General features: G+C 36.4%; 42 protein-coding genes (1 of these 42 running past the window's edge). 21 read left to right on the forward strand and 21 right to left on the reverse strand.

What is annotated here, in order from left to right; all coding sequences use genetic code 11:
- Positions 1-1,025: the 5' portion of an Nramp family divalent metal transporter gene (locus tag ABDJ41_RS12395; RefSeq protein ID WP_349786331.1), read on the reverse strand. Its footprint begins 847 nt before the window's first position; 1,025 of the gene's 1,872 nt are visible here — the first part of the coding sequence; it begins with the start codon at positions 1,023-1,025; its stop codon lies beyond the left edge, outside the window.
- A gap of 1 nt (position 1,026) precedes the next feature.
- Positions 1,027-1,680 (reverse strand): metal-dependent transcriptional regulator, encoded by a 654-nt coding sequence (locus ABDJ41_RS12400; protein ID WP_349786332.1) that lies wholly within the window; start codon positions 1,678-1,680, stop codon positions 1,027-1,029.
- A 139-nt stretch (positions 1,681-1,819) separates the two neighbouring features.
- Between ABDJ41_RS12400 and ABDJ41_RS12405 the strand changes: the two genes are divergently transcribed.
- On the forward strand, positions 1,820-2,290 hold the full coding sequence (locus ABDJ41_RS12405) for an Lrp/AsnC family transcriptional regulator (RefSeq protein ID WP_349786333.1): 471 nt from the start codon (positions 1,820-1,822) through the stop codon (positions 2,288-2,290).
- A gap of 62 nt (positions 2,291-2,352) precedes the next feature.
- Here ABDJ41_RS12405 and ung read toward each other — a convergent pair whose 3' ends face one another.
- Complete coding sequence (gene ung / locus ABDJ41_RS12410) at positions 2,353-3,030, reverse strand: uracil-DNA glycosylase (protein WP_349786334.1); 678 nt, start codon at positions 3,028-3,030, stop codon at positions 2,353-2,355.
- 154 nt (positions 3,031-3,184) lie between these two features.
- Here ung and ABDJ41_RS12415 point away from each other — a divergent pair, with 154 nt between their 5' ends.
- Positions 3,185-3,724, forward strand: coding sequence for a DUF2892 domain-containing protein (locus ABDJ41_RS12415; RefSeq protein ID WP_349786335.1), 540 nt, complete (start codon positions 3,185-3,187; stop codon positions 3,722-3,724).
- 45 nt (positions 3,725-3,769) lie between these two features.
- Here ABDJ41_RS12415 and ABDJ41_RS12420 read toward each other — a convergent pair whose 3' ends face one another.
- The 6 genes from ABDJ41_RS12420 to ABDJ41_RS12445 form a co-directional block, all read right to left on the reverse strand.
- On the reverse strand, positions 3,770-3,985 hold the full coding sequence (locus ABDJ41_RS12420) for a hypothetical protein (RefSeq protein WP_349786337.1): 216 nt from the start codon (positions 3,983-3,985) through the stop codon (positions 3,770-3,772).
- 85 nt (positions 3,986-4,070) lie between these two features.
- On the reverse strand, positions 4,071-5,792 hold the full coding sequence (gene lysS, locus ABDJ41_RS12425) for a lysine--tRNA ligase (RefSeq protein ID WP_349786338.1): 1,722 nt from the start codon (positions 5,790-5,792) through the stop codon (positions 4,071-4,073).
- Between the two features lie 85 nt (positions 5,793-5,877).
- Positions 5,878-7,791 carry an AMP-dependent synthetase/ligase gene (locus ABDJ41_RS12430; protein ID WP_349786339.1) on the reverse strand — a complete coding sequence of 638 codons (1,914 nt, stop codon included), beginning with the start codon at positions 7,789-7,791 and terminating at the stop codon, positions 5,878-5,880.
- A gap of 80 nt (positions 7,792-7,871) precedes the next feature.
- Positions 7,872-8,198: a HesB/IscA family protein gene (locus tag ABDJ41_RS12435; RefSeq protein ID WP_349786340.1), complete on the reverse strand. Its 327-nt coding sequence runs from the start codon at positions 8,196-8,198 to the stop codon at positions 7,872-7,874.
- 35 nt (positions 8,199-8,233) lie between these two features.
- The gene (iscU, locus tag ABDJ41_RS12440; RefSeq protein ID WP_349786341.1) at positions 8,234-8,647 is read right to left on the reverse strand and encodes a Fe-S cluster assembly scaffold IscU; all 414 of its coding nucleotides are present in this window, start codon (positions 8,645-8,647) and stop codon (positions 8,234-8,236) included.
- A gap of 36 nt (positions 8,648-8,683) precedes the next feature.
- Positions 8,684-9,895, reverse strand: a complete 1,212-nt coding sequence (locus tag ABDJ41_RS12445; RefSeq protein ID WP_349786342.1) for an IscS subfamily cysteine desulfurase — start codon at positions 9,893-9,895, stop codon at positions 8,684-8,686.
- A gap of 124 nt (positions 9,896-10,019) precedes the next feature.
- Between ABDJ41_RS12445 and mce the strand changes: the two genes are divergently transcribed.
- From mce to ABDJ41_RS12485, 8 genes are all read left to right on the forward strand, one after another.
- Positions 10,020-10,421, forward strand: coding sequence for a methylmalonyl-CoA epimerase (mce, locus tag ABDJ41_RS12450; protein WP_349786343.1), 402 nt, complete (start codon positions 10,020-10,022; stop codon positions 10,419-10,421).
- Between the two features lie 18 nt (positions 10,422-10,439).
- Entirely contained in the window at positions 10,440-10,727 is a 288-nt protein-coding gene (locus tag ABDJ41_RS12455) for a hypothetical protein (protein WP_349786344.1), read from the forward strand.
- A 93-nt stretch (positions 10,728-10,820) separates the two neighbouring features.
- Positions 10,821-11,069 (forward strand): type B 50S ribosomal protein L31, encoded by a 249-nt coding sequence (locus ABDJ41_RS12460; protein ID WP_099437417.1) that lies wholly within the window; start codon positions 10,821-10,823, stop codon positions 11,067-11,069.
- 70 nt (positions 11,070-11,139) lie between these two features.
- On the forward strand, positions 11,140-12,315 hold the full coding sequence (locus tag ABDJ41_RS12465; RefSeq protein WP_349786345.1) for a putative sugar nucleotidyl transferase: 1,176 nt from the start codon (positions 11,140-11,142) through the stop codon (positions 12,313-12,315).
- Positions 12,316-12,374: 59 nt separating this feature from the next.
- Positions 12,375-13,136 carry a triose-phosphate isomerase gene (gene tpiA, locus ABDJ41_RS12470; protein WP_349786346.1) on the forward strand — a complete coding sequence of 254 codons (762 nt, stop codon included), beginning with the start codon at positions 12,375-12,377 and terminating at the stop codon, positions 13,134-13,136.
- Positions 13,136-13,975, forward strand: coding sequence for a 50S ribosomal protein L11 methyltransferase (gene prmA, locus ABDJ41_RS12475; protein ID WP_349786347.1), 840 nt, complete (start codon positions 13,136-13,138; stop codon positions 13,973-13,975). Before tpiA ends, prmA begins: the two co-directional genes overlap by 1 nt.
- 16 nt (positions 13,976-13,991) lie before the next feature.
- The gene (locus ABDJ41_RS12480; RefSeq protein WP_349786348.1) at positions 13,992-15,350 is read left to right on the forward strand and encodes a UDP-N-acetylmuramate--L-alanine ligase; all 1,359 of its coding nucleotides are present in this window, start codon (positions 13,992-13,994) and stop codon (positions 15,348-15,350) included.
- Positions 15,351-15,388: 38 nt separating this feature from the next.
- Positions 15,389-15,724, forward strand: a complete 336-nt coding sequence (locus tag ABDJ41_RS12485) for a helix-turn-helix domain-containing protein (RefSeq protein ID WP_349786349.1) — start codon at positions 15,389-15,391, stop codon at positions 15,722-15,724.
- Here ABDJ41_RS12485 and ABDJ41_RS12490 read toward each other — a convergent pair.
- The 5 genes from ABDJ41_RS12490 to mqnC form a co-directional block, all read right to left on the reverse strand.
- Positions 15,721-16,839, reverse strand: a complete 1,119-nt coding sequence (locus ABDJ41_RS12490; protein WP_349786350.1) for a GNAT family N-acetyltransferase — start codon at positions 16,837-16,839, stop codon at positions 15,721-15,723. The two genes, ABDJ41_RS12485 and ABDJ41_RS12490, sit on opposite strands and share 4 nt — an antisense overlap.
- 90 nt (positions 16,840-16,929) lie before the next feature.
- On the reverse strand, positions 16,930-17,121 hold the full coding sequence (locus tag ABDJ41_RS12495) for a hypothetical protein (protein ID WP_349786351.1): 192 nt from the start codon (positions 17,119-17,121) through the stop codon (positions 16,930-16,932).
- Positions 17,122-17,534: 413 nt separating this feature from the next.
- Positions 17,535-20,561, reverse strand: a complete 3,027-nt coding sequence (locus ABDJ41_RS12500; protein ID WP_349786352.1) for a ligand-binding sensor domain-containing protein — start codon at positions 20,559-20,561, stop codon at positions 17,535-17,537.
- Entirely contained in the window at positions 20,479-21,252 is a 774-nt protein-coding gene (locus ABDJ41_RS12505) for a LytR/AlgR family response regulator transcription factor (protein WP_349786353.1), read from the reverse strand. The genes ABDJ41_RS12500 and ABDJ41_RS12505 overlap by 83 nt, the downstream gene beginning before the upstream one ends.
- A 62-nt stretch (positions 21,253-21,314) precedes the next feature.
- On the reverse strand, positions 21,315-22,439 hold the full coding sequence (mqnC, locus tag ABDJ41_RS12510; protein WP_349786354.1) for a cyclic dehypoxanthinyl futalosine synthase: 1,125 nt from the start codon (positions 22,437-22,439) through the stop codon (positions 21,315-21,317).
- Between the two features lie 113 nt (positions 22,440-22,552).
- On the opposite strand from mqnC, the gene ABDJ41_RS12515 reads away from it, so the two are divergent.
- Both ABDJ41_RS12515 and ABDJ41_RS12520 read left to right on the forward strand, forming a co-directional pair.
- On the forward strand, positions 22,553-23,797 hold the full coding sequence (locus ABDJ41_RS12515) for a M16 family metallopeptidase (RefSeq protein ID WP_349786355.1): 1,245 nt from the start codon (positions 22,553-22,555) through the stop codon (positions 23,795-23,797).
- Positions 23,790-25,064 carry a M16 family metallopeptidase gene (locus ABDJ41_RS12520; RefSeq protein WP_349786356.1) on the forward strand — a complete coding sequence of 425 codons (1,275 nt, stop codon included), beginning with the start codon at positions 23,790-23,792 and terminating at the stop codon, positions 25,062-25,064. Before ABDJ41_RS12515 ends, ABDJ41_RS12520 begins: the two co-directional genes overlap by 8 nt.
- 50 nt (positions 25,065-25,114) lie before the next feature.
- Here ABDJ41_RS12520 and ABDJ41_RS12525 read toward each other — a convergent pair whose 3' ends face one another.
- Positions 25,115-26,950, reverse strand: a complete 1,836-nt coding sequence (locus tag ABDJ41_RS12525; protein ID WP_349786357.1) for an outer membrane protein assembly factor BamB family protein — start codon at positions 26,948-26,950, stop codon at positions 25,115-25,117.
- A 37-nt stretch (positions 26,951-26,987) separates the two neighbouring features.
- On the reverse strand, positions 26,988-29,192 hold the full coding sequence (locus ABDJ41_RS12530; protein WP_349786358.1) for a S41 family peptidase: 2,205 nt from the start codon (positions 29,190-29,192) through the stop codon (positions 26,988-26,990).
- Positions 29,193-29,437: 245 nt separating this feature from the next.
- On the opposite strand from ABDJ41_RS12530, the gene guaB reads away from it, so the two are divergent.
- On the forward strand, positions 29,438-30,907 hold the full coding sequence (gene guaB / locus ABDJ41_RS12535; RefSeq protein WP_349786359.1) for an IMP dehydrogenase: 1,470 nt from the start codon (positions 29,438-29,440) through the stop codon (positions 30,905-30,907).
- Positions 30,908-30,964: 57 nt separating this feature from the next.
- Here guaB and ABDJ41_RS12540 read toward each other — a convergent pair whose 3' ends face one another.
- The 3 genes from ABDJ41_RS12540 to ABDJ41_RS12550 all read right to left on the reverse strand — a co-directional run bounded on the left by ABDJ41_RS12540 (position 30,965) and on the right by ABDJ41_RS12550 (position 34,598).
- Complete coding sequence (locus ABDJ41_RS12540; protein ID WP_349786360.1) at positions 30,965-31,678, reverse strand: hypothetical protein; 714 nt, start codon at positions 31,676-31,678, stop codon at positions 30,965-30,967.
- A 19-nt stretch (positions 31,679-31,697) separates the two neighbouring features.
- A complete protein-coding gene (locus ABDJ41_RS12545; RefSeq protein ID WP_349786361.1) occupies positions 31,698-33,692 on the reverse strand; it encodes a sensor histidine kinase in 1,995 nt (664 codons plus the stop codon).
- 126 nt (positions 33,693-33,818) lie between these two features.
- Entirely contained in the window at positions 33,819-34,598 is a 780-nt protein-coding gene (locus tag ABDJ41_RS12550) for an HAD-IIA family hydrolase (RefSeq protein ID WP_349786362.1), read from the reverse strand.
- 303 nt (positions 34,599-34,901) lie between these two features.
- On the opposite strand from ABDJ41_RS12550, the gene ABDJ41_RS12555 reads away from it, so the two are divergent.
- Entirely contained in the window at positions 34,902-35,459 is a 558-nt protein-coding gene (locus ABDJ41_RS12555; protein ID WP_349786363.1) for an NADPH-dependent FMN reductase, read from the forward strand.
- Positions 35,460-35,506: 47 nt separating this feature from the next.
- Here the strand turns inward: ABDJ41_RS12555 and ABDJ41_RS12560 are convergent, their stop codons facing one another.
- Positions 35,507-36,400, reverse strand: coding sequence for an aldo/keto reductase (locus ABDJ41_RS12560; RefSeq protein ID WP_349786364.1), 894 nt, complete (start codon positions 36,398-36,400; stop codon positions 35,507-35,509).
- 171 nt (positions 36,401-36,571) lie between these two features.
- On the opposite strand from ABDJ41_RS12560, the gene ABDJ41_RS12565 reads away from it, so the two are divergent.
- The 5 genes from ABDJ41_RS12565 to ABDJ41_RS12585 all read left to right on the forward strand — a co-directional run bounded on the left by ABDJ41_RS12565 (position 36,572) and on the right by ABDJ41_RS12585 (position 42,898).
- On the forward strand, positions 36,572-37,237 hold the full coding sequence (locus tag ABDJ41_RS12565) for a FadR/GntR family transcriptional regulator (RefSeq protein WP_349786365.1): 666 nt from the start codon (positions 36,572-36,574) through the stop codon (positions 37,235-37,237).
- Positions 37,237-38,463: an MFS transporter gene (locus tag ABDJ41_RS12570; RefSeq protein WP_502930336.1), complete on the forward strand. Its 1,227-nt coding sequence runs from the start codon at positions 37,237-37,239 to the stop codon at positions 38,461-38,463. The genes ABDJ41_RS12565 and ABDJ41_RS12570 overlap by 1 nt, the downstream gene beginning before the upstream one ends.
- 76 nt (positions 38,464-38,539) lie before the next feature.
- Entirely contained in the window at positions 38,540-39,847 is a 1,308-nt protein-coding gene (locus ABDJ41_RS12575) for a Gfo/Idh/MocA family protein (RefSeq protein WP_349786367.1), read from the forward strand.
- Positions 39,848-40,001: 154 nt separating this feature from the next.
- Positions 40,002-42,089 (forward strand): RagB/SusD family nutrient uptake outer membrane protein, encoded by a 2,088-nt coding sequence (locus ABDJ41_RS12580; RefSeq protein ID WP_349786368.1) that lies wholly within the window; start codon positions 40,002-40,004, stop codon positions 42,087-42,089.
- Positions 42,090-42,193: 104 nt separating this feature from the next.
- The gene (locus tag ABDJ41_RS12585) at positions 42,194-42,898 is read left to right on the forward strand and encodes a 3-keto-disaccharide hydrolase (RefSeq protein ID WP_349786369.1); all 705 of its coding nucleotides are present in this window, start codon (positions 42,194-42,196) and stop codon (positions 42,896-42,898) included.
- 48 nt (positions 42,899-42,946) lie between these two features.
- Here ABDJ41_RS12585 and ABDJ41_RS12590 read toward each other — a convergent pair whose 3' ends face one another.
- Complete coding sequence (locus ABDJ41_RS12590; RefSeq protein WP_349786370.1) at positions 42,947-43,411, reverse strand: Lrp/AsnC family transcriptional regulator; 465 nt, start codon at positions 43,409-43,411, stop codon at positions 42,947-42,949.
- Positions 43,412-43,630: 219 nt separating this feature from the next.
- On the opposite strand from ABDJ41_RS12590, the gene ABDJ41_RS12595 reads away from it, so the two are divergent.
- On the forward strand, positions 43,631-44,680 hold the full coding sequence (locus ABDJ41_RS12595; protein ID WP_349786371.1) for a PLP-dependent cysteine synthase family protein: 1,050 nt from the start codon (positions 43,631-43,633) through the stop codon (positions 44,678-44,680).
- Positions 44,681-44,698: 18 nt separating this feature from the next.
- A partial coding sequence (locus ABDJ41_RS12600; protein WP_349786372.1) for a protein-disulfide reductase DsbD family protein occupies positions 44,699-46,395 on the forward strand: 1,697 nt, incomplete at its 3' end.

Below are 46,395 nucleotides of genomic sequence, written 5' to 3' on the forward strand. Positions count from 1 at the left end.
CGGCGCAACCAAGGTTGAATACGTAGTTTTAAATGTCCTTCCATTACAATTTGTCCCGCTAGCGTGCCAGTAATAGTCGAACTTTGTCCGGCCGCTATTAATGCGATGGCAAAAAGGGCGGGTGCCACATTACCGAATATATTTTGAAGCAGCTTATGTGCGTCTTGTATTTCGGCTATTTCATGATGACCATTGGTATAGAAAGCAGCAGCAGCCAGAATTAAAATAGCTGCATTTACAAAGAATGCGAGGTTTAAAGCTACAGCTGTATCTATAAAATTGAACTTTAGAGCTTCTTTAATGCCTTTTTCATCCCTGTTAAATTTGCGGGTTTGTACTAAAGAAGAGTGTAGATATAAGTTGTGAGGCATTACCGTTGCCCCAATGATCCCAATGGCAATGTAAAGTGCTTCACCTGATAACATTGAAGGTTCGAATCCTGCAATAACATCCTTTAAGACAGGTTCAACAATAAACATTTCTGCAAGAAAAGAAACACCTACAATAAACACCATAGATACAATGAAGGCTTCCATTTTGCGCATTCCCTTGTTGAGTAAGAAAAGAAGTAAAATGGTGTCGAAAATGGTAATACTGATACCCCAGATGAGTGGTAGGCCAAATAAAAGGTTTAAACCTATGGCCATTCCAATAATTTCTGCTAGATCACAGGCCACAATGGCTGTTTGTGCTAACAGAAACAAAGGTATATTAACCCATTTTGGATAGCCATTCCGTGATGCCTGTGCAAGGTCCAACCCTCTTACAATTCCTAAACGTGCACTAAGTGATTGCAGAAGTAATGCAATGAGGTTTGACATGAGCAACACCCAGATGAGCTGATATCCAAATTTGCTACCTCCGGCCAAGTCTGTTGCCCAGTTTCCAGGATCCATATAACCTACACTGACCAGATAGGCAGGGCCTAAAAAAGAAAGGATACGGCGCCATCCAGTACGCTTATGTGTATCTACACTTTGGTGAACTTCACTTAGGGATTCAGGAGCTTTATGTTCGGAGTTCATATTATACTTTAATAAGGATGTGTTTAGCAACTTCACGGCTAACACTTATTTTTTTCTGTTCTACAATTAGTTCTACAGAACCATCAAAATCATTAATGTCTGTAATGACAATCCTCTTTCCCAGAGTCAATCCTAATTTCTCCAGATGCTTTAAGAAGTTAGAAGAATGCTCGCTAACACCCATTACTAAACCATGTTCGCTTGTCTGTAATTTATTAAGTTTGGTAAAGGGAATGGTATCGAACTGTCCATTTTTATCAGGGATGGGGTCGCCATGAGGGTCGCTTTTAGGGAAGCCTAAAAATTCATCGAGCTTTTCAACGAGCTCGTTTGATTGGATGTGCTCCAGATCTTCTGCAATATCATGAACCTGATCCCATTTGAAATTTAGCTTTTCTACTAGAAAAACTTCCCACAGCCGGTGTTTCCTTACAATGTTAATTGCAGCTGATTTACCAGAAGGAGTTAAAGTTACACCTTGGTATTTTTTATAGTTGATCAATTTTTTATCAGCTAGCTTTTTTATCATATCAGTAACAGAGGCTGCTTTGGTTTGCATTTTTTCTGCAATTGCATTGGTTTGTATGGCTCCGATATTGTTTTGAGACAAATGATATATGATTTTCAGGTAGTTCTCTTCTGTGAATGATTGCATTTTTTGTTTGCCTAACTATATGTTTAGACAAATCTAAAAATAATAGAAGAAATAAACTATAAATAATTGTATTTTTTTTAGAATAAAATTTGGCACGTAATGTATTCTTATTCTATCTTTGGAGATACTTATTATAATAATGGCGACAGAACTAGATAAAACGGATTTTAAAATTCTTAAATTGTTACAGGAGAATGGGAGGATGACGAACTTGCTATTATCCCAGGAAATTGGACTTTCACCAGCACCAACGTTAGAGAGAGTTAGGAAACTGGAAGTTTCTGGTTTTATTAAGAGTTATCATGCTCTTGTTGATGAAGAAAAACTAGGATTAGGTATTAAAACTTTTATTCAGGTTCAACTCGATTTTCATAAAAACAATACCATTCAGATCTTTTTAGATGAAGTAAATCAGATTAAAGAGATTACAGAATGTCATCATGTGACTGGTCAGGCCGATTTTCTATTGAAAGTTTATGTGAATGACATTAAGTCCTATGAGCGTTTGATTATGGATAAGATCAGTAAAATTTCTGTGGTAAAGACTTTTCAGACTATGATGATCATGTCTACCACTAAGAAAGAGCCGATTGTTCCTTTGGAATACTAACACTAAGATTTTTAACAAAAATGCCTGATCATACAATTATGGTCAGGCATTTTTATTTTATGTTAGCTGATTTGCCAGTTGATTGGGCTTTGTCCTTGCTTAATCAATATTTCATTTGCTTTTGAAAATGGTCTGCTTCCCAAAAAGCCATTATATGCCGAAAAAGGAGAGGGGTGAGCTGAGGCAATGATTGTATGTTTGCTCTTGTCTATTAATACTGCTTTATTCTGTGCATATCTTCCCCATAATAAGAATACAAGACCTGTTCTTTTTTCTGATAGTTCAGTGATAATTTTATCCGTAAAAGTTTCCCAGCCTCTCTTTTGATGAGAACCAGCCTCCTGAGCTCTCACTGTTAATGTCGCATTAAGCAGTAGTACACCTTCATTTGCCCATTGCGTTAGATTCCCATGATCTGGGAGGGTAAATCCAGGAATATCAGTTGATAATTCCTTATAAATGTTTTTTAGCGATGGTGGTACGATTATTCCTTTTTGTACAGAAAATGAAAGACCATGCGCTTGTCCTGTTCCATGATAAGGGTCCTGGCCCAAAATAACTACCTTGACTTTATCAAAAGGAGTATGGTTTAAAGCATTGAAAGTATCGGAACTTTTAGGGTAAATAGTATAGCCTTTTTGTTTTTCTTCTTGTAAAAAAGCTTTTAACGATTTCATATAGGGTTTTTCGAATTCATCACTTAATACCTTTAACCAGCTTTCTTCTATTGAAACAGACATTTGTATTGTATTGATTTTATAAAGATTATAATAAAATGATTTTAACAGAGCAGATTGCTTTAGCTGTTATTTCTTTTTTTCGTTGAAATTATAAATTAAATCTGATTATTGGTATTTAAACACGATATTTGCAAAAAAATAAATACAATATAATATGCCAAATGTAGTTCGTCTTATTTTAGGTTTTGCAGTGTTGGGTGGTGCTATTGCCCTTATGTTTTTTAGCTTCTGGGGCTGGGGTGTGCTTGCCATTTTTATAAGCATTTTTATTTTCGTTACTTTTTTCTTTAATGAGAATATGTTGTTGGCCCAATGGTTTTTAAGAAAAGATAATATGGGTAAAGCAGAAGCTTACCTTAATAGAATAACCAATTATGAAAAGCAGCTGATCAGAGGTCAGCATGGTTATTACAACCTTTTAATTGGCTTAATTGAATCGAGAAAAGCACCTATGCAATCGGAGAAATTCTTTAAGAAATCTCTTTCATTAGGAATGAATATGGATCACAACATTGCCCTGGCAAAGTTAAGTCTGGCCGGAATTGCAATGGCTAAAAGAAATAAGCGCGAAGCGACAATGTATTTGTCTGAAGCGAAGAAAGCGGATAAGAATAAGTTGCTGGCAGATCAGATCAAACAAATGAAAGATCAATTGGGGATGTTAGACAGACAGCAACAAGTAAGATACAGGTAGTTAAACCTACATAAACGACCAAAGGCCACATGCAAATGTGGCCTTTTATTTTTCACTTAATCTGTCGTAGTTTTCATTACGATCTGCGTAAGCTGTTTTACTGATGATGTCATCATCCAGATCATCTTTCTTTCTACTGAAGAATTTCTGTTCCGATTGAATACGGGTAATTAGTTGACGAATCAGTGTTAAATCAAAAGCTTCTCTGCTCAATTTAATGCAGTATTCGTTGTCTGTTATTTCTAAACTTGAACTGTTCATAATTTCTATTTTTAAATCTCCATAAAATTAAAAAAGGCTTGCTACAATAAATGTAGCAAGCCTTTAAGCTTTTGTTAATTTTATGTTAAGTGAACCAAGTCATAACATCGTCTTTAGATGGCATAGCTAATTCAAGTTTCATCTTTTTACGCATTCCTCCAAGGTCATTAAAAACTTTGTTAGGATTAGCAGATTTCAATTCTTCAATAGTATTGATACCCATTTTACGGATTACCTGAACCCAGTCAGCAGGAACACCAGCAGCTACAAAATCTTCATCTGTAGTTACTTTAGCTTTCTTTTCCGGTCTCATCTGAGGGAAGAACAATACTTCCTGTATGGTCGACTGATTGGTCATTAACATCACCAAACGGTCAATTCCGATACCTAAACCCGATGTAGGAGGCATACCATATTCCAGTGCACGGATAAAGTCGTCATCCATAGCCATAGCTTCATCATCTCCTCTGGCAGCTAATTTCAATTGATCTTCAAAGCGTTCACGCTGATCAATCGGGTCATTTAATTCTGAGTACGCATTTGCAATTTCTTTACCCATTACGAATAGTTCAAAGCGCTCAACCAAGCCATCTTTGCTTCTATGTTTTTTAGCAAGAGGTGTCATTTCAAGTGGATAATCTGTAATGTATGTAGGTTGGATCAGATTGGCTTCTACTTTCTCACTGAAAAGCTCATCGATTAATTTACCTCTACCCATCGTATCATCAATCTCAATATTCAGACTTTTGCATGTAGCTTTCAATTCATCTTCAGTCATGGCTGATACATCGATACCAGTGTATTTCTGGATTGACTCGTACATGGTTAGTTTTTCATATGGACCTTCAAAGTTGATTTCATGATCGCCCACTTTTACTACTGATGTTCCATGAATAGCCAGAGCTACTTTCTCCAGACATTCTTCTACCATCTCCATCATCCAGATATAGTCTTTGTAAGCTACATAGATTTCCATGGAAGTAAACTCAGGGTTATGCGTTCTGTCCATCCCTTCGTTTCTGAACATTTTTCCAAACTCGTATACACCATCGAAACCAGCAACGATTAGTCTTTTTAAGTACAATTCGTTAGCGATACGAAGATATAGAGGCATATCTAATGTATTGTGATGAGTCGTAAAAGGACGAGCAGCAGCACCACCATGGATGGGTTGCAGGATAGGAGTTTCTACTTCCATCCATCCCTGGTTATCAAAATAACCACGCATGGTATTGATTACTTTAGATCGGTTGATGAAGATTTGTTTAAAGCCAGGGTTAACCGTTAAGTCCACATAGCGTTGTCTGTAACGCATTTCCGGATCGGTAAAACCATCATATATATTCCCATCTTCATCACGTTTAACAACTGGAAGCGGTTTTAAAGCTTTAGATAATAAAGTAAGTTCTGTAACGTGAACAGAGATCTCACCGGTTTGTGTAGTAAACACATAACCTTTAACACCTATAAAGTCGCCCAGGTCCATCAGCTTTTTAAATACTGTATTGTAAAGGGTTTTATCTTCATCCGGACAAAGGTCATCTCTTTTCAGATATACCTGAATCCTGCCTGTTGAATCCTGTAGTTCTACAAAAGAAGCACTACCCATAATACGGCGGCTCATGATCCTACCGGCTAAACTGATGTTCTTATAGGCAGTTTTATCGCGTTCGTAGTTTGCTAAAATGTCTGCTGCATTAGCGTTTATTTCAAATGCTTCAGCAGGGTATGGATTGATTCCAAGCTCACGTAATTGGTTTAGCGAATTACGACGCAATACTTCTAATTCTGATAGTCCTGTACTCATATATTTTTGGTATCAGGCATGGAGCCCAATAGCTGATTTATTATTAATTTTAAAATTAGGCAAAAATAGGATTTATTTTTCAGGTTTAATCTGCATCTACCGGTTCTGCATACATTTCGTTAATTACGTCTGCATATTTTTTTTCAATGACTCTTCGTTTTGCCTTTAAAGTAGGTGTTATTTCACCTTCTTCAATGCTAAAAGGATTCCTTTTAATTTTAAAGTTTTTAATCCTTTCAAACTTAGCAAGCTCTCCGGAGAGTTTCCTTAGGTCCTGGCCCATCCAGTCAATGATTTCTTTTTCAGCTATAAAAACTTCAGGTTTCTGGAAAAATGACTCAGGTAGATTGAAGGCTTCCTGAAGATTTTCCTTATTTGGGATAACTATGGCGGTTAGATATTCGCGCTTATCACCAATCAAAAATATCTGATCTATCTTCAGACTTTTCATATAGATATTTTCAACAGGAGTGGGGTATACATTCTTGCCATACGCATTTACGATCATATTTTTTAACCGATCGGTAATCTGCAGATTTCCTTTAAAAAAGCGGCCAATATCTCCTGTATGGAACCAGTTGTCTTTGTCAATAGCCTCTGCAGTTTCTGCAGGTTTGTTAAAATAACCCTGCATTACACAATGTCCTCTGACAATAATTTCTCCTTCTTCACATTCAAAATTCTCTTGAAAAGATTCGTGTGTTTGGATACTGATGATCTTTTTAGTTTCTACATCTTGTATGCCAATCTCAATACCTGGTATTACGCGGCCAACTGTTCCATAAACTTGTCTGTGGAATTCAGTAACAGCCATTACAGGTGATGTTTCAGTCAGGCCAAAACCTTCCAGAATTTTTATGCCAAGATTCCCGAAAAATTCACCGACATTTTTTGGTAGGGCAGCACCCCCGGAAATCATGAATTTTAATCGTCCGCCGGTTTTCTCTTTAATCTTGCTGAAAACCAGTTTCTCTGCCAACATTTTTTCTGTAGAAAGGAAAATACCAGGACTTTTGCCTGCTTCTTTTTTTCTTCGGTAGTTCTGGCCTGCCTCTAATGCCCATAAAAAGATTTTAGCTTTTAAGCCTCCACCTGCTGTCCCACTTTTAATAGCTTTGTCGTGTATTTTTTCCAATAGTCTGGGTACACAACTCATTACCGTAGGCTTAATCTCACCCATGTTTTTTGCCAGTAGCTCCAGGCTTTGTGCAAATGCGATCTTACATCCCTGGGCACAGCATACATGATAAGTGGCAGTGCGTTCAAACACATGAGATAGTGGTAAAAACGAAAGAAAAGTTTCCGTTTCATCAATCACGGGGATTTGTTGCAGGCAAACTTTTACATTTTCAACAAAATTGCTGTGCGAAAGCATTACACCCTTTGGTATTCCGGTAGTGCCTGATGTATAGATAAGTGAAGAGGTGTCAGTAGGTAAGACCTTACTGCGTAATAAATCGATTTTATCCAGTTCGGACTGAGGTGTTTTGCCAGAACCGGCTAATATTTCATCATAACTGACAATTTTTGAATGTAAATCTTCCGGAACATTTAATTTATGGTACTCCGGAAATGCCGGGATGATGTATTCCAGCTTTTTACAGTTAGGGGCTATCTTTAAGATTTTCTTATATAAGAAAGTATTGCCAATAAGAATGGCTCTCATGCCCGAATCATTTACGATATAAGTAATCTCCTGTTCAGAAAGTGTGGGATATATGGATACATTAATGGCTCCAATTTGCTGAATACCCTGATCGTAATAAACATATTCAGGTGAGTTCTCTATTATGAGCCCCATTCTATCACCCTTTTTTATATCACGTGCTAAGAAAAATGCAGAGATGGCGTCGGCACATTCCAATGTATGTTTATAGGAGATTTCTTCCCATTCTTTATCCTTTTTATGGATAAGAAATGTTTCTTCTGGTTTATGGATATTAGCTACTACATTTCGCAATAAAGTTGGAATGGTAGAATGCTCGTTAAATAATTCCATAGATACGGATTTGGTTATTTATAAAAATAGGCCGGTACAGATTGAACTATACCGGCCTATGCAAAGATAATAATTGTATCTTAAACAGAAAAACTCTCTCCACAACCACAAGAACGACTTGCATTGGGATTGTTAAAATTGAATCCTTTTCCATTTAAACCATCAGAAAAGTCTAGTTCTGTTCCTGCCAGGTAAAGGAAGGATTTCATGTCTAATGCTATTCTGATACCTCTATCTTCAAAAAACTGATCGCCTGTCTTCTCTTCATTATCAAAGTCCAGGTTGTATGATAATCCTGAACATCCCCCTCCTTTAACAGATACACGCAAGAAATAGGTGGTATCCATTTGAGCCTCTTCCATTAACTGGTCGATTTTGCTTTTTGCTTTCTCAGTGATTGTGATCATTTTTTTATTTTTTTATCGTGTTTAGTATCTAACTACTAATGGTGAGATTTAGGCATTTCAATTGGTTCCATGCCATTTTTAACACGGTAATCATTGATTGCTGATTTAATCGCATCTTCCGCTAATACTGAACAGTGAATTTTTACTGGTGGCAAAGCTAATTCTTCTACAATATCCATATTGTCAATTGTTAAAGCCTCATCAATACTTTTACCCTTTAACCATTCTGTAGCTAAAGAAGAAGAAGCAATTGCTGAACCGCAACCAAATGTTTTAAATTTAGCATCAGTAATCAGGTTGTTTTCATCCACTTCAATTTGTAAACGCATTACGTCTCCACATTCAGGTGCGCCAACTAATCCAGTACCTACAGATTTGCTATCCTTATTTAAAGTACCAACGTTTCTTGGGTTGGTATAGTGTTCCATTAATTTTTCCGAATAAGCCATATTAATTTTTTTAAATTTCTATCTTATTGATTTTCTCTAGTGTTCTGCCCACTCAATTTTGCTCAGGTCAATACCATCTTTGAACATTTCCCAAAGTGGAGAAAGATCTCTTAAGTGATTAACCGCTTTTTTAGTATTTTCAATTGCATAATCAATCTCTTCTTCAGTGGTGAAACGACCAAGTCCGAAACGGATTGAAGAGTGTGCTAAATCATCCGAAAGACCTAAGCTTTTCAATACATAAGACGGTTCTAATGACGCAGAAGTACATGCTGAACCTGAAGAAACTGCTAAATCTTTCATCGCCATCATCAATCCTTCACCTTCTACATACTTAAATGAAATGTTTGATACATGTGGTAAACGATGTTTTGTGTTTCCGTTTACATAGCTTTCTTCCATTTCACTTAATGCAGATTCAAGTTTATCTCTTAAAGCAGAAAGACGTTTAGCTTCAGCATCCATTTCTAAACGGCATAGTTCACATGCTTTACCTAAACCAACAATACCTGGTACGTTTAATGTACCAGAACGCATTCCACGCTCATGACCACCCCCATCAATTTGTGCAGTAACTTTAACCCTTGGGTTTTTGCGACGTACATAAAGTACACCAACACCTTTAGGACCATACATTTTGTGTGCAGAGAAAGCCATTAAATCTATGCCATCTGCATTTACATCTACAGGTATTTTACCTACAGCTTGTGTAGCATCAGTCATAAACAATGCACCATATTTATGTGCAATTGCTGATATCTCTTTAACTGGCTGAATTACGCCTATTTCGTTATTTCCATACATGATGGTAACCAGGATAGTTTGCTCTGTCATGGCAGCCTCAAGCTCCTGAAGATCAATTAATCCATCCTCTTTTACTTTTAGATAAGTAACTTTTGCACCTAATTTTTCAAGGTGTTTGCAAGTATCTAAAACAGCTTTATGTTCAGTAGTAGCAGTAATGATATGATTACCTTTTTCCTGATACATTTCAAATACACCTTTAATACCTAAGTTATCAGCTTCTGTAGCGCCTGAAGTAAAAATAATTTCTTTTTCAGTACAGCCAATCAGTTTTGCGGCTTGTTCACGTGCATAGTCAACACCTTCTTCAGCAACCCATCCAAATGCGTGATTACGGCTTGCTGCATTACCAAATTTGTTGGTGAAATAGGGTAACATCGCTTCCAATACTCTTGGATCAAGAGGTGTAGTTGCGTTATTATCTAAGTAAATAGGAAGTTCCATTATTATATATTTGTTCTTATTAATATACAAAGATACAAAAAAAGATCGCCAACAATGACAGAAACATCTATGATGGTAGGAGTAAAACATGCATTTTTACATTTTTTTAACGTTATTGACAGATATGAATAAAATAGAACATATAGGTATTGCAGTGAAGGATATAGATATTTCCTGTAACCTTTATGAAAAACTCCTCGGAACGACTTGTTACAAAAAGGAGGAAGTGGTTTCTGAAGGCGTTAATACTGCATTTTTTAAATCAGGGATAAATAAGATTGAGTTGCTCAGTGCTACTACGTCTGATAGTCCTATTGCTAAATTTCTGGAAAAAAAAGGGGAGGGAATACATCATATTGCTTTTGATGTGGATGATATTTCAGTAGAAATGGAAAGATTAAAAGCTGAAGGGTTTGTATTGTTAAACGAAGTCCCTAAGTTAGGGGCAGATAATAAACTGGTTTGTTTTGTACATCCAAAGGGAACAAATGGAGTCTTAGTAGAATTGTGTCAGGAGATCAGGTAGATAAACGATTAAAAATAAATGGAAGACTTTAAATCTTTAAGTAAGATTATCAGTACAGATTTTGAAGTGGAAGAAATGGTAACTGAAGGAATGTTGAGGGCGCGCTTAATCGAAGCTTTTGCTTATCTGTTGGATAATAACATCTCAAAAATGATGAATATTCTTTATCGCACTGATGTAGATGAAGAAAAACTAAAAAAACTTTTGATCAGTAATTCTGATCTGCCTTCAGCAGAAGTGATTGCAGATGCCTATCTCGTTAGACAAAAACAAAAAATTGAGACTAGAAAAAAGTACAGCAGATAATTTTTCCACACATACTTGATATTGAAAAATAAATTACTGATATTTGCATCCTTAAAAATAAGCGACAAATAAGTATTAAGTATATAAAATATTATGAAAAAAGATCTGCATCCATCAAACTATAGATTTGTAGTGTTCAAAGATATGTCAAACGAGTATTCTTTTTTAACTAAATCTTGTGTAGATACTAAAGAAACTATCCAATGGGAAGATGGTAATGAGTATCCTTTATATAAATTAGAGATTTCACATACATCTCACCCTTTTTACACTGGTAAAATGAAATTGGTTGATACTGCTGGTCGTATCGATAAATTCAAAACTCGTTACGCTAAAAAGTAATTATACAGAAATAAGAATTTATTTGAGTCCCGATGCTGATGCTTCGGGACTTTTTTTATTTTTGTAGCTTATGATAATCAATTTATTTGATGATGCGGCCTGGCTTGCTTTAAGGCCGCTATCTTTCACAAGGCCCGTAGCAGACCTTCGTGTAGGAATTCTGACGATTGCTGAAAAATGGCAGAAATATCTGAATGCAGATCACGGTTTTATTACTCAGGATTATTTAGCTGTTAAATTTCCAGCGTTAAATAATGCAGAACTTTATATTAATGGTTCAGTTTGTCCGGATGAAGCATTAACAGAAACTATCTTATCACTTAAGACAGGAGAGGTGCTTACAAAGGATGGAATACATATTGCCAGCAGGCCACTGTTGGGTGAAGTATTTGATAGTGAGTTGCATAAACGATTCGATGTAAAAGAGTATACTGGTGATTTTATAAGGGTATCAGTTCCAGAGGATATATTCAGAAATAATGATATTGAGCTTAGAAAAGACTTTGCTCTGTTAACCAGAGGAAAAAAATCTGTAAAGCTAAGCAGCACAAATACATTTTTGGGTGAAGAAATCTTTGCTGAAGAGGGGGCTGGTGCTGAATGCTGCACTTTTAACAGCCTGAACGGGCCTATATATATAGGTAAGAATTCTCAGGTCTGGGAAGGTTGCCATATTCGTGGTTCATTTGCATTATGTAATGATTCACAGGTTAAAATGGGGGCTAAGATTTATGGGCAAACTACGATCGGACCTTTTAGTCGTGTGGGTGGAGAAATTAATAATGCGGTTGTCTGGGGTTATTCTTCTAAAGGTCATGAGGGTTACCTTGGTAATTCTGTAGTTGGGCAATGGTGTAATATTGGTGCAGATAGCAATAATTCCAACCTTAAAAATAATTATGCTTACGTGAAGTTATGGGACTATGAAATGGAGAGTTTCCGAGAAACGGGACTGCAGTTTTGTGGTTTAATTATGGCTGATCATGTAAAATGTGGTATCAATACGATGTTTAATACTGGTACTGTCGCTGGAGTAAGTGCAAATATTTTTGGTCCTGGCTTCCCGAGTCATTTTATACCGGATTTTGCATGGGGTGGTGCACAGGGATTTGATGTGTATAAACTCGAAAAGATGTTTGAAACGGCAGAAAAAGTGTATGAGCGCAGAAACATACCTTTTGATAGCACTGAAAAGGCTATCTTGCAGGCAATTTTTGAAATGACTAAGATTTACAGACCTTTTTAGTTTCAATATATTGTATACTTTGATTGAAAATATAACCTACTAAATAATAACAATACATAATGAGAAAAAAAATAGTTGCAGGAAATTGGAAAATGAATTTGGACTATGCAAACGGCATATCTTTATTTTCGGAAATTGTAAATATGGTAAGAGATGAAAAAAAAGGCGATCAGATCGCAATTATTTGTTCTCCATATATTCATTTAAACAGCCTGGCTAAATTAGGTGGTGATGTTGTTAAGATAGGCGCTCAGAACTGTCACCAAAACGATAGTGGTGCATTTACAGGAGAGATCTCTGCGGGAATGATTAAATCTGTTGGTTGTGAATACGTAATCATTGGTCACTCTGAAAGACGTCAGTATTTTGCAGAAAGCAATGAGTTGCTTGCAGCTAAAACCGTTAAGGTATTAGAAAACGGACTTTCACCGATTTTCTGTATTGGTGAAACGCTTGAAGAAAGAGAAAACGGAACTTATTTTGATGTGCTTAAAACTCAATTGGAACAAGGTGTTTTTGGTTTAAGTGCAGCAGATTTCGCGAAAGTTGTTATCGCTTACGAACCAGTATGGGCTATTGGTACAGGTCTAACAGCAAGTTCTGAACAGGCTCAGGAAGTACATGCTTTTATTAGAAAGGAAATTGCAGCAAAATATAACAGTGAAGTGGCAGAAGATACAACTATTCTATATGGTGGTAGCTGTAATCCTAAAAATGCAGCTGAGCTTTTTGCACAAGCAGATATTGATGGTGGTTTGATTGGTGGGGCATCTCTGAAATCAAGAGATTTTGTGGATATTGTAAAAGCTTTTAATTCTTAATGAACTATATACAGGTAACTTTTAGTTTTAATACCATTGAGGAGTATCAGCAGGATTTATTAATTGCTGAGCTGGGTGATATAGGTTTTAATACTTTTGAAGAAGTAGATGGGGGATTTCTTGCATTTATTGATTTAAACACGTTTAGTGAAGATCAGTTAAAAAATGTGCTAAAGCAGTTTGAGAGTGATTTCGAATGTAGTTATGTTATTTCTGAAATCGAAGCTAAAAACTGGAATGAAGAGTGGGAAAAGAATTTTGAGCCATTGATTATTAATGATCAATGTTATGTTCGGGCAACCTTTCATGAGGCGCAGCCCGCTTATCCTTATGAAATTGTGATCGATCCCAAAATGGCCTTTGGGACAGGGCATCATCAAACGACTACAATGATGATTCAATATATTCTTGAAACAGATGTAAAGGATAAAGAAATTCTTGATATGGGCTGTGGAACAGCTATTTTAGCTATTCTGGCCGCCAAAAAAGGTGCTTCTGGTCTTATAGCAATTGATAATGATGAAGTTTGCTACGAAAGTTCTGTAGAAAATGCGGCATTAAATGGTGTAAAGAATCTTGAGGCTTTTTGTGGTGGAAAGGAAGTAATTCCTTCAAAAGAATTCGATATTATACTGGCTAATATCAACAGGAATATATTGATTGATCAGATTCCTGTGTATGCCACAGCGCTGAAATCCGGAGGTCAAATATTCTTCAGTGGATTTTATGAATCTCCGGATCTGGATATGATTAAAGCAACCTGTTTACCATTCGGTATTCAATATGTTAATCATAAAAAGATTGGCGAATGGGTGGCGGCTTCATTTATAAAAGATTAATTTATAACATCATAGTATGCGTATACATTTTATAGCTATTGGTGGCAGTGCTATGCATAATTTAGCCATTGCTTTACATAAAAAAGGTTACCAGGTAACTGGTTCAGATGATGCTATTTTTGAGCCTTCACGAAGTAGGTTGGATCGATATGGTCTTTTACCTGCCGAAATGGGCTGGGATGAGGCTAGGATTAGTTCTGATCTGGATGCTGTTATTTTAGGTATGCATGCTTTAACAGATAATCCTGAATTGCTCAAAGCTCAGGAAAAAGGCATTAAAATATATTCTTATCCAGAATATATTTATGAACAAACGAAAGATAAATTAAGAGTTGTAATAGGTGGAAGTCATGGTAAAACTACGATAACTTCGATGATTTTACATGTGCTTAACTATTATAAAAAAGATTTCGATTATCTGGTTGGGGCTCAGCTTGCGGGCTTCGATACTATGGTGAAAATTACTAACGAAGCACCTTTGATTGTGATTGAAGGAGATGAGTATTTAGCTTCACCGATAGATAGGAGGCCTAAATTTCATTTGTATAAAGCTAATCTGGCTGTAATTAGCGGAATTGCCTGGGATCATATTAATGTATTTAAAACGTATGCAGATTATACATATCAATTCAAGCTGTTTATAGATACGATTGTACCAGGAGGAAAATTAGTTTACTGCAGTGCTGATAAAGATCTTGAGAAGATCGTTAAGGAGAGCAAAGCTGATATACAAAAAATTGGATATGAGATTCCGGATCATGTTGTTAAAGATGGTGTGAGTTATCTTTTGCCAGATGAAACTCCACTTAAGGTTTTTGGTGATCATAATCTTATGAATATAAATGCTGCGAAATTAATTTGTGCTGAACTTGGAATTGATCATAAGCAGTTTGATATTGCTATAGGTTCTTTCACGGGAGCTGCAAAGAGATTGGAGCTTTTACGGGAAAGTGATGAGACAAATGTGTATAAAGATTTCGCACATTCACCATCCAAATTAAAGGCAACTGTTGATGCAGTTAAAGCTCAATTTCCCGATAGGAAATTAGTTGCGTGTATAGAGTTACATACATTTAGCAGTCTGAATAAAGATTTTCTGGTTCAATATGCAGACACCATGGCGACAGCTGATACAGCAATTGTCTATATTGATGAAAAAACTTTTCAGCATAAACGACTTGAACCTTTTTCTAAAGATGATGTTCAAATTGCCTTCAAACGGGCTGATTTGCTGTTTTTTGATAATTCAGAGGAGTTAAAGGAATATTTTTATAGGGTAAATTTTTATCGTACGAACTTACTTTTGATGAGTTCAGGAAACTTTGGGGGAGTTGATCTTGTTAATTTGGCACGTGAGTTGAATACAGTAGGTTAAGGAATATAAATACAAGATTACACACCTAAATTAATAATATGAATATCATTGGAAAAAACATTAGACAACTGCGCCAAAAAAATGGTTGGAGCCAAGGGGAAGTAGCTAAACGTCTAAATATTTCAATCCCTGCTTTTTCAAAAATCGAGACTGGTATTACTGATATAAACATTTCCAGACTTGGACAAATTGCAGGTCTTTTCGAGGTTTCTACGATGGACATTATCTCTAAAGAAGGAGAGAACCCTCAGTCCCTTAATTTTGAGGAAATTAATAATTTGAAAGAAAAGCTTTCACATAGAGAAGAAGAGATCATTAAACTTCAAAAAAAGGTTATTGATCTTTACGAAGAAATCAGAGAGAAAAAAGGCTAAAATATTTTACGCATCGTCAGGTGTCGCTTTCCAAAAGTGGCACCTGTTGCTTCATGAATCGAGAGCATCTTATCGTTGAAGTCTCCGACCCAGGAAAGTTCCAGCTCATCATACTGATTCATAGGTAAAACATACTCTTTCAATTTAATGAATAATGCGGATTCAAGACCATGTTTTTGAAAAGCAGATTTTGTTCCCATTACAATTGCCCGCATACGGTTTATACCTACCCATCGTTTGTACACAAACTTCAACTTTTCTATCAAACCTAGTTTTCCATTAAACCCTTTAATCATTTGGTTAGCATCGGGTATTATGACTACAAAAGAAGCTGGTTCCCCATTGATATAAGCAAACCAGATTAGTTTCTCGTCCATAATGGTTTGCATTTTTTGAAAACTTTCTTCCAATGTTTCCTTTTTAATGGGTACAAAGTTTTCAAAGTCTTTCCATGCGTCGTTGTATATCTCCATCAGATCAGCAACATACTTTGAAGCATTCTTCTTTGAAAAGTGTTCAAATGTATATCCTGGTTTATTGGCTACCCAATTGGCAATTTTTGTAAAGCGTTCTGGAAATGGTTTTCTAACGGCCAGGTGATTGGTGATCTGCTCATATTCCTTTTTAAAGCCATAATTAATAAAAAACGAGTGGTAGTATGGGGGGTGGTAATTCATGCCGTAGGAAGGCGGTGTAAAGCCCTCTACGAGTAAGCCCCAGAATGAATCATTCTCACCAAAGTTGATGGGACCATCCATTGCTTTCATTCCATTTTCCTCTAACCATAATTTTGCAGTGTCAAATAGTAAAAAAGCAGCTTCTTTGTCGTTTATACACTCGAAAAAACCGATGCCTCCGGTTGGTTGTTCCCATTGGAATGCTTTTTTATCATTTATAAAAGCTGCAATTCGGCCAATTGGAATTCCGTTATCATTTTTTAGCACCCACCTTACGCATTTTCCATGTTGAAAAAAAGGATTTTTATTGGAGTCAAATATTTGCTCAATATCTTGATCAAGGGGGCAGATCCAATTTTTGTCTTCTTTATAAATCAATCTCGCAGTATCTAAAAAATCTTTCCTGGAACGCTTTCCGGATACAAGGGTTATTTGCATTTCTCCAATTAGGGATTTAAAAATAAACTAATGGCTTTAAATTAAAAAGCATCCTGTTAAGGATGCTTTATTAATCAATATTTTTCTGTGTTAATAATCGTCATCATCATCATCCGAACCAAAACTATCAAAGGTGTCCAGATCATCTAATGGCATATCGAGGTCGTCATCTTCATCATCATCGTATGATTTCTTTTTACTTGTTCCTTCATACGAATCATCCAGATCATTTTCCGGATCTTCTGCTTTGCTTTTGTTAATTGGTTTTTTTGGAGTTTTCATTACAAAAAATATAATTCCGTAAGGTTTTTATTTGATAAGTTAAATTTACTAAAAATCTTTTTAAATCAAAAGAACGATGTTTTTTAAAATTTTCAGCAATCAAAAGTAACACAAAAAGGAAAACTCACAAAGAATTTATTTAAAATAATCTTACCAAATTTTTGATGAGTTGAGAGGTTGAGGAATAGTGAAAAAAAAATGGTAAAGCTATGAACTTTACCATTTTTTAACACACAAATGAAACCTGAATTGAGATATAGTTTTAGGTTAGGTAAAAATATCTTTGATCAATCCTATAAGAACGCTTTTTACAAACTACTGTTTGTTTTAATATCTATAACAAGTTTAATGCTAATTCTTGAATGATTAATGTAAACTTAGTAAGTGGTATGAATAATTGAGTAAACGGTAAATTAGTGAGCCAAGGGCACTAATATCGATACATAAGTGCCGGATAATCCATTTTGTTTGATGTCTATTTGTATAGGATTAGGTTCGACCTGGTTTAATAAATTGATACGTTCTTTAGTCAGACTCATACCTTTACTGACATGGTGACTTTTTTTATTACTTAATGAATTATCTATTCCTATACCATTATCAATAATCTGGATAAGCAGGTGTTCTTTTCCTTGAAAATCAATATGGATATTTAAATGACCACCTTCTTCCTTAGGCATTAATCCATGCCATATTGCATTTTCAATATAAGGTTGAAGAATCATAGATGGTATCAAAGTTTCCTCTTTGTCAATTTCGGGATTTACACGAATTGTATATTTAAATTTTTCGCCAAATCTCTTTTTTTCCAGGCTAAGGTACAATTCCAGGTAATCAAGTTCTTCTTCAAGGCTGATAAAGCTCTTCGTACAGATTTCCAGATTTTTTCTGATCAGTTTAGCGAATCCAGTTAATATTTTGTTCGCTGAATTTGTATCTTTTGTGTTGATATAGTGTTGAATAGAATTCATTACATTAAAAACAAAATGAGGGTTCATCATTGCCTGTAATGCCCGTTGCTCCAGCATTAAGATCTTGTTTTTTAATAAGAGTTGTTGTTGTTCTTTGTTTTTCTGAATTCTTGTAATCACTACTGCAACTTTATAAAATATAAAGCCTGCAATGATGAAAATACCAGCCAGGAACCATAATGTTTGCCAGAAATGACTTTTTAAGGAGAAGTTTACAATGGTTGGGCTACTCCAGTTGTTACCAGCCGATTTTGCACTGATTTCAAAAGTGTAGTCGCCAGGTTCCAATGAAGAGAACTCCAGCCTGCGACTTTTGGTTTCCGTCCATATCGCATCAGGTTTTAAGCGGTAGCGATACATGATGCTTTTATTCTGGAAGTCAATAGCACTGTAGGTGAATGCAATATTGTTATGCGCTGGAGCAAGCGTATGCATTGCATAATTAAGTCCAAGTTTTTTCTTGTTGTTTACAATAGACGTGATTAAAACTCTAGGTGCTTCATGGGAGCTATCTCCTTTGTGATAGGAAAAATATACCATTCCATTGTTGGTTGCAAAATAGGCATATTGATTGTCAACATATAAACCATTTACATCATCTGCCAATAAAGCATTGGTATATTCAAATGATTCTATCATGTATTTTTTATCATTCAATGCAATTCTATTGATGCCACTATTGGTTACAATCCATAGATAGTTCCCTTTAACAAAGACTCTTTTACAAATATTATTTGCCAGACCATCTTTCTGAGTTATCAATCGGACTACTTTTTTATTTCTGAAGAAAGCAACTCCATAGCCATCAGTAGCAAGTACTATCGTTCCATCAGGAAGTTCTTGTATATCATTTATCCTTTTGGTTAGCAGAGCCTGATCTCCATAATAATTATAGAGTATGCCATTTGAGAGTTCTGACAAGCCATTTACATTTGAAAACCATAGGTTTTGCTTGCTGTCATGAAAAACGCTGTATGCTCTGTTACTGAAGAAATTTACACCTTGTCTGAAGTGGGCGGAAGTGAATTGGAAATGATTGGTTCTGTCGGGTAAAATAAATACACCAGATGAAAATGCCATTGCCAGTGTATTATTTTTAGGAATACTGAAACTTTTAATTACAAACATACTATTGTTTGTCTCTTTCAGGTAATCAATACTGCTTTTATTGTTTACATTATTTATCCGACCTAAACCATAATCAGAACTAAAATACATGGCTTGATGTGCAGTATCATAAACCATTTGCTTAATGGCATTGTATCTTTTTTTATCTGGCAATTGAATTCTACTGATTTTCATAGAAGACAGGTTCAGAATATTAATCTGACCATCCTCTAATCCCAGCCATAAATTATTGTTAGGGTCTTTAACCACACTTTTTACGATATCAGTATTTAAGCCATTATCTTTATTGATGAAGTATAAGCGGCGATCTTTTTGTGGCAGCATAAATATGCCACTGTTTGTGGTAAACCACATGTTGTTTTTTGAATCTTTGATAACCTGACTGGTTGAGATATTATCTAAGTAAGTTGTTGTTACTCCAGAATGTTCTATATGATGTACACCATTCCCATTACTAAGCCATAGGTCATCTTTATCAAGATCAAGATAGAAATATCCTGGATTATTAGTCAGTAATGCTGTGTCAATTTTTAGATGTAAGTATTGGCTTACGCCCTTTCTTATATTTAATCCTTTTTTATCTAAATATCCAAGGCTTTTATCTGGCAGGTTAAGTATTGTTTTATAGGAGAGCGGTAGGGTGCCATGAGAAGCCACTGTAAAGGTTTTGCCATTAAAAACGCGGATACATTGGTTGCTAAAAGCCCATATTGTTCCTGCTGTATCTTCGTGTATAAAGGTATTTGTGTATGGGTGAATGGCACTGGCTGATATGTACTTTATGATTGCTTTACCATCCCACATTACCAATATGTTTTTATTAGTGCCAAACCAGATTCTTCCCTTGCTGTCCTCGAAAAAGGATACAATAACGGCATTAACTTTTAATAGTTTTAACAGTTTATCGTTATTTTCATTGTATATCTTTCCATTGATAAAATAGCTTAGTTGTCCATTTAATGCTAAGAACCAGATTTTGCCACTTTTATCTTCTTTTAGCTGTAGAATTTGATTGTCAGGTAGTCCGTCATCGATAGAAAAATTTTCAAATAACTTTCCGTCAAACCTACTTACTCCTGCATCTGTTGCTACCCAAATATACCCTTTTGAATCTTGAATGGTATAATAACAGTTGTTACTTGGAAGTCCTTTTTTGGTAGTGAAATGTTGTAAAAAGGTAGTTTGTGAATACGCTGAAAAGCTACATGTCAGCAATATCAATACTGTAATTAAAAGCCTGGTTGTCCGATATGTATAGCTATTTGTCAATATTTGTATATGATTTGATTTTATCACTGAAATCTGCGGCACGTCTTCTCGATACGGCAATCTTTTCGCCATTCTTTAATATCACCTCTAAGCCATTTTTCGAATTATATTCTTTCACATAATTGAGGTTGACTATGCTTGATTTATGTATTCTTATAAACTGGTAATCAGGTAAAATTTCTTCATACTCTTTTAATACCTTAGAAACAGTGATTTTATCATTGTTCTGAAGATAGAAAACTGAGTAATTGCTGTCTGCAGCAATATGGATAATATCATCGACATTAACCAGACTGTATCCTTGTCCGTTTGGCAAGCTAATTTTCCTGATTTCATTTCTTTCAGAAAGATTTACTGCGAGATTTTGAAGGCTTTCATTTTGATAGTTGTCTTTTTTATTGACGTTAATGTATTTTTCTGCTTTATCAACCGCAACTTTTAGTTCATCAATATCAATGGGTTTTAATAAGTAATCAAGTGCATTTGCTTTAATTGCTTTTAGAGCATATTGATCATAAGCGGTTGTAAATATAACGTGTGCATTGTTTAATTGAGCATCTGGGATGAGTTCGAACCCATTTTCACCAGGCATGGCAATATCTAAAAATATTAGATCAATAGTATTATTGGCGAGAAGTGTACGGGCTTCGGTCACAGATTTCGCTATCCCGGAGATGTGTATACCCTCACAATTTTCCTGTAAAAGAAAGTATAATGAAGAACGGGCAAATTCTTCATCGTCGACAATAATAGTATTTAGCACATTTTTTTAATTTAATAAAGGTCAATTTATTAAAAAAAAGGTAAATCAAGGACTTTAGGTATTTAATAATCTATCACCTGTTCTTCCAAATGGTCTGGTAAATCGCGGTAATTGTACTGTTGCCCACGTAATTGTGGCTCGAAACCGGCTTCTCTGATCGCATCCTGTATACCCTTTGCAGTAAAACGGTGAGGTGCACCGGCAGCAGATACCACATTCTCTTCGATCATGATAGAGCCAAAATCATTTGCGCCTGCATGCAGACATAACTCGGCAATATTTTTACCTACAGTAAGCCATGATGCCTGTATATTTTTAATATTAGGGAGCATGATGCGACTTAAGGCCAGCATACGGATATATTCGTCACCTGAAACATTATTGCTAATTCCTCTTAAGCGTTTTAACAAAGTTCCATCATCCTGGAAAGGCCAAGGAATAAATGCCAGAAAGCCATTAGCATCAGCAGGCTTTTCACTCTGTACTTCTCTTATCCAGACAAGGTGTTCGAATCGTTCCTCGATAGTTTCCACATGACCAAACATCATTGTGGCAGAAGTCGTAATATGAAGCTGATGTGCAGCCCTCATTACATCCAGCCATTCCTGACCACCGCATTTGCCTTTAGAAATCAATCTGCGCACCCTATCGTTCAATATTTCAGCACCGGCACCTGGTAAGGAATCCATGCCGGCTTCTTTTAACTCAGTCAAGACTTCGGTATGAGAAAGGCCTTCTAATTTAGCTACGTGAGCAATTTCAGGTGGCCCCAATGCATGTAATTTAAGATCAGGATATAATTCTTTAAGCTTTTTAAACAAGTCTGCATAGAATTTCAATCCAAGATCAGGATGATGTCCTCCCTGCAAAAGCAACTGATCACCGCCAAGTCTAAAAGTTTCTTCAATTTTAACTTTATAAGTTTCAATATCTGTGATATAGCTTTCCTCATGCCCCGGTCTTCTAAAGAAATTACAGAACTTGCAATTAGCAATACATACATTTGTGGTGTTCACATTTCGGTCAATCTGCCAGGTAACCTTACCACTGGGAACTTGTTTTTTTCTCAGTTCATTAGCAACATAAGCAAGTTCAGCAGTTGAAGCATTATGATATAAAAACACCCCTTCTTCTTTTGTTAAAAAGTCAAAACGTAGGGCCCTTTGTAGTAATCCGGCAGTATTCATGCTACAAATATACCATAACTTGTTTTTATCAATATAATTTGTTTGTCTTAATTAAAGAGGAACTGAATTCCGCTGTCCATTATTCCTATATTTGGCGCAATTATTTTTTAAACATGGTAGATTTTAATCGTTTTACATTAGCCAACGGATTACGTGTACTTGTACACGAGGATGATACAACACCCATGGCGGTGTTAAATATATTGTATGATGTAGGAGCAAGAGATGAAGAAGAAGGCAGAACTGGTTTTGCACATTTATTTGAGCACCTGATGTTTGGTGGTTCCGTAAATATTCCAAGTTATGATGAGCCATTGCAAAGAGTAGGGGGCGAGAACAATGCTTTTACCAGTAATGACATTACCAATTACTATATTACTTTGCCAGCAGTAAATCTGGAAACCGCATTCTGGTTAGAAAGTGATCGTATGCTGAGCCTTGCTTTTTCTGAAAAAAGTCTTGAAACACAACGTAACGTGGTATGTGAAGAGTTTAAACAACGTTACCTGAACCAGCCTTATGGCGATGTATGGTTAAAGTTACGACCACTTGCTTATACTACACATCCCTATCGATGGGCGACAATCGGACAAGATCTGAAACAGATAGAAGATGCTAAAATGGAAGATGTAAAAGCATTTTTTCAAAAGCATTATAATCCTCAGAATGCGATTATGGTAGTAGGAGGGAATGTTAAAACAGCTGATGTAAAAGTGCTGGCAGAGAAGTGGTTTGAACCAATTCCTGCAGGGGAAAAATACCTGAGAAACCTGCCTCTGGAACCGAAGCAAACAGAAGAACGCAGAGAAGTAGTTAGTGCCGATGTTCCTTTAAATGCACTTTATATGGCTTTTAAAATGCCAGCAAGAATGGATGCTGAATATCAGGCTTATGATCTCATGTCGGATGTGTTGTCGCAGGGACAGTCTTCCAGATTATATAATAGCTTATTGAAAGAACAACAACTATTTAGTGATATTCATGCATATATCACAAGCAGTATAGATGAAGGATTGTTTGTTGTGGAGGGTAAACTGGTTGAAGGTATTAGTCTGGAACAAGCGGAGGCTGCTATTTGGGGTGAATTAAATAAACTTATTCAGGAACCAGTTACTGATGAAGAAATCACAAAAGTGAAAAATAAATCAGAATCTATAATGGTTTTTGCGGAGATGAGCTTACTGGATAAAGCGATGAACCTTGCACATTATGAGTTGTTGGGTGATGCTGCGGGATTAAATTCAGAGATTGATAAATATCTTTCAGTAACGCCTGAACGCATACAACAAGCTGCGAAGAATATATTTACTAAAGAACAATGTTCAGTTTTACAATATTTAACTACACAAAATGCTTAACCGTACACTAGCCCCTGAATCAAAATTGGTTGATGAAATTAGTTTCATTGAACCTTTAAAACAAGTGCTGGATAATGGTATACCAGTTTTTACCATAAATGCAGGTAAACAGGAACTTGTTCGTATAGAATTTATATTTGAAAATGTAAATTGGGATGCTTCGAAGCCTTTGGATGCTATTGCAACGAGTCATTTGATTAATAATGGTACCAGCACTCTTAGTGCTAAAGAAATTGCTGATAAAGTTGATTATTACGGTGCTTTTTTACAAACTGAATATGGTGCAGATCAGACCTGTATTAAGTTATATACTTTAAATAAGCATTTACAATCTGTATTACCTATTCTGCGTTCTATTTTAAATGACAGTATTTTTCCGGAACAGGAACTGGCTATTTTTATACAAAATCAAAAACAATCACTACAGGTAAATTTGCAGAAAAATGATTTTCTTGCCAGAAAGCATTTTGCAAATGCACTTTTTGGTGAAACTCCATATGGTTCTAACATACAGCCATCCAACTATGATGCGCTAAAAAGAGCAGATTTGCTTGACTATTTTAAAGCAGGTTATACCTCTCAGAATTGCACCATCTTTGTTGCTGGAAAGTTTGAAAGTACGGAATTTAATATCCTTAACAGTGTTTTTGGAAAGAAATGGGATAATAATGAAAATGCTACGCCCAATAAATATGAGTTTTTAGCAGATCATAAAGGCGAGGTTTTAGTAGAACGTCCTGAGGCTATTCAGTCGGCCATAAGGATGGGCAGAATGGCCATTACAAGAAATCATCCGGATTTTCCCGGCTTTCAAGTCTTAAATTGTCTTTTAGGAGGTTACTTTGGTTCCAGACTAATGGCCAATATTCGTGAAGATAAGGGCTACACATATGGTATTGGTTCAGCTGTAGCTTCTTTAAAAGATGCAGGCTATTTCTTTATCGCTACAGAAGTGGGAGCAGAGGTCTGTAATAATGCACTAGTTGAGATTGAAAAAGAGATCAGTATCCTTAAAAAGGAACTGGTAGCTGAAGAAGAACTGGCATTGGTAAGGAATTATATGCTGGGTTCCATGTTGGGTAGCCTTGAAAATGCTTTTTCACACGCAGATAAATTTAAAAATGTTTATTTCTCTGGATTGGATTATGGTTATTACGAAAATTATATAAAAACAGTAAAAACCATAACAGCAGAAGATTTAAAAGCTCTGGCTAATAAATACCTGGATACAAACAGCTTTACTAAAGTTGTTGTAGGGAAGAAATAAATAATAATGTAAAAGTATCCTGACTATTCTATTTTAGTCAGGGTACTTTATTATTGCTTTACTCTCAATAGGCTGACAACACCATCCATTGTAGCAACCAAAATCTCATTTTTACTAATTACATTGACAGTGTTTACCATTGAGTTGTCGATTTTATGAGCCCAGAGTGTTTTTGGTGCAGCAGGATCAAAGGCATAAACAACACCATTTCTTGTTCCGAAGAATACCTGATTATCTTTAGCAACGAGCATTGAAGGAACATGTTCATAACCAAAGCCCATATTTAATCTCCAGGCAATTCCAGGATCGGTCGCCTGTGTCTTATAGGCTACTATATCGTTATTCATTGTTTTTCCAAAGATCATATTTCCATCTTCTGATATACCAATAGACTCTCTTACTGTTGCCTCTTTATTTCTCCAAAGTGACGTTCCCTTATTTGCATCAATTGCATTGAGAACTCTATCAGGAGCTGCTACATAAATTATACCGTTGTGGGCAACGGGAGTACACATTGTTGGTGAAAACATGCGGTTTGGATGACCATTGTTCCATTTCCATAAAAGCTGACCATTGGTTTGGCTTAATGCATATAAGTGCCTGCCCCAGGAACCAAAAATAACTTTTCCTTCATACAATAATGGTTTGCCTACAATTGAACCGGCAACGTCATTAAATGTCCATAATTGTCTTCCTGTATTTAAATCAAGTGCTCTGAAATTATTGTCACTTCCACCAATGTAAACCACATTATTTGCAATTATAGGACTACCAAGTACTGATGCTCTTGTTTTGAATTTCCATATTTGTTTACCTGTCTGGATTTGCAACGCGTAAATATGGCCATCGCCTGAGCCAATAATGATGGTATTCTCTGTTATTGCAGGTGATGAATAAATAGCACCTTTAGTTTTAAAAGTCCATTTTTTGTTGCCATTGTTGATATCTAAAGCTTCCACTTCACCTATACTATTTCCAAATATGACCAGTTTGCCATCTGTAGCAGGAGTGAGTACCACATTTGCCGGAGCATGATAAGTCCACGCTTTGCTGACTTGTGGGTATGTAGAGTTAATTTGATAAGATGGTCTTTCAGCTTTTGTACTGGTCGCTTTAAAAGGTCCAAGAGGAATTCTTCTCCATGGTTGTTCTATATTAAGCCCTGGTTTCTTCACTGCAAAGAAGACAGAGTCGGCCCGCATTGTTACGATATTATACCCCCCTAAAGTATCTTTTGCTCTCAAATTTGAGCGGCCCATTGTACCTGGTATACCTTCAAAATCAAGTGCCTGGTTGGCGTGGCCATGGCCACAAATTGCATATTGAATATTATATTTCTTTATTCTGTCTGTTGCTTCATACCAATTGTCTAAACTATTGTCAATAGGGTAGTGGTTAATAAATACGACCGGCATATCAGCAGGTGTTTTTTTAAGAATTTTATCCAGCCACACAACGGCGTCACGGGGAATATGTCCATCAGACATCCTGACATATGGTCCCGATGCACATGCAATGAAGCGGTATCCATTGTGATCAAAAGTGAATTTATCATCTCCAAAAGCTTTAATGAAATCTACGCCACCTGATTCAGACCATCCAGTGTCATGATTGCCGGGAATTACATAATAAGGTTTCTTTAATCCATTTAATATAGAATTCGCGAGTTTAATCTCCAGCTTGGTTCCCATTTCAGTTACATCACCAGTAACCACTATAAAATCAAGGTCAGGCTGATTATTGATGTCCTTAACTGTTCTACGTAAATCTTCCTCACCAGTTGCCGTGCCTACATGAGTGTCGGTAACAAAAGCATACTTAAAGTTCTGAGCATCTGCGCAAATGAAAGAGCATGTTAGGGCGAAAATGAAAAATATATACTTCATATTGGTTATGATTTGTTCGGGTCAATTTACACCTTTTTTATTTCAACAGTTCCAATGCTTTTTCAAGATATTCATCCCGACCTTCTTTAATTGCTTTTTGAGTCTCTGTAATGAAAATATCTGGTTGGATGCCAATGCCCTGAAGTTGACTTCCATCCTGTTGTTTTACTTTCATTCCGGTAAAGGATATTGAAATACCACCTGGTATAGAAAATCTATTTACATTTCCATTAGCTCCTGCAGTCGGTTGTCCAACAATTGTAGCTAGCTTGTATTGTTTTATAAAGCTCATGTAACTTTCAGCATAACTGATCGCACCACCCCCGGTCAGGAATATAATTTTAGCAGAAATATGAGGTGTTGAAGGTTTTAAGTTCCAACCGATTCCTTCATAACTTACTTTTTCAAAATCGGGGTAGGTGATCTTTGGTATAAACATCCATTTGTTATTATCGTTTTCAGTTAAAAAGTAATTGATCAATTCATGATTGTTGGTTGGATAGCCACGTAAATCACATACAATACCTTTTGCCTTTACCAATTCAGGTAGGATCTTTTTTATTTCATCCATTTTAGTTGTACTGATGTTGATGAAATAAACCCCACTGTCCAGCTTTTTAATTGTAGTTTTTTTACCAGGTATTCTATAGCTTTTTCTAGGTAATTTTAGTGTTTGTGTATTGTTGTTTCTTTTAATATCCAGAAGCAATTCAGAGTCTTTTGTTCCACTAAATAGTTCTGACAGCGCCCTTGCTGTTTTCCATTGATCTGATCCGGAGATTTGTTTTTTCAATGAATCTAGTTTTTCGAGTGCAGGTTTTCCATTAATACTAATTATTTCGTCACCAGGTAATAAAGGAAGTTTGATCTGATCTGGTATGGAGTCTACTTCACGGATAATCAGTTTGCCTTCAACCAGAGCCGGACCAGCAGTTATATTGTAAAAATCATTAGCTGATGGATTGCTTACTCTAATATGCCCGTCTTTTAGTTTTTCTGTTAAACTTCTGAGTACACTTACATAATCTGTTGTGGTTTTATTACTGTATACTGCGTTTAAAGCAAGAGGTAATTGTTTAGACCAGTCAGTCTTTACTTCTTCATGATAGGGATAAAAATGTTTAAAAGCATTCCATGTTATCGTAATTCCACTCAAACGAGTGTATAAATCCTTTGCAGACATTGCTTGAGGAATAGCATTTTTTATGTTAGCCATTAAGTCGTTTAGCTGAACCGGATTAGTTGCAGGGTAGGTGGTCGCGTCATTTGCTATAAGGACTAATGGTACAATACAAGTCAGACCATTTCCTATATCTTTTATAAAATACTCTCCAAATTTAGGTTTGTTATCAAAAATTTGTTTTTCTGTTTTTGTCGTTGATCCCTCTTGTATGAGTAAGGAGTTATCTCCGTTTGTAGCATCTCCAGAGACAATTTCATATTGATATCCTGGAGCATTAGCAATCCAATCTTTAGGTGATTTCCCATCATAATCTTCGAAAGATGCATTTTTAATGGGGATTTGGATCCATTTTCTATTATTTTCAACTTCTAGACTAAAGTTGTCAATCCATACTTTTCCTGAACCAGCTAAGAAAGTTCCAAATACAATAGATGCAGCATCATTATCTACATTTCCTATAATTTCATAAGTTTCCCAATTTTCATTTTTAACAGGTCTGCTATCCATATTTTCAAAAAAGCCCATTGTCTTATTTTCTTTATCTACCCGGATCCACATCTGGCCTTTACCTCCATCAGCTACTTTTATCGATGACCTTAAACGAATTTTCATCCCCCTGTAAGGCTTTGCATCTATGTGGTTAATTGCATTGCCATAACCTCTTGATTTATCATTAACTATGGTATATGGTCGGTTGGTTCTTATGCTTTTATAAAGGATATTAGCTACGCCCATTCCATAATGCTGCCAGGTTACCGTATCAGGCATAGCCAATGAAAGAGCCGGAGTAATCGATTTAATGTTAAAGTTGTTAGCTTTTAAACCTGGTTTAATAAGAACCGATGGTGCTATTGGCATGAATAGACTATTGAGTTTTTGATTTAAGATTGCCGGATTTGGTGCATTTTCTACAGTTTTGATTCCATAGTAAACGAATTCCTCCCAGTTGATTTTTGAAGCTTCATCAGAGGGATGGAAGTACCTTATATAACCATATAAATTAGCGAAGCTAATTATGTTTTGAATTTTTTGCTGATGGCTAACATTTTGGGCTGACAAGTTTAAATGAAAAAAAAATATTAGAATAATAGAGAGACAGTTTTTCATAGTTTATGATCTTTGATATAAATTTAACAAATAAAAGCCTTGATTTCCTGTATATAACAGTTTTTAGTATTGTCTTTTGAAAATCAATCTGATTGTAATCTTTTTGTATGGGTAGTGTTAATTCTTAGCTTCTATTGCACAGTATCAAGAATAATCGTATTTTTGCCCGGCAAATAGTAACTCTTAAATTATTTGCTATGCAACTCGATCCCAATAAATTTATAGCTGAAGGACTAACTTACGATGACGTATTATTAGTACCTGCATATTCTGAAGTTTTACCACGTGATGTGGATACCGGAAGTTTTTTAACAAAGAAAATACGTCTTAATGTTCCAATAGTTTCTGCTGCTATGGATACTGTTACTGAGTCTAGCCTGGCCATTGCCATCGCTCAGGCTGGAGGTATTGGTATGCTACATAAAAATATGAGCATTGAACGTCAGGCCAATGAGGTAAGGAAAGTGAAACGCTCAGAAAGTGGAATGATTCAGGATCCTGTTACGCTGAATGCCAATGCAAAGGTTGCTGATGCTTTTCATATTATGAAAGAGTATAAGATTGGTGGTATTCCTGTTGTTGATGCTGAAAACAAACTTGTGGGTATCATTACCAATAGGGATTTGCGTTTCCAGAAAGATATGGAACGTCCGATATCAGAGGTAATGACACGTGAAAATCTAATTACTGCTGCTGAAGGAACTACTTTATTGCAAGCTGAAGAAATTTTGCAGAATTATAAAATTGAAAAACTTCCTGTAGTAGATAAAGCAGGCCGTTTGGCCGGATTGATTACTTTCAAGGATATCCAGAAATTTAAAAATTACCCTCAAGCCTGTAAAGACGAACAAGGTCGTTTACGTGTTGGCGCAGCTGTAGGGGTTGCTGCTGATAATATCGATCGTGTAGCAGCTTTGGTACAAGCTGGTGTTGATGTGGTAACTGTTGATACGGCCCATGGCCATTCAAAAGGTGTAATAGATATGGTGAAAGCCATTAAAGAAAGATGGCCAGATTTGCAGGTGATTGCTGGTAATATAGCGACGGCTGATGCTGCACGTGCTTTAGCTGCTGCTGGTGCTGATGCCGTAAAAGTTGGTATCGGACCGGGCTCCATCTGTACAACCAGAATCATTGCCGGAGTAGGAGTACCACAATTGTATGCTGTGTTCGAATGTGCTCAGGCACTTATAGGAACTGGAATCCCAGTTATTGCTGATGGTGGTATTAAACAAACCGGTGATATTGTGAAAGCAATAGCTGCTGGTGCTAATGCTATTATGGCTGGGTCCTTATTCGCAGGAGTAGAGGAATCACCGGGTGAAACGATTATTTATGAAGGTCGTAAATTTAAATCTTACCGTGGTATGGGCTCAGTAGAGGCTATGGCACAAGGTTCTAAAGATCGCTATTTCCAGGATGAAACAGATGTGGTAACTAAATTGGTTCCTGAAGGTATTGTAGGACGTGTGCCTTACAAAGGAACATTGGCTGAAGTTATTTATCAATATGTAGGTGGATTAAGGGCAGGAATGCACTATTGTGGAGCATCAACAATTGATGATCTGCAGAAAGCTAAATTTGTTCGCATTACTGCTGCTGGGATGAGAGAAAGTCATCCACATGATATTTCAATTACTAAAGAAGCACCAAATTATTCCAGGTAATATTCTTTAAGTATAAAAAAAAGGCTGCATGTGCAGCCTTTTTTTATACCTGATCTTTTATAGAAACTCGTTTGGAATCAACTCCCATGTCCAGGGTTTTTTAAAGCTGTTAAACGTTCTTAATGTTTTAATATTTAATGGCTGCTCGAAGGTTTCGCTTGCAAGTGTTCCGTTATTAATGACACTGCTTATTATCTTTTTCTTGTTGTTTACGAAATCATACTGTTTATCATTCGTCTCACCAGATTCTTGTTGGTAGGCATAGTTGTTTGCCGTAGTGAGTTGCCATTCTTTATCCTGATATTTAAAGCTGTAATTAAGTTTCCAGCGCCAATGTCCACCTCCTTCAAATGATAAAGTAAGTTTATTGTCTGCAATGCTCATAGGTCGTATCGGATCACCCATTTCACCTCCTTCTTCAGCTCTTAACATGAAATTATTATTTTGAACAGAAATACGATATGAGCCCTTGGCTGACCTTCTGAAATATATAGCTAGTATTCTTGGTTTTTGTATTTCAGTAATAATTTCAGTGTTGTTATCGCCATAAGCTCTATTTTCTTTGACAGGTCTGTAAAATTCAAAAACAAGTGCCATGTCTTTGATGCTGTCGTTATTTAAATCTCCAGAAATGCTATCAATGATCTTCCAATTTTGAGGAAGAATTAAATCTGCTGATTTACCATACTCAGGTAAAACAGGAAATACAAATGGTTGAGCGAATAAGGCTGTATGAAATAGCAAAAAAAATAGAGTCAGTTTAATCGTCATAATAGCTTATTAACGATAATTATGCGTAAATAGTGCCAGTCGGAACTACTTGTGGTAGTTTAAAACTAAAAGATATCTGAGTGCCATCAATCTTTACTTCAAGTTTGCTACCATTACTTTTAATGTATTCACGACATAAATGGAGTCCTAGTCCTATTCCCTTTTCATGTGAAGTTCCAGAAGAAACTTCAAAGGCATCTTGATTGGTGATGCTATCCAGATGAATTTCATTCTTGTTTAAAACGGAATTGCTTACAGTAATCTTAAGTTGATCTTTTATAGACACAACTTTGATATCTATACTATAAGACGATGGGGTAAACTTAATAGCGTTATCTATTAGATTACGTAAAACCAGTTGGATTTGGTTTTCATCAGCATATACGATATGTTGATCACTAATTTGCAGGTTAATAGAAATACCTTTCGACTGAGTTAAAGGAGCATAAACCAGATTTAAGTCTTCAATGAGTGCTTTTAAATTAAATTTGGATGGTAGGGTTTTGATCCCATCCATCTGGTTTACGGCCCAATAAAGCAGGTTGTTGAGTGTATTATGTATTGTGTCAATGTTTTTCTTGTTCTCATTTAATAACATTTTTAGCTCTTCTAATGAAAGTAAGTTCATATCTTTTAATGAAAAGATACTCATTAGACTATTAAAGGGGCTACGTAAGTCATGTGCTATAATTGAAAACAGTTTGTTTTTTACTGCATTTGAAGATTCAAGTTGTAAAATGGTATCTGTCAGCTTTATTGTTCTTTCTTCTACCAAATTTTCCAGACGTTGGTTTTGTGTCTGTATGAGTTTAAGGTTTTCATCCCTCATTTTCTGTTCATTAGTCATGATAATACGATACCGATCTCCTAATGCAAAAGCCAATAATAGAAGTTCTATTGTTGAACCCAAGGGTACAAATTCGAAAGTGAAATCATAAAAAGGGAGAATATTAGCAAGGCTTAAGACCAATGCCATAATGGTTATTGCGATAAATGACCAGGCTAAGATGTAATATTTAGCCTGCTTGTGCCCGTGTCTATAAGCGACCAATCCTACGCACCATAAAGTTATAGCTGATACCATAGTGATAATTTGAGCTAGATTTGATGAGATGCTTTTAAAGCCCAAAGCACTTGTTGAAAATAAAACTAAAGCACATATCATGAGGGTGTTGTAAACTTTAATCCATATTTGTGGAAGGCTTTTTAGATTTAAGAGTTTTCGGGAAAAGCAGATGGATGCAACAATGGCCAGACTTAGGAAAATATGCGGATGTTGGTTCAGTATTATTCTAAAATCAGAGCCAAGTAAATAGCCATAACCTCTTAAATAGGTTATTACATATGTACCCAGGAAAAATACATATAGACTATAATAAAAATAGGTTCTATCCTTTATGCTGAAGTATAGGAAAATATTGAAAATAAATAATGTTAATAAAATACCTATGTAGATTACTTCGAAGCTGTTTTTTATAAATTTTCTTTCAATCAGGTTTTCTGAGGTTACCAGTTTGATAGGGACAATAAGTATATTATTGGTTTTTAATCTAAGCCAGACAGTAGTTTTGATATTGTTGTTTTGTTGTACAGGAAGATTAAAAATATAATTGTTAGAGATGGTTACTCCTTGGGATGGAGGTAAAAGAGCACCTGCTCTGCGGTGTATAAGACCTTGATTTGAGCTGACATACAAATCAATATATTCAATATTAGGAACATCCAACATTAAATAGTTTTTTTCTGTGGCTTTTCCTCTATAATCAACTCTAATCCAGAACGCAGATTTGGTATTTCTTAGGTTAAGGATGTTTGTTTCTCCCTTTTTGAATTTTCCATTTTCTGATAAAGCTTTGATCTCGGTTAGAGTGAGGTTTGCTTTTTTATCTTCATAATAAGTTATTTGCTTTCCGAGGTTAGACAAAGCCAGGTTGCTATCCAGATTAATAACCTGAGCTGTTGCATAATTGCTCAACTTTGCGATAATTATGATTAGGATGATCAGAAAACGCATACAATTCAATAAGGGATACATCTAATATAAACAATTACCATAGGAATTAATGATAATATTTGTTTATATCAGATGATTTTTGGTGTTGGAATATTTAGAATATAAAGCTTTACATTGTTTTTAGCTTTATGTTAACCATGATTTTAAAGGAAATTCAATCTGATCAACTGAACTTACTATAAGATCTGGTTTAAAAGCATAATTAGTAAGATCTTCTTTTTTTGCAATACCAGATAATACTAATATCGTTTTGTAGCCCATTTGTACACCACCCTGTATATCAGTTTCCATAGTGTCACCAATTACTGTTGTTTCAGCAGTCTCCAGTCCAAGGTATTTGCGGGCTGATCTCATCATAACTGGGCTGGGTTTGCCAATTACAAAAGCTTTTCGACCAGTAGCTTCTTCAATCATGGCTGTTGTTGCGGCAATACCAAGATTGTTCCATCCTGGTTTTTTAGGAGATGGGTCGCGGTTGGTAGTGATAAATTTAGCACCTGCAAGGATCATATCAACGGCACGTTGGACCATTTCCAAAGTGAAATTTCGTCCTTCACCTAATACTACATATTCAGGATCGGAATTAACCAAGTTTATGCCGTTCTCATGAAGACTGGTTAACAGACCTCCTTCACCCAGAACGTATGCTGTCCCATGTTTGCCTTGGTCACCAAGAAATTTACCTGTTGCCATCGCGCTTGTGTAAATATGATCCTCAGTAACGACAATCCCCAATTGTTTTAGTTTACGTACTGCATCGAGCCTGGTGCGTTGACTATTATTGGTCATGAAAGTAAAAGGGATATTGTTTTTAAGTAAGCCGGCAATAAATTTATCTGCGCCTTCAATTAAATTTTCTCCGCTATAGATAACACCATCCATATCGATTAAAAGTCCGTGTTTCATTGTTTTATGTCTTATTGGTTCTTGCTAAAATTTGCCAGTTTAGGGCAAACAAATATAGCTTTCTGAAAGGAGATAAATGTGGAGAAAGGCTATTAAAAAAAACACCCAGAAAAACTAAAAGTCTTCCTGGGTGCACTTGGGACCAATATGTAATTATTGAAATTAGGCAGCAAATATTCAATGATTTGAAGCTTAAATACCTGCTTAACCAAGCGCTGCAAACGTACAGAAAAAAAAGAATAAATCCTATAAGGTGAAAAAATATTAGATAATAGTATATTTAGATATTTAACTTACAGATTTATGCCACATATTGTCATCATTTCATCTAGTATAAGGAGAGGAAGAGTAAGTCATAGAACTGCATTGTACTTTCGAAACTTCATAGAAAAAAATAATTCTGGGTCAGTCGAAATCCTTGATTTGTCAGAATATAATTTCCCTCTTTTTGAAGAGCGATTACGATTTACTGAGAATCCGACGGATAAGGTGCTTGATTTTGCAGCGAAGGTAAAGGCTGCGGATGGGATTATTATAGTTACGCCTGAATATAACGGAGGATATCCTGCAAGTTTGAAAAATGTTGTTGACTTACTTTATGATGAGTGGCGTAGAAAACCTATTGCCATAGCCAGCAATTCGGGTGGTCCATTTGGTGCAGCTCAGGTCTTAACTTCATTACAGTTTTCTTTATGGAAAATAGGAGCCTGGACAGTCCCGGCAATATTTCAGGTTGCTAAAGTGCAGGATACATTTGATGAAAATGGTGAGCCATCTGACAAGATTGGAACAGATAAACGTGCCGCAGTTTTTATAAATGAGTTATTGTGGTGCATTGAAGCAAAAAAGAGGATGGATTAATAATGCGGGTATATTATTAATTCATCCTCTTTAATTTTAGCTCTTTATTATGCGTGATTTTCGATTGATACGTTATAAAGTTCGTACCAGTCCTGATGGTCCAGTTCTATTTTAAATGCATCAGCAGCGTTTCTGATTCTTTGTTCATTGGTGGTACCAATTAAAGGTAATGCACCTAATTTTACAAGCCATGCTACAGCAAGTGATTCAATGTTAGCGTTGTATTTAATACTTAGTTCCTCAAGCTTTTCTCGGACTTTTATAGCTTGCAGATCTGTTCCTCCTTCAATTCTGCCCTCAGCAAGAGGTGCGTAGGCTAAAGGACGCATATAACGTTGTTTGATATAATCAATTTGCCCATTATCCAGCGCTTGTGTACTCAATAGGTTTAGTTCAATATGATTGGTTACAATTGGCTTGGTTAAATATGAAGCTAGAAGCTGATGCTGAAATACAGAGAAATTAGCTACTCCTATACTTTTGATCTTTCCAGAATCTTTTAGTTTTTCTAAAGCTAAAGCTGTTTCTTCAAGGTTAGAAATCGGGTCCAGCTTATCTAAGAGAAAAATATCTAAATAATCGGTACCTAGTTTTTTTAATGAAGATTCAACACTTTTTGTAATGTGTGTTGCAGAGGTGTCGTAATGTTTAACTCTGATTTCAGGATTAAGGGCATGTGGTGTTCTTAATCCACACTTGCTGAATAGAATAATATCCTGGCGTTTAATTTCACCTTGCTTCAATAAATCACCAAATAATTCTTCACATTTATAATTGCCATAGCTATCTCCATGTTCAAAAGTATTAATCCCTAATTCAAGGCATAACTGCACTGTTTTCTTTAAAACTCCAGCAGCATCTTTTACTCCATCCCATCTGTAGAAACCGTAAACTGCAGGAGAAACTTTAGGTCCTGCATCACCCATGTATATTTTTTGCATATTCTTATCTAATCTGAAAAGGTCAATGTCGGTTTTTTAGCTAATATATCAAAAACAGGTGCACTTATTTAAAAAAAAAAAAACAATAAAAAATAATCATCCTTCTTTTTGTGGAGGTTTTAAAACAAATATATATCTTTGAAATTCATCTGATGATATGATGAATTTGATATGAGTATTATTGTTAAAAAGAAATCCCTTGCAGATGAAGTCGCGTCCAGATTACAGGAGCAGATTTCATTTGGGAAATATAGGGTCAATGAAAAGTTGCCTATCGAGCCTGAACTGATGAAGCGCTTTGGTGTAGGTCGTTCTACTATCAGGGAAGCCATTAAAATTCTTGCTAACTCTGGTTTGTTGCGTGTGCAGCAAGGTATTGGTACTTTTGTAGAGTCGCTTGTAGTAAGCCGGGAGCCCATGGATCAGCGCTTAAAAAGAGCCAACGTTCAGGATCTGGATGAAGTAAGGCAATTGCTGGAAATGAAAATTGCGGAAAAGGCAGCACTTAACCGAACGGATTCAGATATCATTGCCATCCGCTATCACCTGGCCAACAGGAAAAGAGCTGCAGCTGAAGGTAAAATTGAAGAATGTATAGCGGCAGATGTTCAGTTTCATATTGCCATTGCTGAAGCTTCTAAAAATGAAATCCTTACAGACCTTTATAAATCTACATCTATCCATTTAAAAAATTGGTTTCTTCATATTTATCCTGAAACCCGGGTATTTGAAGAAACCTATATACTCCATGAACAATTGTTGAAAAGTATTATAGCAGGTGATGCGAAGAAAGCATGGAGTTTTGCTGCAAAAATAATCGGACACGTATCTCAATAATGAAAATGAAAGAAACAACGACTACGATTGACACCAAACAGATCGCACAGCAAACTGTCTTTCCAATACTTTTTGCCATTAGCTTTTCTCACTTATTAAACGATACCATACAATCACTTATACCAGCTATTTATCCGCTGGTAAAGAATACTTACAACCTTAGTTTCTCACAAATAGGCTTAATTACACTTACTTTTCAGATGGCTGCATCTTTGTTTCAGCCATTTGTTGGTTTATATACCGATAAAAAGCCACAACCATATTCGCTGGCGATTGGCATGGGATTTACATTGATCGGATTGATCACCCTGTCTTTATCTACAGGGTTTTATTTCATGCTGTTGTCAGTAGCACTTATCGGCACAGGGTCTTCTATATTTCACCCTGAAGCCTCACGTATGGCACATGCAGCATCGGGAGGCAGGCGTGGACTGGCACAATCTATATTTCAACTGGGAGGTAATGCAGGAAGTTCCATTGGTCCGCTGCTAGCTGCCTGGATAATTGTACCATACGGACAGTTTAGTGTCATCTGGTTTTCTATCATTGCCTTACTTGCTATTGTAATTTTGAGTTGGGTGGGGAGCTGGTATAAAGGTTATATGGTCAATTTAAAAGCTAAGCATGGCAGTAAGCTCCATGCAGTGACCAATAATTTCTCGAGGAGCAAAGTAATTGGCGCAGTTATTATTTTGTTGGTACTGATTTTTTCAAAGTACTTTTACATGGCCAGTCTGACCAGTTATTTTACTTTCTATTTGATTGATAAATTCCATGTTTCGGTACAGACGTCGCAGATTTACCTGTTTATATTTCTTTTCTCGGTGGCTGCGGGTACTTTGATCGGAGGGCCTGTAGGAGATAGATTTGGTCGTAAGTACGTGATCTGGTTTTCTATTTTAGGAACAGCACCTTTTGCTATGATGCTTCCATATGCCAATCTATTCTGGACAGGTGTATTGATTGTTCCAATAGGTATGATCCTCGCTTCGGCTTTTTCCGCTATTCTTGTTTACGCTCAGGAACTGATACCCGGAAAAGTTGGTCTGGTAGCGGGGTTGTTTTTTGGTTTTGCATTTGGTATGGGCGGAATTGGCTCTGCATTACTCGGTAGATTAGCTGATAGTACAAGTATCAGCCATGTATATCATATCTGTTCATTTTTACCTTTAATAGGTATTGTTACAGGATTTCTACCGAATATTGAGGGTAGAAAAAAGGGATAAAAAATAATAAGATCTTAGGTGAGTAGAAAATATTTTTTTACTTTTAGAATCACACACCTTTAAACCTTAAAATACAATGAAAACTAAAGATTTTGATTCCACTGACCGCAGGGCATTCCTAAAGAAGTCGGGTATCGTTATGCTGGGCAGTACACTTGCTTATCAAACAGGCTTCGGGTCTCCTTTATTTACTTCTTCTGCAAAATCAACGATTAAAGTTGGTCTGATCGGTTGCGGTGGCCGTGGGACTGGTGCTGCAGCACAAGCGCTTCAGGCAGATCCTGATGTGGTAATCACTGCCCTTGGTGATGTTTTTGAAGATAGACTTGAAACTGCATATAATGCACTGACCAACATTGATGCGAAAAGAGTAAAAGTTGATAAAAAGAGAAAATTCATAGGATTTGATGCCTATCAGAAAGTAATAGATTCTGGTGTTGATGTGGTTTTGTTAACTACACCTCCGGCTTTTCGTCCGGACCAGTTAACTGCGGCAATTAATGCTGGTAAACATGTGTTTTGTGAAAAACCTGTTGCTGTTGATGCTCCTGGTGTACGTAAAGTATTAGAGGCAGCGAAAAAAGCAAAGGATAAAAATCTGGCCCTGGTTTCGGGATTCTGTTTCAGGTACGATTTACCAACCAGAGGAGTGTTTAGCCGTGTTTTAAATGGTGACGTAGGTGAAATCAGAACAGTTACAACTTTCAGAAATGGCTCAGGAAACTGGTCCAACCCTCGTCAGCCTGACTGGAATGATCTTACTTTTAAAATGCGTAACTGGCATTATCAAAACTGGTTGTCAGGCGACTTTATTGTGGAACAGGCAGTGCATAGTCTGGATATGATGTCCTGGGTAATGGGTGATAAAATGCCGGTTAGTGTGACCGGAACAGGTGGCCGTCAGGTACGTGTTAACGAAATATATGGTAATATTTATGATCACTTTGCTGTGGAATTTGCTTATGCAAATGGGGCTAAAGGTTATCATTTCTGCAGACAACAAGAGGGAACTTCACACCGGAATACTGTAGATGTATTAGGAATTGATGGAAATGCTTTTGTAAATGTTGGAACACGTTACGAGATTTCTGGAAAAAATCAGTGGAAGTATGATGGGCCGAAGAAAAATATGTACCAGGTGCAGCATGATGAATTGTTTGCTTCTATTCGTAATGGAAAGCCTATAAATAACGGGGAGTATATGGCAAATAGTACTTTGCTGGCAATTTGGGCACGTATGGCTGCTTATACCGGCCAAACGGTTAGCTTTGAACAGGCATTAAACTCAAATGTTGAGCTAGGACCAAAGATAGATGAATATAACTGGGATCTTAAATGGGAAAATCTACCCGTAGCCTTACCTGGTTCTACAAAGATTATTTAAGGAAAGAAGACTTAGCAGGTCATTTTAGTATTTAATGATTTGTTTTTAGTATGATATGACAGCCTTGTCGGATTAAAATACCCACATGTGGGTATTTTAATCCGACAAGGCTGTGTTTATTTTTGAGGATTGAAAAAATCTAAATTAACTCCATATGAAAAGGAATTTACTATTTGCTTTTGTCTTGCTCTTTATCATTACTTCCTGTAAAAAGGAAAAAGCTCCGGAGCCACAAAATGAGGATAGAAAACCAGAAGTTATCATCAAAGAAATTACCTCTAAATTAGCCGGGGCGGATAGCATTAGTACGTTTACAGCAGCATTAAAGAATATTGTACTTACCGCAGAAGAAACTGCACAAGGGATTACTGTTTTTGCTCCTTTAAATCAAAACTCTAGTCCACAGGCACGAATTAACAAAATGGCTTCGTTGGGTGGAGGTAGCGGAAAGCTGTCCGATACTAATCCTGCTGATACAGCAAAAACTGTTTTAACAGATGTAGAACTAAGAGATCATATTGTAAAGGGAGTGTTTAACTTCTCAGACCTAACTAATGGGAAGATCCTTACTGGTCTAAATGGGAATCAGCTAAAGGTCACCAGGTCGGCTGATACGGTCTGGATTAATGGCATAAGGATAGGTGGACATCAGATTGTTTCATCAGGTAATGAGGCTGTCTATGCTGTGAAATCAATATTGACAGGAACGAATGTAAACGACGAACCAGAATCTACCTCATTGGAAGTTACCGTATGGGACGCTACAATGTGGAGTGCCGCAAAATCTAAAGGTGAAGCGGCAAGTGATGCATTGGTAACACTTTATAATAGTCAAAAAGATTATGCTGATAGTATTCCTGCACAGGAAGGAAGAACCGATGTTAATGGAAAGGTTATTTTTAAAACTGTTAGTCCTGGTATATATTATATCAAAGTCACTCAAGGAACCAAAAGTAATATTTTTAACAGATCTGCAAAGCAAGGTGGTTTATATACAGGTTATGTTAATGCTGGGATCTTCCAGAATCAGACGGAGATTAATGCAGCGCCAATACAAGTACTAGCTGTTCCGGGCGACTTTAAATGGGTTGATGTAAATGGTGATGGGGTGATTAATAACAATGACCGTATTACTTTGCCTAATGAAAAAGCAACGGTAGTTGCTGGTGCATTGAGAAAAGTAGAAGTGATGATTGGTAAATTGAAAAATACCCAGGCTGAACCTTATACTGAAGTTGCATTTAATGCAAACCTGAGTGTTGTCGAAAGTAATCTGGCCGCATGGCATAAAAAGCTGGTTTTGATTGATGGTTTACTTGGGCCAAATGTGACAATTGACTCTATTCCGCAAATTTATAATACAGTGAATTACCAGATGATCAATAATTTTGCAATGACTCCTACAAATCCGGTTTTGGAAGAGATTTGGAGAAAAGGTTATGAAAGCATAGCTTCTTTAAGTGTCTTGCAAGATAGGATTCCTAATGTGATGACTGATCGTAATACAAAATTAGCTCAAGTTCGTGGAATGAAAGCATACATATATTTGCAATTACTTACCTATTATGGAAATATATCTTTGTTGCAGACTACTGGAAATCTCAATAATCAAAACAGAGCTGCAGTATACAGTTATATTACGACTGAGTTGCAAGAGGCAGCTGCTGCATTATCAGCAACTGGCAGCCCAACTAGTTTGAATTCATTAACTGTACTTGCATTATCAGCGAAAGCAGCTTTGCTTGATAAAAAATATACAGAAGCGGCTGCTCATGCTGAGGCTGTAATTAATGCTGGAAAATATACATTAGCTACTATGGGGGGGGAATTTAGCACAAATAGTCCAGAAATTATTTGGAATAATTCTTCTGGTATGGATGCGAATATCAAAAATTATTTCTATCAGAGAACTTCTTTGCCATATTTAAGGTTAACAGAGGTTTATTTGACTGCTATTGAGGCTAATATTGCTTTGAATAATATAACAAAAGCACAAGGTTATTTTGATGCCCTTCATAACAGATCACGCTATAATCTTTTACTTGTGAGTATGTCTAATTTAAGGGCACTTTGGGTTAATCAGTGTCTAAGAGAAGGTGGTATGTTTGCAAACTTTTTAAGATGGGGCACTGTTTCACAATTTGCTTTCAGAGGTTTTGTCGAAGGTAAAAATAATCGTTTACCTATTCCTCAAAATGTAATTGATACTAACCCTCAAATGCGACAGAATCCGGGGTATTAATATAGGTCATAGAACAAGAAGCCGTTCAAGTTAAATCTTGAACGGTTTTCTTTTTTGTAAAACCTTAATTGTACTATATTAGGGCAATCTAAACAAACCACACAATGAAAAAAGTATTAAAAATTGTTGGACTGTGCTTTACTATGGTTATACTCGGTACGGTAATTTTATTTGCGCAGCAAGCCACTTTACAGTTCGGAAAAGAAGTTAGTTCTGATGACAAGGGACGTATTAAAGAAAAGAATATCAGCTGGTTTAATGTAAATACAGAACCAGATACCTGGAGGAAAGAAAAAGATCTTCTTATTTGCTCAGGAAAGCCTATTGGTGTAATGCGTTCGGAAAAACTATATGAGAATTTTATCCTTGAGGTAGAATGGAAGCATATGGAAGCAGGGGGGAACTCAGGTATGTTTGTTTGGAGTGATGCTATACCAGGTGTGAAAAATCGTTTGCCTGGCGGAGTAGAAGTTCAGATGCTTGAGCTGGATTGGATTAATATAAATGCTAAAAATGGGGTGCAACAGCCTATTGCTTATGTTCATGGTGAACTATTTGGTGTTGGCGGAGTAACTACTGTTCCCGATAATCCCCGGGGTGAGAGGAGTAAATCGATAGAAAACCGTTGTAAAGGAAAAGGAGAGTGGAATAGCTATAAAGTAGTCTGTGTAGATGGAACCATTAAACTGTCTGTCAATGGGAAGTTTGTAAATGGCGTCAGTAAATCTACTGTTAAAAAAGGTTATCTCTGTCTTGAATCTGAGGGCGCAGAAATTCATTTTAGAAATTTAAAAGTTACTGAGCTCTAAAAAAAACTGATCTCAATCAATCATATCCCTTATAAAATCATATGTCATTTATAAGGGATATGCTGTGTCACTTTTCGTTTCGGAAAGTACAAAAAAGCTTTGAACAGTACTTACATTTGGTAGTGTTGCCAATTTGTTCCTTAAAAACAGGTGATAGGCATCCATATCGCTGGTTGCAATCCGTAAGATAAAATCATAGGCGCCAGTCATCTGAAAACATTCCATAACTTCACTAAACTTAGCCACCTCGGTTTCAAATTCTACTAAAGTTTCGGCAGTATGAGCTTTTAGAAAGACGTGTGAGAATGCAAGGAGGTTTCTGTCAATCTTTTTACGGTCTAATATAGCGACAACGCGTTTAATATAACCCTGCTCTTTTAATCGCCTTACTCTCTCATGTACTGTTGCTATAGATTTATTGAGCTTAAAAGATAGCTCTTTATTGTTCAGGGTAGCATCTTTCTGTAAAAGTCTTAAAATCTCCAGATCTACCGGGTCTAGATTGTTCTGCATATTAATTAGTCATAAGATGTTGCATTTCGAATATTTCATTATTTACAGAAAAATAATCCTGAATGAAAAAAAAACAGGTCAACTTATAAAAATGAAGTCGTATCTGAAATAATTCATTGTTTTTTGTTGTTTTTCTGAAAAATTTTCGGAAATAAAGGTAAGCATTGTTAATATAACTTGCATTATAGATTTTTACCGAAAATTATTTATAAAAAAAACATGTTAGTTGAAACTCTAGAGCAAGCTTGTCTGACTGCTGATCTTACCAACAAATTTGCACATTTATGGCATTTAGTAGGCAATACGCCTATGTTGGAATTACAGTATGTGTACAAAGGAAAACCAGGAAAAGTTTATGTAAAATGCGAACATTATAACCTTACTGGAAGTGTGAAAGATAGAATGGCTCTTAATATTATGTATGAGGCTTATAAATCTTGCGCCATTAAACCTGGTGATACCATTATTGAAGCTACTAGTGGTAATACGGGTATTGCTTTTGCTGCAATTGGTAGAGCTTTAGGCCATCCTGTTAAAATCATCATGCCAAACTGGTTAAGTAAAGAGCGTATTGATATTATTAGAAGTATGGGTGCTGAAGTAATCTTGATTAGTAAAGAAGAGGGCGGATTTTTGGGTAGCATTAAGTTATCTGAAGACCTTGCTGCAGCTGGAGGTGTATTTTTGCCTAAGCAATTTGAAAACAAATATAACGAAGAAGCTCATGAGAAAACCACTGGTATGGAAATCTGGGAGCAATTGAAATTAAATGGCTTAAAACCTGATGCATTTGTTGCAGGTGTAGGTACAGGTGGTACTGTAATGGGAGTAGGCAAAGGATTAAAATCTTATAACCCCGCAATTAAAATTCACCCTTTAGAGCCGGCTGAAAGTCCAACTTTAACTACCGGATATAAAGTTGGTAGTCATCGTATACAAGGGATTTCTGATGAGTTTATTCCTGCTATCGTGAAATTAGATGAGATGGATGAAGTAATCCAGGCAAATGACGGAGATGCAATCATTATGGCGCAAAAATTGGCCAAAGAGCTTGGTTTAGCTGTAGGGATTTCATCAGGTGCAAATGTGATTGGTGCAATTAAGTTAAAAGAGCAAATGGGTGATGAGGCTGTTGTTGTTACCATTCTGAGTGATAGCAATAAAAAATACCTTAGCACTGACTTGGTAAAAGAGGAAGCTATAAAAGATTCTTTTATTTCTACAGATACTGTATTTACAGGTTACCAACCGATTTGTCGTTTGAAATAAAATACAAAAATATAATAGATGAAACTAAACCACCAGTTGTTTTTAAGTGTACGTGTATTAATACTAGGGTTTTTCCTATTCTTAGGTTCTGCAACTTTTGCTTTTGCTCAGGAAGCAGATACTTCGGTAGATGATCTAGTGTTTACCGAGATGGGTTCTGAAACAGATACCTCAGTTGTTGCTGCTGTAAATGCTGATAGCCTTAAAAATATTGATAGTGCAAAAAGTGTTGTAGACACAACCAAAAATGTAGCAATAACAGCAGGCGTAAATCAAAGTAGCTCTGAAGCAGAAAAAACCCTTTGGGAAACCTTTATAGCTGGTCTTATCGGTGGCTTTCTGGCTTTCCTGATGCCTTGTATATTCCCAATGGTACCTTTAACCATTAGTTACTTTACAAACAGGGCCGGGAGCAAAAGTAAGGGGGTTGGTCAGGCTTTAATTTATGGACTTTCTATTATTGTGATTTATGTAGCTTTCGGCTTGCTGATCACTGTGATCTTTGGTTCTGCAGGGTTAAACGCTTTAAGTGCCAGTGGATTATTTAACTTCCTGTTCTTTATCTTGCTGGTGGTATTTGCGGTTTCCTTTTTTGGTGCCTTTGAGATTACTTTACCAAGCTCTATTGTTAACAAGATAGATAGTAAGGCCGACAACAGTAAAGGTTTAGGCGGTATTTTCTTTATGGCCGCTTCTTTAGCTTTGGTATCTTTCTCTTGTACAGGTCCAATCATCGGTACTTTATTAGTGCAGGCCAGCTCTAAAGGGGAGTTGTTAGCTCCGGCAATAGGTATGTTCGGATTTGCATTGGCTTTAGCTTTACCATTTACTTTATCTGCAATCTTTCCAGGCTTTTTAAGCAGCATGCCTAAATCAGGTGGATGGTTAAACAGTGTAAAAGTATGTCTGGGTTTCCTGGAACTGGCTTTAGCTTTAAAATTCCTTTCATCGGCAGATCTGGCCTGGCATTGGGAATGGTTCGACAGAGAAATTTTCCTGGTACTGTGGATTGTGATCTTTATCCTGATGGGGATCTACCTATTGGGCAAACTCAAGTTTGCACACGATAGCGAGCTGAAATATGTTTCTGTACCGAGGTTGTTCTTCGCTATCCTGTCGTTCTCATTCGCTGTATACATGGTTCCCGGATTATGGGGAGCTCCTGTAAGTGTACTAAGCGGACTTGCACCTCCAATGAACACTCAGGACTTCATTTTAAATGCACATGGATCTGCAGCTTCAGCTGGATCAGCAGATTTCCCAACTAAGGTGAAACATAGCGAATCATTAAAAGCACCTGTAGGCTTCAATGTATTCTTCGATCTGGATGAGGGAGTTGAATATGCCAAGAAAGTGAACAAACCTGTTTTGTTAGACTTTACCGGACATACCTGTGTAAATTGTCGCAGAATGGAAGATCTGGTATGGATTGACCAGGAGGTTGGACGACTGATTAAAGAGGAATATGTACTTATTCAATTATATGTTGATGACCGTAACATTAAGATGCCTGCAGAGAAAGTTCATTATTCTAAGATCCTGAAACGCAATACCGATGACCTGGGTTATTGGAACCTGGACTTTCAGGCTACAAGATATGCTTCCAATGCACAACCTTTATACGTACTGGCCGGACAAGATCTTAATCCTTTAGTGGCCCCACAGGGTGCTAATTTTAACGCAAAAGAATACGCAGATTATTTAAGAAGCGGTGT

The sequence above is a fragment of the Pedobacter sp. ASV1-7 genome, assembly GCF_040203335.1.
Lineage (GTDB): Bacteria > Bacteroidota > Bacteroidia > Sphingobacteriales > Sphingobacteriaceae > Pedobacter.

Bases quoted from the DNA above. Each gene is read 5' to 3' on its own strand.
- ABDJ41_RS12400 (WP_349786332.1), bottom strand. From the start codon at position 1,680: ATGCAATCATTCACAGAAGAGAACTACCTGAAAATCATATATCATTTG.
- ABDJ41_RS12405 (WP_349786333.1), top strand. From the start codon at position 1,820: ATGGCGACAGAACTAGATAAAACGGATTTTAAAATTCTTAAATTGTTA.
- ung (WP_349786334.1), bottom strand. From the start codon at position 3,030: ATGTCTGTTTCAATAGAAGAAAGCTGGTTAAAGGTATTAAGTGATGAA.
- ABDJ41_RS12415 (WP_349786335.1), top strand. From the start codon at position 3,185: ATGCCAAATGTAGTTCGTCTTATTTTAGGTTTTGCAGTGTTGGGTGGT.
- ABDJ41_RS12420 (WP_349786337.1), bottom strand. From the start codon at position 3,985: ATGAACAGTTCAAGTTTAGAAATAACAGACAACGAATACTGCATTAAA.
- lysS (WP_349786338.1), bottom strand. From the start codon at position 5,792: ATGAGTACAGGACTATCAGAATTAGAAGTATTGCGTCGTAATTCGCTA.
- ABDJ41_RS12430 (WP_349786339.1), bottom strand. From the start codon at position 7,791: ATGGAATTATTTAACGAGCATTCTACCATTCCAACTTTATTGCGAAAT.
- ABDJ41_RS12435 (WP_349786340.1), bottom strand. From the start codon at position 8,198: ATGATCACAATCACTGAGAAAGCAAAAAGCAAAATCGACCAGTTAATG.
- iscU (WP_349786341.1), bottom strand. From the start codon at position 8,647: ATGGCTTATTCGGAAAAATTAATGGAACACTATACCAACCCAAGAAAC.
- ABDJ41_RS12445 (WP_349786342.1), bottom strand. From the start codon at position 9,895: ATGGAACTTCCTATTTACTTAGATAATAACGCAACTACACCTCTTGAT.
- mce (WP_349786343.1), top strand. From the start codon at position 10,020: ATGAATAAAATAGAACATATAGGTATTGCAGTGAAGGATATAGATATT.
- ABDJ41_RS12455 (WP_349786344.1), top strand. From the start codon at position 10,440: ATGGAAGACTTTAAATCTTTAAGTAAGATTATCAGTACAGATTTTGAA.
- ABDJ41_RS12460 (WP_099437417.1), top strand. From the start codon at position 10,821: ATGAAAAAAGATCTGCATCCATCAAACTATAGATTTGTAGTGTTCAAA.
- ABDJ41_RS12465 (WP_349786345.1), top strand. From the start codon at position 11,140: ATGATAATCAATTTATTTGATGATGCGGCCTGGCTTGCTTTAAGGCCG.
- tpiA (WP_349786346.1), top strand. From the start codon at position 12,375: ATGAGAAAAAAAATAGTTGCAGGAAATTGGAAAATGAATTTGGACTAT.
- prmA (WP_349786347.1), top strand. From the start codon at position 13,136: ATGAACTATATACAGGTAACTTTTAGTTTTAATACCATTGAGGAGTAT.
- ABDJ41_RS12480 (WP_349786348.1), top strand. From the start codon at position 13,992: ATGCGTATACATTTTATAGCTATTGGTGGCAGTGCTATGCATAATTTA.
- ABDJ41_RS12485 (WP_349786349.1), top strand. From the start codon at position 15,389: ATGAATATCATTGGAAAAAACATTAGACAACTGCGCCAAAAAAATGGT.
- ABDJ41_RS12490 (WP_349786350.1), bottom strand. From the start codon at position 16,839: ATGCAAATAACCCTTGTATCCGGAAAGCGTTCCAGGAAAGATTTTTTA.
- ABDJ41_RS12495 (WP_349786351.1), bottom strand. From the start codon at position 17,121: ATGAAAACTCCAAAAAAACCAATTAACAAAAGCAAAGCAGAAGATCCG.
- ABDJ41_RS12500 (WP_349786352.1), bottom strand. From the start codon at position 20,561: ATGGCGAAAAGATTGCCGTATCGAGAAGACGTGCCGCAGATTTCAGTG.
- mqnC (WP_349786354.1), bottom strand. From the start codon at position 22,439: ATGAATACTGCCGGATTACTACAAAGGGCCCTACGTTTTGACTTTTTA.
- ABDJ41_RS12515 (WP_349786355.1), top strand. From the start codon at position 22,553: ATGGTAGATTTTAATCGTTTTACATTAGCCAACGGATTACGTGTACTT.
- ABDJ41_RS12520 (WP_349786356.1), top strand. From the start codon at position 23,790: ATGCTTAACCGTACACTAGCCCCTGAATCAAAATTGGTTGATGAAATT.
- ABDJ41_RS12525 (WP_349786357.1), bottom strand. From the start codon at position 26,950: ATGAAGTATATATTTTTCATTTTCGCCCTAACATGCTCTTTCATTTGC.
- guaB (WP_349786359.1), top strand. From the start codon at position 29,438: ATGCAACTCGATCCCAATAAATTTATAGCTGAAGGACTAACTTACGAT.
- ABDJ41_RS12540 (WP_349786360.1), bottom strand. From the start codon at position 31,678: ATGACGATTAAACTGACTCTATTTTTTTTGCTATTTCATACAGCCTTA.
- ABDJ41_RS12545 (WP_349786361.1), bottom strand. From the start codon at position 33,692: ATGCGTTTTCTGATCATCCTAATCATAATTATCGCAAAGTTGAGCAAT.
- ABDJ41_RS12550 (WP_349786362.1), bottom strand. From the start codon at position 34,598: ATGAAACACGGACTTTTAATCGATATGGATGGTGTTATCTATAGCGGA.
- ABDJ41_RS12555 (WP_349786363.1), top strand. From the start codon at position 34,902: ATGCCACATATTGTCATCATTTCATCTAGTATAAGGAGAGGAAGAGTA.
- ABDJ41_RS12560 (WP_349786364.1), bottom strand. From the start codon at position 36,400: ATGCAAAAAATATACATGGGTGATGCAGGACCTAAAGTTTCTCCTGCA.
- ABDJ41_RS12565 (WP_349786365.1), top strand. From the start codon at position 36,572: ATGAGTATTATTGTTAAAAAGAAATCCCTTGCAGATGAAGTCGCGTCC.
- ABDJ41_RS12570 (WP_502930336.1), top strand. From the start codon at position 37,237: ATGAAAATGAAAGAAACAACGACTACGATTGACACCAAACAGATCGCA.
- ABDJ41_RS12575 (WP_349786367.1), top strand. From the start codon at position 38,540: ATGAAAACTAAAGATTTTGATTCCACTGACCGCAGGGCATTCCTAAAG.
- ABDJ41_RS12580 (WP_349786368.1), top strand. From the start codon at position 40,002: ATGAAAAGGAATTTACTATTTGCTTTTGTCTTGCTCTTTATCATTACT.
- ABDJ41_RS12585 (WP_349786369.1), top strand. From the start codon at position 42,194: ATGAAAAAAGTATTAAAAATTGTTGGACTGTGCTTTACTATGGTTATA.
- ABDJ41_RS12590 (WP_349786370.1), bottom strand. From the start codon at position 43,411: ATGCAGAACAATCTAGACCCGGTAGATCTGGAGATTTTAAGACTTTTA.
- ABDJ41_RS12595 (WP_349786371.1), top strand. From the start codon at position 43,631: ATGTTAGTTGAAACTCTAGAGCAAGCTTGTCTGACTGCTGATCTTACC.